A 57,671-nucleotide genomic window follows, 5' to 3' on the forward strand; every position below is an offset into this window, starting at 1 on the left:
TCAACACAAAAATGAATTTAATTCTATTTTCGGTCACTACATTTGTGATTTTGGATTATTTTTACCGTTTTATGCGGTTTGTGAGCACTGATTTGGCTGAAATTGCTTAATTTCTATGCTTTTACTCGAAATCCGGGTTAAGATCAGAGGTGAAGAAAATGGAAAATTTCAAACGACAGGAGATCCTAAGTGTCGGGATTGATATCGGCACGTCGACCACCCAGTTGGTATTTACCAAGATACTGCTGGAAAATATGGCATCAAGTTTTAATATCGCCCGGATTGAAATTATCGGCAAGCGGATCATCTATCGTAGCGAGATTTATTTTACGCCCGTAACCCCTGATGACCGGATTGACATGAATGAGGTCATGAAAATCATTGACAATGAGTTCTTTAAGGCCGGGATAGAGAAAAAAGATATCGACATCGGAGCCGTAATTATCACCGGAGAAACTGCCCGCCGCGCCAACGCCAGCGAGGTGCTGCATAAGCTCAGCGGCTATGCCGGAGACTTTGTGGTAGCAACCGCAGGACCGGTGTTAGAAAGTATTATTTCGGGTAAAGGCGCTGGTTCAGACAAGATTTCAAAAGAGCATAGTACCACTGTTGCAAACATCGACATCGGCGGCGGAACCTCAAATATGGTTATTTTTGACCATGGGACAACCACTAGTACCGGCTGTCTTGATATTGGTGGCCGGCTGGTGAAAATGGATGCCCAGGGAAAAATAATTTACATCAACGAAAAGCTAAAACAGATCATTGAGCATGAAAAATTGGAGATTGCACTGGGTCAAATGGCCAATGAAAATAGTTTGTCAAAATTGGCAAAAATCATGGTAGACCAGCTGGAAACAGCGGTTGGCTTAAGAAAGCAGGATCAATACTATCAGATGATGCTGACCATCGAGGCGATGGAAATAAAAAAACCGATCCAGTATATCACTTTTTCCGGCGGGGTAGCCGATATCGTCTACCATTACGATGAACACGAAGACCTATTTAAGTATCAGGATATCGGAATCATTTTGGGACGAGCGATTCGGCAGTCAGAATTATTTACCAAATTACAGGTATTGGATGCCGAAGAAACGATCCGGGCGACTGTGGTCGGCGCCGGCTCACACACCACTGACATCAGTGGTAGCACGGTTTCTTATGACAAATCGGTGCTGCCGATAAAAAATATCCCAGTCGTGAAAATACCCTTTGCCAACAACGAAGACATTTCAGAAATTGCCCAGGAGGTATCAAAGCGCGTTGAATGGTTTAAACTAGAAGATCAGTTTCAGCAGGTTGCGATTGCTTTTCAAGGCATCAACTCGCCGTCTTTCAAACAAATTGAAGGCTGCGCCGAAGAATTGATCAAAGGACTTAAGGAAATAATCAAGCACGAGTATGCCGTCATCATCATTAGTGAAGTAGATATCGCCAAAGTCCTGGGACAAACCATTAAACGAATCATGAACAACGACCATCCAGTGATCTGTATCGATAGTATTATGGTTAGCGATGGTGACTACATCGACATCGGCAATCCGATAGCCGGGGGAATGGTTTTACCGGTTGCGGTTAAAACCCTGATTTTCAAGTAAAATTTGGCACTAGCAGAAATACCTGTTCATCACGTATGGAAATACGATGAAATAAATTTTTAACATCGGTTTGCCAATGGCTTAACTGGTCAAAGCAGGGATTATTAAACCTAATAATCGGCGCTTTGATCAGTTAAGCAGGAAGCTGAACGAAAGAAAATATTGATTGTTATAAGTATGATAGTCAAAAAAATAAGGAGTGAAAGTATGAAACTAAAAACCGTATTGTTTGGAAAAACCTATCAATTTAAGAACGTGAATGAGGTTCAGGCTAAGGCCAGTGAACAAAAGTCAGGTGACGAATTAGCAGGTTTAGCGGCAACCTCCACGGAAGAACGGGCAGCAGCAAAAATTGTCCTGGCGGATATGCTGTTATCAGATATTCGCAATAACCCGGCGGTTCCTTATGAACTCGATGATGTCACCCGGGTGATTCAAGACCAGGTCAATGAAGCTGTTTATCGGGAAATTAAAAACTGGACAGTCGGCGATTTACGGGATTTCATGATGCTCTACTCATCGACCGGCCCGATTATTCAACGTATTGCAACCGGGTTAACCTCGGAAATGATAGCCGCCGTTACAAAAATTATGTCGAACATGGATCTGATTTATGTGGCCAAAAAAATTGATAATGTGGCAACCTGTGTAACAACCATCGGCCAGCGGGGAATCGCTGCCAACCGTGCCTTGCCTAATCATCAGACTGATGATATCGACGGCATTTTTGCAGAACTTTATGAAGCCCTTGCCTATGGGGTTGGCGATGCTATGCTGGGTCTTAATCCGGTTCAGGATACCGTCGAATCAACCTCGTTCCTACTCCATAAATTATATGATTTTAGAATGAAGTGGGAAATCCCGACCCAAAACTGTGTGCTTTCGCATATTACCACACAGATGGCTGCCCTGCGCAAAGGTGCTCCGCTGGATATGATTTTCCAATCGATTGCCGGAACCCAAAAAGCCAACGAATCCTTCGGTGTTACCACAGCGATGCTCGATGATGCCTATGATCTGGGCAAACGCGAATGTGTTTCCGGTGGTAAAAATATCATGTACTTTGAAACTGGTGAAGGTTCAGAACTTTCGGCAGACGCCCATCTGGGGGTTGATATGTTGACGCTTGAAGCGCGGACCTATGGTTACGCCAGACGATATGACCCATTCTACGTCATGTCAGTAGTCGGTTTTATCGGACCCGAATATATTTATGACTCGGTTCAGCAACTACGAGCCGGACTAGAAGAGCATTTTATGGGAACGCTGTCATTATTCCCGATGGGTGTTGATGTTTGCTATACCAACCATATGCCCGCCAGTCAGAATGACTCAGAGAACCTGGCCTTGTTACTGGCTCATGCCGGGATGCCAGCCTTTGTAACCGCACCAATGGGCGATGATATTATGCTCAACTATCAATTGCTGGGCAATCATGACTGGCAGACACTGTTAGAGTTGTCGGGACTTAAACGGGTACCGGAATTTGAAAAATGGCTGCAAAAGATGGAAATCCTCGATGAATATGGCATGTTTACTGCCAAAGCCGGCGATGCATCAATTTTTCTGAAATAGTAGGAAGGGGTAAAATATTATGATAAATGAAGCTACTTTAAAAGAGTCAATCCGTGACATTATTAAAAATGTGATCAAAGAAGAATTAGCCGGAGCAGCAACAGCAGAGCCTAAAAGCACCGTGAAAGTGTCAGCAACTGAGGTTAATGACAGTGAGGGTTTCGTCGATGATGTAACCCTGGCGACCATGAATGAAACCTTTTATGTACCCGATCCCCATGACCGGGAAGGTTATATGAAGATGAAAGAGTTCACCTCCGGCCGCCTGGGGATCTGGCGAGCTGGCCCCAGACCGCTAACCAAAGCTTATCTGAGATTCTTGGCTGATCATTCAGCGGCTCAAAACGCGGTATGGTCAGACGTCGACGAAAGTCTTGTCAAAGAACTGGGATTCATCCCCCTTGCGACAGTTGCAGTTGACAAATCTGAATATATTAAGAACCCTAACACCGGCAAGAAACTGACCGACGAAGCCGTCGAAACGGTCAAGAAAAACACCGTCAAAAACTTAAATGTGCAAATCGTGTTTGCTGACGGACTCAGCTCACGGGCGATTGAGAAAAATGCGGCTGATTTTTTACCGGCTTTTGAGCAGGGTTTAAAATCACTGGGTCTAAGCTTCTCAACCCCATTCTTTGTCACCAACGGACGGGTTGCTATCGGTGATGAAATTGGCGAAATTACCGATGCCGATGTGGTTGCCGTTTTATGCGGCGAACGACCAGGACTAAACTCGACCGGTTCGATGGGTGCTTACATTACCTACAAACCGACAATGGGGATGGAAGAGGCCAGAAGAACGGTTATCTCAAACATTCACAAGCAGGGAACCGCACCAGTAGAAGCAGGCGCCCAGATCGCTGAACTCTGTCAAACCATGATCAAGCATAAAATGTCTGGTGTTGACTTAAAATTAATATAATTCCGAGGAGGATAAACGAGTGATCGGAGAAAAAATACGCGCAAATGTAGTTTGTATGAATATGATTCCAAATGTCAGTGACGATTTAGCCAAAGCCCTTAATTTAAAGCCCCATCAGAGAAGTTTAGGCCTGATTACCGGGTCGATTGATGATGTGACCTTTATCGCCCTCGATGAAGCCACCAAAGCCGCTGAGGTCGAAGTTATTTATGGTGAATGCCTGTTCTCAGCCTTTGTCGGAATTTTTACTTCTTTTGCTGGCGAAGCAATCGGCATCCTGGCCGGCGAAAATCCGGCTGAAGTAAAGAGCGGTCTTGAAGCGTGTGCCCACTATATTGAAAATGGTGCTTACTTTGTCAATGGCAATGATAAGGGTGAATCGATCTATTTATCCCATTGTGTTTCCAGTACCGGCAGTTATTTATCAGAAACTGCAGAAATCCCCGCCGGCATGCCCTTAGCCTATTGTATTGCTCCACCGATTGAAGCGATCTACGGGATTGATGCGGCACTTAAAGCAGCGGATGTAAAAATCTGCAAGACCTTCTTGCCACCAACAGCGACCTCCAATTTTGCCGGAGCACTGATGACCGGCTCGCAGTCGGCCTGTCAATCAGCCTGTGACGCCTTTGCCCAGGCAGTTCAGTATATTGCCAATAATCCGATTGTGATATAAAAAAATGATTTCTGTCGGGATTATCGATACAGTCGGGTTTACCGGTGCGGTAACGGCCCTGGATACCTGTCTTAAAACCGCAGATGTAGAATTTGTCCGGTATGAAAAAATGTCAGGCGGAATTGTCTCCATCATTATCAAAGGCGATGTTGGGGCTGTTTCAGCAAGTGTTATGGCCGGGATTGAGGCGGCTGCCGCAGTCGGAGAATACCGAAAACACACCATTATTGCCAGGCTCGACGATCAAACCGAGAAGCTGCTGGGTCAATTGACTAGTCGCAGTGATCAAGAACCAAGTGATCAAAAAGCAAGTGATGGTTCGGACGCAACAATAGCTGCCGAAGGCCAGCCACTAAGGCCGGAAGCGCAGGTCTTATTTGATAAAACAACGGATCCGGTGCCATCACCAATTGATCAGGGATCAGAAGTAGACTCAGAAGTAGAAGCCAACGAAGAGTTAACAGCAGCAGCTAGCGAAGCACTAACAGACGAAATAAAAGAACCCAAAGACGAACCCTTGATCTATTCAGAAGAAGCATTAAATGTGATGACCGTTTCGCAATTAAGAAGGCTGGCACGAGAACTGAGCATCAAAGGAATCAGCAGAGAAAAAATCAAAAGATCCCGAAAAGTTGATCTGGTTGTCAATATTTTAAAAGAACTAAGTGAAGAGGAGGAATAATGGTGCAATTAGCAGATAAAGACCTGATATCCATCCAGGAAACCCGGACATTACTAAAAAATGCCAAGAAAGCCCAAGTGGCGTTGGCGCAGCTGAGTCAAGGTCAAATTGATACCATTTGCGAGGCGATTAAAGATGCGGCAATGGCAAATCTTGAACGATTTGCCAAAATGGCCAATGAGGAGACCGGTTTTGGTGTTGCAAAAGATAAGGTGATCAAGAATTATTTTGCCTCGCAGGTTGTCTACGACAGTATTAAAGAGATGAAAACAGTCGGGATTGTCAGTACCGATGAAGCCAAAAAAATCTTTGAAGTGGCCGTGCCGATGGGGGTTATAGCGGGACTGATTCCCTCAACGAATCCCACCTCAACCGTCATTTACAAGGCACTGATCGCCATTAAAGCCGGTAATGCAATTGTTTTTTCACCCCATCCATCTGCCCAACACTGCATTATCGAGACCGTCAGGGTCTTAAAGGAAGCAGCCCTAGCAGCCGGTATGCCGGCAGATTGTATGGCCTGTGTGACCGAAATCACTATGGAAGGCACCGCCGAGCTACTAAAAAATAAAGATACCAGCTTGATCCTCGCAACCGGTGGTGAAGCGATGGTAAAAGCGGCCTACTCTTCTGGTAATCCCGCGATTGGGGTAGGACCCGGGAATGGTCCGGCATTTATCGAAAAAAGTGCCGATATAGCGCTGGCAGTTAAGCAGATCATTGATTCAAAAACATTTGACAACGGTGTTATCTGTGCATCAGAGCAATCCATCATTGTCGAAAAAGAGTCACAAGTGGCAGTTACCAAAGAACTAGAAAAGCAGGGCTGTTATATCTTGTCAGCAGATGAGAAAAAGCAACTAGAAACAATGATGATGACCCCCAGGATGACCATGAATCCCAAAATCGTCGGCAAAACGGCAGTTTATATTGCCGAGATGGCAGGCATTCAAGTACCGCCAGAAACCAGAATCCTGATTGGAATAGAAAGCCAGGTTGGTCATAATATCGCCTTTTCAAGAGAAAAGCTTTGTCCGATACTGGCTTTCTACATCGAAGACGATTGGCAGAAAGCTTGTGAACGATCGATTGAGATTCTCAACAAGGAGGGTGTCGGTCATACCATGATCATCCATTCTCGCGATCAGCAAATCATCAAAGAGTTTGCCCTGAAAAAACCGGTCAGTCGTCTATTGGTGAATACACCAGGAGCATTGGGTGGTGTTGGGGGAACAACAAACCTGATTCCGGCCTTTACCCTGGGCTGCGGAGCAGTCGGAGGTAGCATTACTTCAGATAATATTTCCCCGCTTAATTTACTTAATTTAAGACGGGTAGCCTATGGGGTAAAAGAACTGGAAGAAATTCGTGACACCATCAACAGCGCTATTGATCTTAAGCCGACAGCAAAGCGGGTGTCTGAGCCAAAACTGGATCAGGCCACCGAAGATCAGCTGGATCGGGTTACCGATATAATTTTTGAAAAACTAAAAAATCAATTAAATATTTAATTTTACTTGGAGGTAAATAAAATGGCAAATACAAATGCATTAGGAATGATTGAAACACGTGGTTTGGTAGCAGCAATTGAAGCAGCAGACGCAATGGTAAAAGCAGCAAATGTAACCTTAATCGGAAAAGAACAAATCGGCAGCGGTTTAGTTACCGTTATGGTCAGAGGCGACGTCGGCGCCGTTAAAGCGGCCACCGATGCCGGTGCAGCAGCAGCTGAACGGGTTGGCGATCTGGTCTCTGTCCATGTTATCCCACGTCCCCATGCCGATGTCAACGAGATGCTGCCACAGGAAAAAAACTAGTTTATCAATTTGAATGCCAATGAAATAAGTTGAATTAGAACAAGCTAAATAAAAACGAATCGAAAGTGATGCCAGATAGCTGCAGCGCATTGGGATGACGGCACTTAAGAGCCGCTTGTCACCAGTCACAGGTGACGCTAAAAAGCATCACTTTCATTTAATTAAGGAAGTGAACCAATGAATTTAGTAACCGAAGATGGATTAAAAAAAATCATCAAAAATGGACAAGCGATAAAAAATAATGAATTGCGACTTCCCCAAAACTCAATGTTAACCCCATCGGCAAAATCACTGCTGGCGGATCATAAACTAAAATTGGTGCTGGTTGATGAAACCCCAGTCGATAAAAAGACCGATGCAGATGAAGCCCCGACCGATAAAAAGACTGATGTAATGGAAACGGCCGCTAAATTGGCAGCAAAAAAAATTGGCAAGTTTAGCCTCGAAAGCGGTGGTTATCTCGACGAAAAGCCAGAACACATGACCCAGATTTACGGTAATCTGTTAGTCAACAAAGACCATCAACGGATCAAGCTCAGAGGAGAGATCGATCTGCTAATGGGCGAGATCATGAAAGTTCAAATCCGCGCTAAGGCGCTTGAAAAAAGTGATCTGGTCACCGATCTACACGAAGTATTTGACTATATCGGCAAGCTCTCACGAGCTGAAGTGTTAAATGAACCCTTGAGCACCGACACTATTTTGGGATTGAATGAGCAGGAGATCCGTGCCATGTCTCATAACCCCAAAAAATATTTTGGGCATCAGCACCTATTTAATATTACCTATGAACTAGGTGAGATTCCAATCCTGCTAAACTCACTTCGGGCGATGATCAGGAAAACCGAAGTAGCCTGCTATGAAGCCTTTAAACAGGCCGATGGCACGGTCAGCAGAGGCGACCTGATGCAGGGATACAACCGCTTGTCATCAATTATGTATATCATTATCTTTAAGCATCTGGATCATTAAGACCGGGAGGAACAAGGATGAGTGAGCAAGTAGAAAAAATTGTTGATCTTGTTTATAAAAAAATAGCCGCTAAATTAAAAAGCTTGGGCTACATTGAAATTGAAGCATCGGGACGTCATGTACACCTGTCGCGGCAGGTTGTCGATGAACTGTTTGGTAAGGCTTATGTTTTGACGCATATAAAACCACTATCCCAGCCGGGTCAGTTTGTCTGTGCCGAACGGGTAACCCTGATCGGACCCAAAGGACAACTTTCAAATGTGGTGGTTTTAGGTCCGGAACGTGAGCAGTCACAAATTGAAGTGTCAAAAACCGATGCAAAAATTCTTGGTGTTGATGCGCCAATAAAGGAAAGTGGAAAAATTCAGGGAACACCGGCCATAAAAATTAGTGCCAACGGCAATACCGTTGATCTGAACCAGGGCCTATTAATCGCACAAAGACACATTCACATGTCACTCACAGACGCCGAGTGTTTAGCATTAAAAGATGGTGATCGGGTTGATGTTGCGGTATCTAGTGATCGGCCAGTGATTTTTAAGGATGTCAAGCTCAGAGTCTCGGATCAGTATGATACCGCGATGCATGTTGATTATGATGAGGCCAACGCCTGTAATCTTACCGGGAAAACATTTGGTTTGATCATAAAAACTTAGTGATACAAATTTAGAAAAAGGAGCGGGCAAATGGATCTTGAACGATTAATCGACGAAGTATATCAACGCATCATCGATAAAACAAAACAAGAAGAAATAACAAAGGCAGTGAGTAACGAGGCAGTGAGGCCTGGTAAGAAATTTCTTCAATGCGAGGGCAAGGTTCTGTCAATAGCAGGATACGAAGCAGTATTATTTGAGACAATCAAGGATAAAAGTCAATTTCGGGATTATCAATTTCTGGTGATTACCAGGCTTTCAATCGATGAAATGGCGGCCTCGGTTAGCGGCTTAGCGATTAACGAAAAAACACGGGTATTGCGGCAATTTTTACTAACCGGAAAAACCGTTTATGTCATGGAAGAAGGTCTTGAACACCGGGCTTACAAAGCGATCGCGAATCCCGTATTTTATAACGTTTTCAAAGATCAGGAAACAAAATTAATTCAGTATGGGATGCAAATCATGAGTGCGATAGCTCTGGAAACGGCCCTTGATACTGGAGAGAAGATGGTATCAGCAGAAACGATAAGAAACGAGACCGTAGCCGAATCAGCCGTCAGGAGTGGATCTAGTGCGATTCAGTCAAGTGAAATTAAATCAAGTAATAAATACACGACCGTGAAAAAACTGATCAACCATGAACTGGCAAAGCAGCTTGCTTCGGAAGCCAATATCACCTTAAAAGTGGGGACCTTGATCACCCCATACGCAAATGATGTATTTAGAGAAAATAATACGCGCATTACCTTTATTTAACGCGATTAAAAAGTGAAAAAGGTTTAAAATGGACTCAAATAAAATTAGTTGGAAGCAAGGTCTGGTGATCGCTTTAGGTGAATTGATGAGATGCCAAAGTCGGGAATGTGCTGGCTAGTCATTGCCTGGATTCCGCTGAGCCAAAGCGTTGCAGTGGAAATAAAAAAGTCAGTAGCCAATTAAGTGTTAAAAGTAATTTTTAGGGTATAATGACTGACAGAGCCGATCAGGATGTTTTCAATTAAAGTTATCGCTGGCGCATCATTTTTGCCAGTGTTTATGATTATTATTGGAATCGATCATTCGATGCAGATGACGAGGGAATAATGAGCAAGGTAGAAAATTTTGAAAATTTTGATCATAAAGAGACGCTGCTGAAGATTATTAATGCTTTTGAATGCGCCACCGAATTTAATGCGGTCATTTTAGATATTGAAGGCCGCCAGATCATCCCAGGGGACTGCAGCAATTGCGTGAGTTTTTGTGAGATTGTTCAAAACGCACATGGCGGTAAAGCGAAATGTCAAACCAGTTATAAAAATGCCGGAATTCAGGCCTTAAAATATGCAGAACCTTATATTTTTATGTGTCATGCCGGAATCCTGGCCTTTGCTGCGCCACTGATGATCGATGAAAAATATGCCGGGATTATTATTTGCAGAAATATTTTGATGTGGGAACCGGATGACTTTTTTTTTTGAAGAGCTTAGAGAGAAAAATAGAAATCTGGATATCGTGGCCTTAGAAGAAAGTGTCTCCAAACTTAAAATCGTCAGCTCAAATAAGGTTCATGCGGCAGCTTCGTTATTATACCTGGTGGCAAATCAGGTCATTAACAGCGACAATGAGACCAAAAAGCATAAAAAAGAAATCATGTATCATCAGTCTGTCTTAAATCAGGAGATCAAAGAAAAAAAGCGACTGCACCAGGAATTAATTGATTCCAATGAAAAGATGTATGGACAGTATAAGCTCCAAAAAGAAAAAGAACTATTGGGCAAAATTGCAATATTGGATCGCGACGGAGCCTACCAGGCCTTGTTGGGATGTATGTCGGACATTATGAAAAAATACTTTAGCCGGTTGGACTTATTCAAGACGATGGTTCTGGAATTGATGATCATGATTTCTAGAACAGTGGTTGAAACTGGCGCCGAAATGTCAGATGTTATTATCCTGAATACCAAGGTGATCAATGAGATTTACAATCTCGACAATGAGGCTGAAATCGGCAGTTGGGTTTGTATTATATTGAACAAATACATGGATCTGCTCGAAGGCAAACAAACCTCGATTAAAACCAAACAAATTGTCGATTCAGCAACAGAATACATTCGCGCTAATGTCAGAAAAAACATCACCCTTTTAGATGTAGCCGATGCTGTTTTTGTCAGCCAGTACTACCTCAGCCATGTTTTTAGAGAGGTATTAGAATGTACAGTCGTCGAGTACATCACGAAAGTAAAAATAGAGACGGCCAAAAAACTCCTGCACAATCCCAAAAACAGCGTCGCCGATGTTTCCGAAAAGCTAGGTTTTGGTGACACCAGTTATTTCAGCAAGGTATTTAAGAAAAATGAAGGTATCACGCCAACCCAGTTTCGCAAAAGATTGCTTTAAATAATGAAGGAAGTACATAAAATGTTTGAAGAGATTAAAGAATCGATTTACAATGGTAACGTTCCCCGGACTCAGGAGTTAATTAAAGAATATGCATTACGCAGGGTTTCTACCAAAAGCATTATTGAAGAAGCAATTATTCCGTCGATCGAAGAAGTGGGAAAGAAATTTCAAACGGAAGACTTTTTTATAACCGATGTATTATTATCCGCCCGGGCGGCCAATGCCGCCTTGAGAGCGATTGAAAAACAAGATCGACTGGATGGGAAGTCCATTACCAAGGGGCGGACTCGAGTAGTGATTGGTACGGTCTATGGTGATATCCACAATATCGGAAAAACGATGCTTAGTTTATTGCTGGAAGCTAATAATTATGAGGTGATTGATTTAGGGGTCGATGTGACCGGAGAAAAGTTTGTCAAATCAATCGCAAAATATAAGCCGGATTACGTGATGCTCAGTGCCCTGCTGATGACAACCATGAAAGAAATGCGCTGTGTGATCGATTTAATCCGTGAGCAAAACTCCAGTGAATTTCCCCAGACAAAAATCATGGTTGGCGGCGGTCCGGTAACCGCCGAATTCGCAAAAGAAATTGGCGCTGATGGATATGCCGACGATGCCTATAGTGCAATCGAGTGGGTTAAGGAAAATATCGTCAGCAACGAATAAATCAGCCTGGTTTAGGTCGATCAGTTGATCGACAAAGCCAGTTCCCGGGCCCAGGCATCGACTACCAGTACATCCTCAAGATTGGGACGGGCAATCACCTGATGTTTTTCCATGACCAGTTGGTTAATTCGGGGAATATCCAAAAAGTGGATCTCCTGATTTAAAAATCGCGCCACCGCTATCTCATTGGCAGCATTAAGGACGCAAGCCATCGTCCCGCCAATATCCAGCGCATCATAGGCCAGTTGCAAACAGGGAAAAGCCTGCCGATCTGGTTCCTCGAAGCTCAGCTCGCGCACCTGATTAAAATCCAGAGCCTGACGGTTGTTAGCGATCCGGTCGGGATAGAAAAAGGCGATTTGGATTGGCAGCGCCATATCCGGCATCCCTAATTGAGCAATAGTGGAATGGTCGATGAACTCCACCATCGAATGAATAATACTTTGGGGATGCACCACCACGTCAATCTGATCGCTTTCCAGATTAAAAAGCCATTTGGCTTCAATGACTTCTAAGCCCTTGTTCATCAGGGTGGCTGAATCAATGGTAATTTTTTTGCCCATCGACCAGTTGGGATGCTTCAGCGCCTGGGCTAAGCTAACAGATTGCAGTTGTTCCCGGCTTTGACCCCGAAACGGCCCACCGGAAGCGGTAATGATGATCCGGTCTATTTCTTCATGTTTATTTCCCATCAGACATTGGAAGATAGCACTATGTTCACTGTCCACCGGCAACAGTGATACCCCTGCCGCCGCCACGGCATCGATGACGAGCTGACCGCCGGCGACTAGCGTTTCCTTATTGGCCAGGGCAATATCAATGCCGGCGTGGATGGCCGCCAGGGTTGGCTGCAGCCCAATCATTCCCGAAACCGCCGTCAGTAGCAGATCATTCTCTGACGCCGTTGAAACGGCAATCAGACCGGCCAAACCGGTAACCACTTCCACCCCCGAACCCTTCTTCTGCAGCTGTTTTTCAAGCACCAGTGCGGCATCCCCATCCATCACACAGACCAGCCGCGGACCATAGGCTTCAATCTGTTTTTCCAGCAGATCAATGCGGGTATTGGTCGTTAAACCGACAATATTTAAGGCCTCACTATTTTGTGAAACCACTTCCAAAGCCTGAGTTCCAATCGAACCCGTCGACCCAAGGATACTGATGTTTTTCATAATTACCTCTTTCACACGCTTAATTCTACAAATAATTACTAAAATCATATAATATAATTCTTAAAAATAAGAGATAAATTAAGCAGATGGAATTGTATTAGAATGAAAGCAGTACCGACAATTATTACATCATGTTGCATGCATCAAGGCGGACACTAATAAGAAATTTTATTTCTTATTAGTGTCCGAGTTTGCAGCATACAACAGATTAATAATTGATCGGTACGGGAGCTTCAGATTGCTTGAAAGCCGTTTATTATTTGTTGAGTTCGGTTTATTCCATGTCATTAACCAGTCATTTCAATAATGTATCTCAAACAAGTGAAAATTTCCATTTATTCAGCCATTTCTATCGCATATAATCGTGTAAACGAATAAATTTGGAGGTGTTCTTATGGCAAGAACCTATTATTTTCCGCCAGTAGTCATTATGGAACCCGGTGCAATTGAATTAATTGCTCCCGAGATCAAACGGATGAACGTGAAAAAAGCTTTAGTTGTAACCGATAATGTACTTGTTGAAGCAGGTATTGTTCAAGATGTACTCAATGTATTAGATGGCGCAAAAGTTCCTTATGCGGTTTTTTCAGAGGTTAGACCGAATCCCACGGTTAGCAATGTCAACGCTGGTCTTCAGGCATTGCAGGATAACGGATGTGATTTTGTGGTCAGCATTGGCGGCGGATCGCCCCAGGATACTGCCAAAGGGATTGCCATTCTGGCGACCAACCCAGGCGATCTCAGAGATTACGAAGGTATCGGCAAAACGGCCAATAAATCCTTGCCGATCGTGGCGATTAACACCACCGCCGGAACCGCCAGTGAAGCAACCATTAACTATGTTATCACCGATGAAGAGCGAAAATTGAAAATGGTTATTGTTGATCCCAATTGTCTGGCCACAGTAGCGGTCAACGACCCGGTTTTAATGCTGAAAATGCCAAAATTTTTAACCGCGGCCACCGGTATGGATGCCTTAACCCACGCCATTGAAGGCTACACCACCGCTGGCGCATCGCGCTTTACCGACCTCTTCAATCTGGAAGCCATCAAGGCTATTTCTGGCAGTCTCAGACAAGCCGTTGAAGACGGTGATGATCTGGATGCCCGGGAAGCGATGGCCTATGGTCAGTTTGTTACCGGGATGGGCTTCTCAAACGGCGGGTTAGGTATTGTTCACTCGATGGCGCACCAACTCGGCGGCTTCTATGATCTGCCGCATGGTGTTTGTAATGCCATTCTGCTGCCCTATGTAACCGCATTTAACGCTGATGCAGTCGGTGAACGACTAAAAGATATTGCCCAGGCAATGGGAGTTGACACCAGCCGTCGGGAACCGAAAGAAATTAATATTATGGCCATTGATGCCATTAAAAAACTGTCTAAAGATGTCGGCATTCCAACCGGACTCAAAGAAATCGGCGTTAAAGAAGAAGATTTTGGCCAATTGGCAGATCTGGCCTTAGCCGATATCTGCACCGGCGGAAATCCCAAGTGCCCAAGCAAAGAAGATGTGATTGCTATTTATAAAGCGGCTTTTTAAGACCTGATTTTAAAGCTATATTTAGGCATGAATAATAAAAACCCTTGATAATTCTTTTGAGATCAAGAAAAAGACATTCTGAACTTCTGGAATGTCTTTTTTCGATTGGAAACGAAGATATATCGCATGTATCTTCGGTTTATACAAAATATTTTCAAGTTATTTTATTGTTTTTGTTTTAATTGAAACGCGAATATGGTATAATACAACCGTTACAAAAACAATTAAATTTAAAGCAAACGTAACAACAAATAGACAGGGTCACAATTAAGATTGTGGGAAAGGGGAAAAATGAAAAAACATAAAATAGTATCAGGAATCGTTACTGGTTCCCTGGTTTTGGCATTTTTAACAGCACCCGTTAATGCGGCTTCATTAACCGAGCAATTGGCTGAAAGTAATGCTCGACAAGCAGCGGCAAAATATCAAGTTGATATGACTCAGAACACCATCAATGGAATTGAAGAAGAAATCAGTAAGGTGAATGAAGAGGTTAGTCGAATCAGTGGGATTGTCAGTGCCATCAATGCCGAACTAGCTGTCATCGAAAGCAATATTGCTAAAAAACAGGAAGAACTGAAAATAGCAGAGGCAAAAAAACTGGAGCAGGAAGAAGCCATGAGTGATCGGGTTCGAGCCATGTATATGTATGGCAATGGCAGCATCATGGAGTTTATTTTCTCAGCTTCGGATTTTTCGGATTTTATCACGAAAGTGGATATGTCCCGTTACATCATGACAGCCGATAAGGGTTCCCTGAATGCGCTGGATGAAACTAAAAAAGTAATCGATGAGAAAAAACTAAGCATTGAGGCAGATCGATTAAAAACAGTTGAGAAAAAAACCGAACAAGAAATTGTTTTAACCCAGCAGGAAGACGTCTTAGCTCAAAAAGATCAATTGCTGGCTCAAAATCAAGCGGCACTAAACGAGTATAAGGCCATCGAAGAGGCTGAAGCAGCAACCTCAGCTGATATTGAAGGCCAATTACAAGCCTATTATGAACAGCAACGTGCTGCTGCCGAACAGGCCGCAGCTGAACAAGCAGCGGCTCAGAATAGCGGCGGCGCTGACAACTCAGGTGGTGGTGGAGACACGCCTAGCTCAGGCGGTGGTGGCGGATCAACAGCAGCCCCAGAATATTCCAGCTCTTATGTCTGGCCTGTCAACGGACCGATTACCAGTGAATTTGGTTGGCGGATCCATCCCATTTGGGGCGGTTCGCGATTCCATGCCGGCATCGATATCGGCGCATCAACCGGTACCCCAGTAGCCGTTGCTGGTAACGGAACAGTGATCTCAGCCGGTTGGAACGGCGGTTATGGAAATTGTGTCATTGTTGATATTGGCAATGGTTTATCCGTAGTCTATGCCCATTTAAGTGCAATGTATGTCTCGTCAGGCGAAACCGTCTCGGCGGGTCAGAGTATTGGTGCAGTTGGTAGCACTGGCGACTCAACCGGAGCCCATCTTCATTATGAAGTACGACTATATGGTTCACCAATCAGTCCCTATATCTAAGATTTTCTTAATTCTTGTCAATTAAAATAAGTAGAGAAAAGATTCGTAAGCTAACAGTCTTTTCTCTTTTATTTTGTCTCAAAACATCAGTGCGTCATCTAGGCGGTGGGATATAACCACAAAAAAGATGAAATTAAACAATTCGGATACATTTGTTACAAAAAATTCATTTTTTTAATGAATTAATCCTAAAAGTGTGCTAGAATAAATTTAGTGATAAATGAGGAATGCTCAGCAGCTTAAAAAGCTGACCTATCTACGAAAAGACGATGCTATTCCTAAGTCGATTTAATTAATAGTATCTTAACTGATCAATAAACGTTTAAGAAGAAAATAGGTCAGTGCGTGTTAGAATACCCTTTCAAAGCAATAAGTAACGTTAAGTAATTCAGGAGTGGCTAAATATGATAGAATTTAAAAATGTAACCAAGGGTTACGATAAAAACAAGAGTGATGCCCTTAAAAATGTCAGTCTCTTTATTGATAAGGGCGAATTTGTTTTTCTGGTCGGCAGAAGCGGTGCGGGTAAATCGACGTTTATTAAGCTTCTTTTAAGAGAAATTGAAGCGACCGAAGGGTCAGTTTACATTAATAATTTTAATGTCTCTAAATTATCAAAAAAAGAGATTCCTTTCTTAAGACGAAAAATGGGAATCGTATTTCAGGATTTTCGGCTACTTGAAAACAAAAGTGTTTATGAAAATGTCGCCTATGCCATGGAAATAATTGGAAAGTCTGAAAAACAGATCCAAAAGCGAGTACCCTTGGCTCTCGATATGGTTGGTTTATCACATCGCATGAACCATTATCCCCACGAGTTATCGGGGGGAGAACAACAGCGGGTGGTTATTGCCCGGGCGATCATTAATAATCCGTCGATTTTGATTTGTGATGAGCCGACCGGTAACCTTGATCCCGAAACGTCCTATGAAATTATTAGCATCTTAGAAGAAATCAACCGACGCGGAACGACAATCCTGGTGGTAACTCATGACCGGGAAATTGTTGATACCATGAAAAAACGGGTTTTGACACTAGAAGATGGTGTGCTTAAGGTAGATGATGCGACAGGCAGGTACGGCTATGAAGTTTAGTTCCATAAAAACAATGCCCAAAAATGTTGTTCGTGATACCCTGAAAAGTATCGAGCGAAACAACCTGATGAGTGTCGCCTCGGTACTGTCGGTTATCGCTGCTTTAATTATCCTGGGGATTTTTCTGATTTTAACCATTAATGTTCAGGAAGTCACCAAGGATGTCGAATCAAAACTGGAGTTGAAGATATTTCTGCAGTCCGATTTTACCGATACCCAGGGAAAAACGATTCAACAGGCGCTTGAAAAAAGCAGTTTAATTGAAAGTGTCACCTTTGAAAGTGCTGAGGAAGCATTAGAAAAATTCACGGTTAGTCTAGAAGATTACGCGCCGTTGCTCAGTGGTTACAATTCCGAGAACAACCCGATGCCAGCATCCTTTGTTGTCCGGGTAACCGATCCTGAAGATATGGACGAGGTTCAAAATCTGGCAATGTCTTTTCGTGGTAATGGGGTTGAATATGTCCGCTACGGACAGGAGTATGTTGAAGCGCTGGTAAGCTTTAATAAATTTACGAATACCTTGAGTATCGTGGTGCTGGCAGTGCTGTCGATGATTTCGATCTTTATTATTTACAATACCATTAAGTTAACCGTCTTTGCAAGACGTCGCGAAATTGGCATTATGAAATATGTCGGGGCAACTAACTCCTATATCCGGGCACCTTTTATTTTGGAAGGTACGATGCTTGGTTTAATGGGCGCAATCGTGGCATTCCTGATTATCCGGATTACCTACTATTATATATTGGGTTTAGTTGGTGGAAATCTTTTTCTGCCGGTCGATGCCACCTTGGCTTCTCCAGATACAGTAATGGGACAATTGCTATTCTTCTTCCTGATTTACGGAGGATTTATTGGCGCAGTTGGTAGTATATTTGCGATTCGCAAATTCTTGGATGTATAAATGATTAGACTTGATCAAAAACAGGAGGTTTGTCGGATGACAAAAAAACGAATAATTTCAGGCATTGTGGGTGTCTTTGTGACATTGGGGATTTTAGTATCGCCAGTCAATGCAGCATCGTTGCAAGAACAACTAGCGGAAAGCAATGAAAAACAAGCAGCCGCTCAGTATCAAATTGATATGACCCAAAATACCATTGCCGGAATTGAGACCGAAATTGGTAAGGCCAATGAAGAAATGAGCCGCATCAGTGGCGTTATTGATACAATTAATGCTGAAATTGCTACATTGGAAGCCAATATTGCTAAAACTCAGCAGGAATTAGATATTGCCGAAGCCAAACGAAAAGAACAGGAAGAATCCATGAATGAGCGTGTGCGCACCATGTACATGTACGGAAATGGTAGTATGCTGGAGTTTTTATTTACTTCCAGTGACTTTGCCGATTTTGTCACCAAGGTTGATATGTCCCGCTATATTATTGAGTCCGATAAGGGATCACTGGATGCTTTAGCCGAAACGAAAAAAATCATCGATGAAAAAAAGGCGAAAATTGAAGCTGATCGTCTGCTGACGATCTCTAAAAAAGCCGAACAAGAGACAGCATTATCCCAGCAACAGGAAATCAAAGCCCAAAAAGATAGTTTATTAGCCCAAAATCAGGCCATTGTGGCTGAGTATCAGGCAATTGTTGCGGCTGAAGCTGCCAATGCAGCCAGTATTGAATCACAGGTACGGCAAATGATGGCGGCTCAGGCAGCAGCCTCTGGCGGTTCAACCACGGGCGGAAGCACTAGTTTTGTACCATCGAACGGTACCTACCAATGGCCAACCCCGGGTTATTATCCAAGCGCATCAGATGATTACTTCGGTACCCGACTTCACCCGATCTGGGGTGATTATCGAACCCATTATGGGGTCGATATGGGGGCACCTTCAGGAACCCCAATTCTGGCCATGGGTAATGGATCAATTATCTCAGCCGGTTGGAATGGCGGCTATGGAAATTGTGTGATCGTCGATTTAGGTAATGGCCTTCAAGCCATGTATGCTCATATGAGCGGATTTGCAGTGTCGTCAGGACAAACCGTCAATAAAGGCGATGTGGTTGGTTATGTTGGTTCAACCGGAGATTCCACCGGTGCCCATTTGCATTTCGGGGTTCTTTCAGGAGGATCATTTGTAGATCCTTTAGGATACTTTTAAGCGAAACATTGTAGAATATAATTAAAGAACAGGAGAAAAGAATCATGATTCTTTTCTCCTGTTTTTTTAGTCAGAAAATAAATTTAGGATCAGGTGAACCAATGGAAAATAAAACCAAGAAAAGAAAGCTTATCGTGATCATCGCGGTGCTGATTATCACAAATATGATCACCTTTACAGTAGCAATAACGAGTAATATGCTCCTTGGGAACAAGCTGATTGTCACAGTTGACAGCAGCGAAACAGCAGCCGGTATAAAAAAGCTCCTGGTACTGAAAGAACAGATCGCCTCAGAATATTACCAGGACGTCGACAACACCACCCTGATTGACGGCGCCATCAAAGGGATGTTTGATAGCCTGGGTGATCCCTATAGCACTTATTTTACCTCTGCCGAATTCAGCAAATACATGGAAATGGCGACCGGGATCTATGAAGGGATTGGGGTGGTGGTCACTGAAGACGAACAGGGCTATACCTATGTGATTGCACCCCAGAAAGGCACCCCGGCAGAAGCCGCCGGGATAAAAACTGGCGATAAGATTATCAAGGTAGATGGCGAGGATGTCAGTACCTTGGGCTCAGATGCCGTTGTCTCAAAAGTGAAGGGGCCAGCCGATACGATTGTCAACATCACCATTGCCAGAGGTGAGGAAATCATCGAAATGGAGCTAGTTCGAAAAACAATTGAAGCAAAAACAGTGGAATCGCGGGTGATCGGCGATAAGGGCTATATTCAAATCAGTGAGTTCACCGACAAAACCGCCGATGATTTCGAGACCCAGCTGAGTGAGCTGCTGGCTCAAAATATTACCGGACTGGTCATCGATTTGCGCAGCAACCCCGGCGGTGGCGTCAGAGAAGCGGTCGAAATTGCCGACCGGATACTGGGACAAACCGTGGTTGTTTATACGGTTGACAAAAATGACAAGAAGACGGAATACGCATCGGATGGTGAAGAACAGCTCAACCTACCGATGGTCGCCCTGGTCGATGGCGGAACGGCCAGCTCAGCAGAAATCCTGGCTGGCGCCCTCCAAGATACTGGAGTCGCCCAACTGGTCGGAACCAAGACCTTCGGTAAGGGTATCGTTCAAGAAATAATCAGCCTCACCGATGGTGGCGGCTTTAAGGTAACAAACTCTGAATATTTTACGCCCAATGGCAATAGTATCCACGAAAAAGGACTGGAGCCAAATATTGTCATCGAAGCCACTGAATTTATGATGAACAATTTATTCACCGATCAAGAAGATGTGCAACTGCAAAAAGCCCTGGAAGTACTCAGCACAAGCAATTGATTTTAAGGATGTCGTGAACTACCCTACCGACTCCTAGGTCACAACATGATATAATAAGGGTCTGACCCCTAGGTCATTGTCGGTAATTCGGTTACTTCTTTGACAGATGAGAGCATGCCATTATGGTATGCTTTTTCAATTCTATATAAAAATTAAGATTTTATTAAAGCAGAAGGATTATCATTTGCCATTAAAAAAAAGCTATGGTAGAATATTAGAACGAATGTTCATCATAATGATTGGAGGACGCTGATGAAGGAAATGAAGCATCCATTTAAGGTTGTCTCGGAATACGAACCCAAGGGCGATCAGGGAGCGGCGATTAAAAAGATTTCAAAGGGAATCAAGGATGGTTTGCGCTACCAAACCTTATTAGGAGTAACCGGGTCTGGAAAAACCTATACCATGGCCAAGGTGATCGAGTCGGTTCAAAAACCAACCCTTGTGATTGCCCATAATAAGACCCTGGCGGCGCAGCTGACCAATGAATTTCGGAGTTTTTTTCCGGACAATGCGGTCGAGTATTTTGTCAGCTATTATGATTATTATCAGCCTGAAGCTTATGTGCCTCACTCGGACCTGTTTATTGAAAAAGACTCATCGATCAACGATGAAATAGATAAATTGCGGCACTCCGCCACCGCCGCCCTGTTTGAACGCCGGGATGTGATTGTGGTTGCCAGCGTATCCTGCATTTATGGGTTGGGTAGTCCCTTTGATTACGAGAATATGATGCTATCGCTGCGTCCGGGAATGGATAAAGACCGCGATACGATTATCCGAAAACTGGTCGATATCCAGTTCACCCGCAACGATATTGCCTTTGAGCGGAACAACTTTCGGGTCAGAGGCGATATCCTGGAGATATTCCCCTCGGCCTCATCAAATAAGGCCATTCGCCTGGAATTCTTCGGCGACGAAATTGAACGGATCACAGAGATTGATACCTTAACCGGGGAGATCTATGGCGAGCTCAACCATGTCTCAATCTTCCCAGCCTCCCACCATACCACCACCCCGGAAAACCTGGAACGGGCGATTGCAGGAATCCAGCAGGAACTGCGGCAGCGTTACGACGAATATACCGAAAACAACCGCCTGGTCGAAGCGCAGAGGATTCTTCAGCGCACCAATTATGATATTGAAATGCTCCGTGAGATGGGCTATTGCAACGGGATTGAGAACTACACCCGCTACATTAACGGCTTACCGCCAGGATCACCGCCCTATACCCTAATTGACTATTTTCCCAAGGATTTTCTAATTATTGCCGATGAATCGCACGTCTCGATCCCCCAGATTGGTGGCATGTTTGCCGGCGATAAGGCGCGCAAGAGCAATCTGGTCGACTATGGTTTCCGGCTGCCTTCAGCCTATGATAACCGGCCGCTTAATTTTTCTGAATTTGAAGGCAAGATTAATCAGATTGTCTTTACCACGGCAACGCCCAGCAAATACGAAAAAGAGCACAGCCAGAATACCGTCGAGCTGATTATCCGACCGACGGGCCTGATTGATCCCGAAATCACGGTACGTCCGGTGGCCGGTCAGATTGACGACCTGTTGGGGGAAATAAAATTGACCACCGACAAGGGAAATCGGGTCCTGGTAACCACCCTAACAAAGAAGATGGCCGAGGATCTTACCGATTATCTAAAAGAAAACGGCATCCTGGTCAATTACCTCCATTCCGATGTCGATACCATCGAACGGATGAAAATTCTGCGCGATTTACGATTGGGTACCTTCGATGTGCTGGTCGGCATCAACCTGCTCCGGGAAGGACTTGACCTGCCGGAGGTTGGTCTGGTGGCGATTTTAGATGCTGATAAGGAAGGCTTCCTGAGGTCTGAGACGTCACTGATTCAAACCGTTGGCCGGGCTGCCCGTAACCTCGAAGGCCACGTGATTATGTATGCCGATAAGATCACCCCCTCGATGGAGCGGGCGATTGGCGAAACCAACCGCCGCCGCGCCATTCAAACCGCCCATAATGTCGCCCATCAGATTACCCCCAGCTCGGTAAAAAAAGATATTCGATCAATTATCGAAGCGACCAAGGTGGCTGAAGCGACGGCGCCCTATGCGATTGGCGACCAAGCGGTCGATATTGATATTAAAATCAAAGAACTGGAACTAGAAATGCTGGCTGCCGCCGAAGCCCTCGAATTTGAACGGGCTGCCAAACTACGAGACGAAGTCCATCATCTTAAAAACTACCGCAGATAAGCATTGTTAATCAGTAGGGGCGGGTATTACCCGCCCGCAAACCATTGTTATACGATATTAAGAAGCAAGCAGAACTTGCTTCTTAATATCGGATTATCGATCGTAACCGATATAAGGAGCACAATGAAATACATCGAAATAAAAGGTGCCAAAGAGCACAATTTAAAAAACATTAACTTGAAAATCCCCCGCGATCAGCTGGTCGTTTTTACCGGGCTCAGTGGCTCGGGCAAGTCATCACTGGCCTTTGATACCATTTACGCCGAAGGACAGCGTCGCTATATGGAGTCGCTTTCTTCCTATGCTAGGCAGTTTCTGGGGCAATCTCAGAAACCCAATGTGGAGAGCATTGACGGTTTGTCGCCAGCGATATCGATTGACCAGAAAACGACCAACCGTAACCCCCGCTCGACCGTCGGCACCGTAACTGAAATCTATGATTACCTGCGGCTGCTCTACGCTCGAATTGGGATTCCCCATTGCCCCAAATGTGGCAAGGTGGTGGAATCCCAGTCGGTCGATCAGATCGTTGATCGGATCATGGCGCTGCCGGAAAAAACAAAGTTTCAGATTCTGGCCCCGGTTGTCCGGAAAGAAAAGGGACAACATAAAAAAACCCTTGATCATATCAAAAAAGAAGGCTTCGTCCGGATCATTGTCGATGGTCAAGCCATGGAAGTCAGCGATGAAATCAATCTTGATAAAAATAAGAAGCATAGTATCGAAGTGGTCGTCGATCGGCTGGTAGCCAAGGATAACCTGGGAAAACGACTGTCTGATTCGCTGGAAATTGCCCTGAAGCTTTCCGGTGGCTTGGTGATCTGTGATGTGATTGGTGGTCAAGCCCAGCTTTTCAGTGAAAAACTGGCCTGTGCCGAGTGTGGCATTGCCATGGATGCCCTGGAGCCACGGACCTTTTCCTTTAATAATCCCTTTGGTATGTGTCCGGATTGTCATGGTTTGGGCTTTCATCAGGAAGTCGACCCGGATCTGCTGATCCCAGATAAAAGTTTATCGATTTCAGATGGGGCGATTAAATTTTTTGGCTTAAAAAGTGATTCCAAATACTATTATAATCTAATCAAGGCACTGGCCGAAAAGCATCAATTTTCAATTGAAACACCGCTGGAAAATGCCAGCGAGGCTTTTTTGCAGGCCCTCTTATACGGCAGTGATGAGGTGCTCGAAATTGCCTACGAAGGCAAGTTTTCGGGCACCTATAGCTCGACCTTTGAGGGCTTGATCAAAAATATGGAACGGCGCTATCTTGAAACCACCTCCGAGCGGATGCGGACACTGATTGAGCGCTATATGTCAGAAACGCCCTGTCCCACCTGTCATGGTAAGCGGCTCAATCCGATCAGTCTGGCGGTCACCATTCATGATCGGAACATCATTGAAATCACTGACATGTCGATCGGTCAACTGATCGTGTTTTTTAAAAGCCAAAAAATGACCGATCGCGAGCTGATCATCGGCGAATCGATTTTCAGAGAAATTGAGGCTCGCCTGAATTTTCTCAAAAACGTCGGTTTGGAGTATCTAACCCTGTCGCGGAGTGCTGGCTCCTTGTCCGGTGGCGAGTCCCAACGGATCCGCTTAGCTACCCAGATTGGCTCCGGTCTGGTGGGAGTCCTGTATGTTTTAGATGAACCGAGTATTGGCCTTCATCAGCGCGATAACCAGAAACTGCTGGAAACGCTGCGGCGCTTAACCGATTTGGGGAATTCACTGATTGTCGTCGAACACGATGCCGAAACCATGGAAGCCGCCGACTATATTGTCGACATCGGCCCTGGACCTGGCCTTCACGGCGGTCAAATCGTCGCCCAGGGCAGTCTGGAAGACATTATCGCGGTTCCGGAATCGGTCACCGGTCAGTATTTCAGTGGCCGGCGCTTTATCCCGATCCCTGAAAAACGCCGGGATGGCAGCGGCGAGGTGATTAAAATTGTCGGCGCCTGCGAAAATAACTTAAAAAATCTCGATGTCGATATTCCGCTGGGAAAATTTGTCTGCGTAACCGGGGTCTCAGGATCGGGAAAAAGTACCCTGATTAATGAAATTCTCTATAAGGGGATTTCCCAGAAGCTTTATCGCAGCCTCAAAAAACCGGGCAAATATACCAGCATCGCGGGGGATGAATTTATTGACAAGGTGATTGATATCGATCAGTCGCCAATTGGCCGAACTCCCCGCTCCAATCCGGCTACCTATACCGGAGTGTTTGACCTAATCCGCGACCTTTTTGCCAAAACCCCCGAAGCCAAGGCCAGAGGCTACCTAAAAGGTCGGTTTAGTTTTAATGTTAAAGGTGGCCGCTGTGAAAAATGTAGCGGTGACGGGATCATCAAAATTGAGATGCATTTTTTGCCGGACGTCTATGTGCCCTGTGAGGTCTGTGGCGGCAAACGCTATAATCGCGAAACCCTGGAAGTCAAATACAAGGGCAAAAACATCGCTGATGTGCTGGATATGACGGTCGAGGAAGCGCTGGACTTTTTCGGCAATATTCCACGAATAAAAGAAAAGCTTCAAACCGTATACGATGTCGGCCTCAGTTATGTGCGACTCGGCCAGCCCTCGACCCAGCTCTCAGGCGGGGAAGCCCAGCGGGTTAAACTGGCCACTGAATTAAGCAAACGCAATACCGGCAAAACCCTCTATGTGCTCGATGAACCAACTACCGGTCTGCACATCGCCGATGTCCATCAGTTGATCACCGTAATCCAGCGGCTGGCCGATAGCGGCAGCACTGTGGTGGTGATTGAGCACCAGTTGGATATGATCAAGGTAGCCGACCACATCATCGACCTCGGCCCAGAAGGCGGCGACGGCGGTGGTACCATCATCGCCATCGGAACCCCCGAAGAAATCGCCCAGGTCCCCGAATCCTACACCGGCCAGTATCTAAAGAAAATCTTACCCTAATTTATAAAAAAGATAACCCAGTACCGACAACCTCAAGAAAGCTGAGTCCAGCTTTCTTTTTAGATACGTTTAAATTAAGCTTAATTACGCAAAAAGTTTCAGTCTCTAATTGACAATGGATTTCAATTAGAGTATAATAAAGCTAACAAAATAAGGATGGCTCAATTAACAAATGATCAGAGATCCGATTTATGAATTTAAACCATAGAATAGAAGGTGTGCTTATGTTTACTTTGAAAGATTTAAGACCAGGTCAAAAAGCCTGTGTTGGCTCTATCGCCGTAGAAGGCTTAATGCGACGTAAACTCATGGATATGGGTGTAACACCAGGTGTAGAGATTCAAGTTAATAAAACAGCTCCATTTGGGGATCCCATCGAAGTTCGCTTAAGGGGATATTCGCTTAGCCTTCGCAAAAAAGATGCTGAGAATATTTTAATGGTTCAGTAATAGAACAGAAACCACCTGTATAGGTGGTTTCCTTGTTTAGATGCTTATAATGTGCAGTCATATAATCAGTAGATAGTCAGGCATCAAGGGAAATGAGGAATGGAATGGAAATGAAATATAAGATAGCATTGGCGGGAAATCCCAACTCGGGAAAGACCACCCTTTTTAATTGTCTTACCGGCAGTAACCTTTACGTTGGGAATTGGCCGGGCGTAACCGTTGAAAAAAAAGAAGGAAATTTGCGAAACACCAAAAAAGATATTACACTGGTGGATCTGCCGGGAATTTATTCATTGGCGCCTTATTCGATGGATGAAATTGTCTCCCGGAATTTTTTGTTGGATGAGCGGCCGGATTTGATCATTAATATTATCGACGCCTCCAATATTGAAAGAAATCTCTATTTAAGTACCCAGCTGATGGAACTTAACTGTCCAATGGTTGGAGCTTTGAACATGATGGATGTGGTTAAAAAAACCGGAGTCGAAATTGATGTCGAGGAGATGGAAAAAATCTTCGGTTATCCCTTTATTGAAATATCCGCTCAGAAAGAAACGGGCATTGACGAGCTGATCAAATTGGTTGAAAAAACTCTGGATATCAAAAAACTAAAGAACTTTCCACCAATATTTGCCCCCGAAATAATGAGTGTATTCAATGAATTTGACAATCTCATCGCCAACAAGTATCCGGAAGTCTTGCCAAATTATCCCCATCTTTTCCGAGCCATTAAACTGATCGAAAAAGATGAAGAAGTATTGTTGAAAATTTATGAAAACATCGATTTACTGCAAGACATCGATCTTGCCAGAAAAAAAATCGAAGCGATAGCCCAACATGATGTCGACAGCGCCATTGCCGATTATCGATATCGCTTTATTACTGAAGGGATCACCAGGGCGACCAAAAAGACAAAGAATAACGCCATCCAATTTCAGGAAAAACTGGATAAGGTGCTGATGAACCGGTATGCGGCACTGCCAATCTTCTTTTTCTTTATGTTTGTTATTTATTATGTTTCAATTACCCTGGTCGGGGAGATTACCATTGGTGGGATCGAGTGGTTTATCAATGATGTGCTGATGGTTGCGGTTGAAATGAGTCTCGGCAGCCTCGGTGCGGCCGGTTGGATCATTGCCCTGATCAATGACGGCATTATTACCGGGGTTGGCGCGGTACTAACCTTTATCCCCCAATTGGTAGTGCTCTTTATATTCATCTCCATTTTAGAAGACAGTGGCTACATGGCCAGAGTTGCCTTTATTATGGATCGGATTTTTAGACATTTTGGCTTATCGGGAAAATCCTTTATCCCGATGGTAGTCGGATTGGGATGTTCAGTTCCTGGGATCATGGCGACCCGCACCCTCGAAAACGAACGGGAACGGAAGCTGACGGCGGTATTGACACCCTTTATTTCCTGCGGTGCCAAGATGCCGATCTATGTCTTGATGGCTTCAGTGTTTTTTGCCCAGTATCAGACGGTATTGGTTTTCTCACTCTATCTGGTCAGTTTAACCGTGGTTTTTGGCTCCGGATTTGTGCTTTCAAAAACCTGGTTCAAGGGTGCGGATTCTGGTTATCTGCTGGAGATCCCGCCGCTGCGTTTACCAAAGCTTAAAAATACCGCCACCCAGGTATGGCAACGGATCAAAGAGTTTATTGTCCGGGCGGGAACGATTATTTTTGCTGCCTCGGTGGTACTGTGGTTCTTGCAAAGTTATGATCTCAGTTTTCAAATGACCCAAACGCCAGATGAAAGTATTTTAGCTATGTTTGGCAAAATCATTGCCCCAATTTTTGTCCCTCTCGGGTTTGGCAATTGGATCGCTTCGGTGGCATTGCTAACTGGTATTACTGCCAAAGAAATGATCATCAGTACCATGAGTGTACTGCTTTCGGGACAGGATGGCAGTTTCACCCTTGCCATCAGTCAGGTTTTTACCCCGGTATCAGCCTATAGCTTTGTCATCTTTATCCTATTAGCTTCACCCTGTATGGCAGCCATCGCGACGATGAAAAAAGAATTGGGAAACTGGCGTGATTTTAGCTTCGCCCTGGCCTACCAACTTGGCCTGGCCTATGGCGTCGCCTTTGTCATTTATCAAGTCGGCAGTCGCGTTTTTGTTTAGCATTCAATTCATGATATTTGATGAATTAGAAAGAAAGAAGGCACAAAAATGATTACCTGGATTCTGGCAGCATTAATTTTAGGTGCGGCAGCTTATATAATCTTTAAGAAAATCAAAAAAATGAAATCAGGCGACTTTTCCTGTGAAGGTTGCAAAGGCAGCGACAACTGCCCGGGCTGCCACTTAAAAACTGAGCCACCCAAAGAAGATGAGGATTGATAAGGGTCTGACCCCTCGGTCATTGGTCGGTACGGGTAGTTTAGCTAAAAAAGCCCCACCAGCTTTGCTGGTGGGGCTTTAAAAAAGACTTAATTATGCAATAAAAACGTTGGTAGCCTGTAAGCCACGATCGGTTTTTTCGGTATCAAAAGTTACGCGTTGTCCTTCAACAAGGTTTTTACGACCATCAGCAATAATTGCTGAGAAATGTACAAATACATCTTCGCCGCCATCTACTGAAATAAAACCAAATCCTTTTTCCTCGTTAAACCATTTCACTGTACCATTATTCATTTTAGGTACCTCCTAAATATTATTAATAAATCGTGATGCAAAAACAAAAAACACATATTTTTGCAAATCATCTAAACGTAAAAATGACTTGCAAAAATATGTGAAATCAATAAATACACTTTAATTCTATTTCATTATACACCCGGTAACGGTTTAAGTCAAATGGTTTCTCAAAGACTGGAGTTGTTTAAGAATAAGAAACTGCTATCCGCGCTTGGAATTTAAAAAAAAAGCCTATCTAGCCAAAACCTAAATTGATCCATCTTGATGGGTATTGGTTAAGATGGATCAAAAAAAGCTGGACTCAAGATTTATGTGGTACAATAACTGTTAAAGTCAATCGACTCATATTTTCTTTTTAACAGATCTTTTGCTTCTTTTAAGACTTCTTTTTCCGAAAGTGGAAGTCTTATCTCACGTATTTCGATGATTTTAAAGGGGTTGTCTTTGATTGATTTTGTCAGAGTAAATCCACCATAAATTTTCGGAACAATCTTCACTTCGAAATTACCGAAAGAAATCAGGGTGTTGTGACCATCTACGATTATTTTTTCAAACATGGTAACACTTCCTTTCTGTATAATGATTCTGATGTTTAAAAAAGTATTGTTATTATACCAAAATTCAGCAGGGAATAAACAGAAAAAACTAAAAAAAATATTTTTTTAAGGTTGACCATTATGTATGATAAAGAAAAACTAAAAGATCTGCCCCAAAACACTGGGGTTTACATCATGAAAAATAAAAATGGCGAGATAATCTACGTCGGCAAGGCGATTAATCTGCGCAATCGGGTGCGGCAATATTTCCATAGTGCCAGTCAGCTCACATCAAAAACAGTGGTTTTGGTATCGCATATCGAAACGATCGAGACAATCGTCACCGATTCAGAAATGGAAGCCCTGATTTTAGAATGTAATCTGATTAAGACCCATCATCCCCGCTATAATATTTTGCTTAAGGATGATAAAAGCTATCCCTGGATACGGCTGACCGTCCAGGAAGAATACCCGCGGCTGCTGATGACCCGGGAATACAAAAAAGATGGGGCTAAATATTTTGGCCCTTTTACCAGTTCCTATGCGGTAAAAAATACCATAGAAGCGATTTTGAAGATTTATCCCCTAAAAACCTGCAACCGTCAGGTTGTCTATGGTAAGAAAACCGGCCGCCCTTGTCTCAACTATCATATTGGCCAGTGTCAGGCGCCCTGTCAGGGCAATGTCTCCAAAGAAAAATATGCCAAAGATATTACTTCCGTTTTGGATATTCTAAATGGCCGGCATCCCGATCTGCTTAAAGATTTAGACAAAAAAATGACCGCCGCCGCGATCAATCAGAATTATGAAGAAGCCGCTAAATATCGGGATCAAATGGCTGGCATTCAGCATATCATTGAAAAACAGAAAATTAGCTCGACCACCAAACAGGATCAGGACTTTATCGGTTATGCCGAAGCTGACGTCTTGGCTTGTGTCCAGGTATTTCATGTCCGCGATGGTAAGCTGATGGGGCGCGATCATTTCTTCCTTGAAGAGATTGGCGATGTCAGCCCCAGAGAAGTGCAGGAAAGTTTTGTCAAACAGTATTATGCCAGTTGCGGGTTTATTCCCCGGGAAATTATTTTAAAAGAACCACTGGATGATCAAAGGGTGATTGAAGCATGGTTGGGCGACCTGGCTGGCAAAAAAATTGAGATCCACTCGCCAAAGCGGGGGCAAAAAATAAAAATGCTGGAAATGGTCGCGGACAATGCGGATCTGGCCTTAAAACAGCAATTATTGGAGAAAAGAGAAAAAGAAATCCGCTCCAAAAGTCGCTTGGACGGACTTCAGGAGTTATTAGGAATGACCCAAAGGCCTAATCGCATTGAGGGCTACGATATTTCCAATATCAGCGGCACCAATAACGTTGGCGGCATGGTGGTTTTCGATGAGGGTAAACTGAATCGGAAGGCTTGCCGCCGCTTTAAGATTAAGTCGGTCGAAGGCCAGAACGATTACGCCAGCATGCAGGAAATGATCTTCAGACGCTTGGAGCGGGCGATGAAAAGCCCGGAGGGGAATAATTTTCTACCCTTACCGGAAATCATGATGATCGATGGTGGCAGCGGGCATGTGAATGCGGTGGAGAGCATTGTTTCCTTATATCCGGTTGATATTGCAGTGTGCGGATTGGTGAAAGATGACCGCCACCGGCTCCGCGGGATTTTCCACCAGGGCACCGAATACCCGATCAAAAAAGCCAGCCCGCTGGGGGTCTTTCTGTATGAAATCTCTGAAGAGGTTCACCGCTATACGCTGGGATACCACCAAATTTTAAGAAAAAAAGAAATGCTGGTCTCGCAATTGGAAGAAATTCCCGGGGTCGGCAAAAAACGCCGGGAAGCCTTAATGGCCCATTTTGGACAGGTGGATAAAATAAAAAAAGCCACCATCGCAGAACTGCAGTCAGTCCCTGGGATGCAGGTGAAAACAGCCCAGGCGGTGTTTGAATATTTTCGTAACAAGACATGAAAAAAACTTTTATCAATGGAAGCTTTGAGGTAGAATAACTTGAGTAGATTAATTAGCAGTAAATCAATGAAAAGAGATAACAGAAGGATGAATGGAAAAGTAAGTTTAGACGATTTTTGTAAAGATATTAAACTTGAAAAAATTTATTATCAGTCAACCGAACTGAATTTGGTCAATAGTGGAATCAACCGGCCGGGCTTGCAGCTTCATGGTTACTATGAGCATTTTGATTCCTATCGGGTTCAGGTGATTGGCAAGGTCGAGGTATCCTACCTGCTGGACCTGGAGCCAGAAGAACGGAATAGGAAGATAGACGATTTTTTTTCCTATGAATTTCCCTGCTTTATTGTCTGTTGGGATTTGGATGAAACCCATCTGTTTGAAGCAGCGGCCAGAAAATACGGACGAACCCTATTAAAAAGCAAGGAAAATACCACCACATTATTTTATGATCTGGTTAATTATATTGATCAGTTATCAGCTCCCCGGATCAGCTTGCATGGGGTATTGGTCGAGGTGTTCGGGGTCGGGGTGCTGATCACCGGACCCAGCGGCATTGGCAAAAGCGAAACCGCCCTGGAAATTGTCAAACGCGGCCATTGTCTGATAGCCGATGATGTGGTGGAGGTCAAACGGATCCGCGACGGTCATCTCATGGGAACAGCCCCGGAACTGCTCCAGCATTTTATGGAAATCCGCGGCATTGGTATTATTGATGTCAGAACCCTTTATGGTGCCAGAGCGGTCAAGAAAGATGTCGAAATTGATATGGTAATCCGATTAGAAAATTGGGATGAACGCTCTCCTTATGACCGTCTTGGACTGGACGAACAAACCTTGGATATCCTCGGCATCGAAATCCCGGAAGTCATGATTCCCGTTTCCGGAGGGCGAAATCTGGCTTGTATCATTGAAACAGCGGCCATCAACAATCGTACCAAACAGTATGGTTATCATTCAGCCCAGGTTTTTTGTGACCGGGTAGCTCATCAGAATGACCTGGACATCCAGAAACGGGAACTCGAGAAAAAAAAGAACCAGTAATAATATATTAATTTTAAAGTAACATTAAATTTAAAGTTGGATATTGATCGTGATCTTTAAAAGAAGGTCACAATAGAAGTTGACGGGAGTCGTCAATAGTAGCCAATATAATCAAGTAGAAAAGAGAAAATTAGCATGAGAAACTATGTTTTAGATGCCCACACCCATACCATCGCCTGCGGACATGCCTATAATACGATCCTCGAATTAGTCGATGCAGCCGCCCAAAAAAACTTAGAGATGATCTGTATCACTGAACATGGGCCAGCCTTGCCGGGCGCACCAACCCCCTTATTTTTTGCCAATTATCGGGTGATACCGGGAAAAATAAACAATGTCAGAATCCTCAAAGGGATCGAGAGCAATATTCTTGATGCCGACGGAAATACCGATATTCCAGTCGAGTTTATCGATTCGCTGGAAATTATTTCGGCATCCCTTCACACCCCGACTTTTAAGCCCCAGACAAAGTCGATCAATACCAGCGCGGTGCTGGGCGCGATTGCCAATCCCGATATTGATTTTATCTGTCATTTGGGAAACCCTACTTATCAACTCGATTATGAGGCCATCTTGCAGGATGCCAAAAAACATAACACCCTGATTGAAATAAATAATGGTTCATTTTTTATCAGAAAAGGTTCAAAACCCAACTGTGAATGGATTGCCAAACGCTGCAAAGAGCTGGAAATCCCGATTATTATTGGTAGCGACACCCATTTTGCAACCGATATTGGCGATTTTCCCTATGTTGATAAAGTTTTAGACGCCATCGATTTTCCCGATGAACTGATTATCAACCTGGATTACCACCGGCTGACTGACTATCTGGAAAACAAAGGCCGGCTACTGTTTGCTGATCCACGGGAATATGCTCAAGAATTGTTTTTGAAAAATGACTAAACTGTGATAAAATAAATCTCGAAAATCAAGTAGGAAAGGACAGAAAAATGACAATAAAAATCATAACCGATTCTGCCTGTGATATATTAGAAATAGATCAACAAGAGTTGAATATAGAGATCATGCCGGTTTATGTGGTCGAAGATCAAAAAACCTATCGCGATGGTATTGATATATCATCAGAAGTCGTTTGTCAGAATATGCGGCAGGGCGTCCGTTATAAAACGTCTCAGATTCCATATGGAGATTTTTACAAACGTTTTGAAGAACTAATCTTAGAAAAGCAACCCTTTATCTATCTGGCTTTTTCCAGTGGACTGTCTGGGACCTATCAGGCCGCCGCCCTGGCGGAACGCGATTTAAAAGAGAAGTACCCCAGTGCAATCTTTGAAGTCGTCGATACCAGAGCGGTCTGTTACGGTTTAGGGCACATTGTTTATGGAGCTGCCAGAGCAGCCGTAGCGGGTGATGACATCGAAGCGCTGATGAAACGGATTAACTACTACATTGATCATGTCAAGCATGTCTTCACGGTGACAGACCTGCAATACCTGTATCGCGGCGGTCGTTTAAATAGGGGGACTGCGATCATCGGAAACATGCTTAATATTAATCCGCTGCTTGAAGTTAATAAAAGTGGTGAATTGCAACAGCTTGACAAGGTCAGAGGCGAAAAAAAGCTGGTAAAAAAAATGGTCGACTACCTGGAACAAAACGGAACTCACTTTGACAAGCAAACCATTGGTATCAGTCATGCCGATAACCCGGAACTGGTTGAGCTGTTTGTAAAAATGGCCGGCAAGCGATTAAATGCCGAGCGCTTTAAAATTGTCTCATTAGGACCAACGGTTTTAACGCACTCGGGACCTGGCACCCTGGCGGTTTTTTTCTTTGATGAATGGAAGGAAGCTTATCAGTTTGCATAACATTAAGGCAGTTATTTAAATACTCGGTATTCATTAATATAGATACCAAAAATATATATGTTCAATTAAAGATTTAACGTAGGGGCGATCCGTGATCGCCCGCACACTGAGCAATTGCCAGTTCGATTTACAAAATTCTTTAATTCGACTTATATAGATTACCAATTCCAATTTAAAATACTAAGGAGCACTATGTTAAATAAGTTAGATTTTTTAGCCCAAAAATATGCTGATTTAAACGAAAAAATCAGCGATCCCGAGATTATCGGTGATCAGAATCAGTGGAGAAAGCTGATGAAAGAACAGTCCCATATCGAACCGATCATTCAAAAGTATAATCAATTTTCAGAAACCTTGTCAGCGATTGATGATACCAAAGAGATGTTGGCCGATAAAGAACTTGAAAAAGATTTCAAAGAAATGGCTGAAGCTGAACTGGAGGAATTAACAGAAAAGAAGATTGAGCTTGAAGAAGAACTAAGAATTCTGTTATTACCCAAAGATGTCAATGATGATAAAAATGTTATTGTTGAGATTCGCGCTGGCGCTGGCGGGAGTGAGGCCGCCTTATTTGCCGGTGATCTGTTTAGAATGCTTACCCGTTACGCCGAACGTCAGGGCTGGAAAAGTGAAATTATGAGTTCCAGCATTCCAGATATTGGTGGGATCAAGGAAATCATTTTTGCGATTGAAGGCAACGGGGTTTACAGTCGCCTGAAATACGAAAGCGGTGTCCATCGGGTACAGCGAATACCGAGTACCGAATCAGGCGGACGAATCCATACCTCAACTGCCACGGTAGCCGTTCTGCCGGAAGCCGAAGATGTTGAAATTGAAATTGGTGCTAACGACCTGCGGGTTGATGTCTACCGCTCATCCGGTAATGGTGGCCAAAGTGTCAACACCACCGACTCGGCGGTGCGAATTACCCATATCCCCACCGGGATGGTCGTGACTTGTCAGGATGAGAAGTCCCAGCTCAAAAATAAAGACAAGGCGCTAAAAATCTTAAAGGCGCGGCTTTACGAAATCGAACAGCAAAAACAACAAAGTGAAATTGCCGAAAACCGTAAAAGTCAGGTTGGTACCGGCGACCGCAGCGAGCGCATCCGAACCTACAATTTCCCTCAGGGTCGCATCTCCGATCACCGCATCAATATGACAGTCTACCAACTCGATGCCTTCCTTGACGGCGACATCGATGAAATGATCAATGCCCTGGTCACCAGTGACCAAACCGAAAAACTAAAGCAACATGCATAAGAAAAGAGCTCTCCGATGATGGAGGGCTTTTTCTGGCAGGGAATAAATTGATGAAATTTAAGCTTATTTAGAAGGAGTACGGCCAAAGAGTCGTAATATTTTATCTTTTTGAAAGCAGTAAACAGACCAAGGTAGGAAATGCCTATAAAATTTCCGGATTAGGTTGACAATCATCAGCTTTATCAGTAGAATGAAAATCAGTTGAAAAAATATAAACAAAAATTTGATCGACAGATCAAATTGTCCTTAAGGAGGAGTAACAATGAAAAAAGTAATCGTAGCAGATCAAGAAGCATGTGTAAATTGTTTGACATGTGAATTAGCATGTTCAACAGCGTTCTACAAGGAACCGGTTTCAGAATTATCTTGTGTTAAAATCACCACTAAAGATGATGGCAGTTTAAAAACATTAGTGTGTGTACAATGTGGTAAATGTGCAAAAGCATGTGAAGCCGGTGCAATCACGCAAAATGCCAAAGGCGTATTCATGATCAGCAAAAAACTATGTGTAAACTGTGGTAAATGTTTAGAAGCATGTCCATTTGGAGTACTGGTTCAATCAGAAGACCGCGATGTCCCATCAAAATGTATTTCCTGCGGAATCTGTATCGACGCATGTCCACAGAACGTATTAGCGATGAAAGAAGCCTAATTCGCTAACTAAAATTTGTCACTTAAAAACCGCCCCTGTTCGAATTATTTTCGAACAGGGGCGGTTTTTTTGTTATAATAATAAATTTTGAATAGGCGTACTGGAAACTCCGTACCGATCAATTATTAATCTGTTGTTTGCTGCGGAATCGGACAGCTACCGCCATGTCCGCTCCGATGCAAACAACATGATGTAATAATTGTCGGTACTACTTAATTAGCAAATTAAAAATCAATCCGCTTGGCAATATAATCAACCACTTCGGCAATCGGCACCCGAACCTGATCCATCGTGTCGCGATCTCTCAGGGTGACGCAGTGGTCTTCTAAGGTATCAAAATCGACAGTGACACAGAAAGGTGTGCCGATTTCGTCCTGGCGACGGTAACGCTTGCCGATGCTGCCGGCTTCATCATATTCGATCATGAAGTGCTTAGACAGCAGGGTAGAGATTTCAACGGCCTTGTCGCTTAATTTTTTGGAAAGTGGCAAAACAGCTGCCTTGTAGGCCGAAAGGAAGGGATGGATCCGCAATACGTTACGTTCTTCTACCTTGTCGCCGCTGTTAATGGTTTCTTTTTCCATGGCATTGCAAAGGAAGGCCAGAAAAACCCGGTCGGCACCCAGTGAGGGTTCGATACAGTAAGGAATGTATTTTTCATTAGTGACCGGGTCGGTGTATTTCATGTCTTTGCCAGAATGATCCTGATGCTGGGTTAAGTCGAAATCGGTACGATCGGCAATCCCCCAAAGTTCGCCCCAGCCAAAAGGAAAGCGGAATTCGACATCAGTGGTAGCGTTACTGTAGTGGGAAAGTTCTTCTTTTTCGTGATCGCGGAAGCGGATATTTTCGTCCTTCATACCCAAGTCAAACAACCATTTTTTGCAGAACGCTTTCCAGTAATCAAACCATTCCAGATCAGTGCCAGGTGCACAGAAGAATTCCAGCTCCATTTGTTCAAACTCGCGGGTTCTAAAGATAAAGTTGCCCGGTGTAATTTCATTACGGAAGGATTTCCCAACCTGGGCAATACCAAAGGGTATCTTTTTACGGGTGGTACGCTGAACATTTTTGAAGTTTACAAAAATACCCTGGGCGGTTTCTGGTCGCAGGAAGATCTCGCTGGCGGTATCTTCATTGACACCCTGAAAGGTTTTAAACATCAGGTTGAACTGGCGGATATCGGTATAATCCATTTTTCCGCACTCGGGACAGACAATCTGGTGTTCCTCGATAAAAGCCTTCATCTCCTGATTCGACCAGGCATCGACAATTACATCCTCACCTTTTTCAAAGTAGTAGTCGGCAATCAGTTTATCAGCCCGGAACCGTGATTGACAGGCTTTGCAATCCATTAGCGGATCGTTAAAGCCGCCCACATGTCCAGAGGCGACCCAGGTTTTTGGGTTCATCAGAATAGCCGCATCAAGCCCGACATTGTAGGGGGATTCCTGGACGAACTTCTTCCACCAGGCTTTCTTAACATTATTCTTCATTTCGACACCCAGTGGGCCGTAATCCCAACTGTTGGCGAGACCATCATATATTTCTGAACCAGGGAAGATAATTCCCCTCATTTTGGCGAGACTGACAATTTCAGCCATTGTAAAATCTGACATTTTTTCCTCCTAAAGTTAACTGATTTTTTTAATACTTAGCGCTAGCGCTAAATAAAAAAACCGCCCCTTGTAATTTTACAAGGGACGGTATAACCGCGGTTCCACCCAAGTTGTCTGCTACTAGAGCAAACCACCTTATGCTTTAACGAATTTCACGTCAACCAATAACCCGTTCACCTGAGGTGGTGAGGCAGTGGCTGCAGCTCAAAAAGTGCCGTTCATCGGGTTTGATTACAGATCTTGCACCATCATCTGCTCGCTTTAAATCTTTGACCCATTGATTATTCTTTTCTCAACGCCTTTGATATTAAGTTGAATTCTGATTCGTGTAAATGTTGCTAGTATAAATGCTAGCAGTTTAAAAGCTAGAACTAAGTTGAAGGATATCAAAAAGAAATGGCACTGTCAAGCTATAATTTGTATTTGTGTCAAATTGAAATGGGTTACAATTGTAATCCAGGGTAACTAATATTAATCCTTTGTGCAATATTAAGTAAATAAATCATAAAAAAATGAAAAAAAGATTCTCATTGTGTTAACTTAGTGTTAAAATGACGTTAATAAATGATTAAGAAAGATGAAAAGCAAAAAAGATAGTTATCCTGGTGAATCAAAGAAACGAGAAGATTAGACACACAGTGGTCTAATCTTTAATTATGAAGGGCGAACATGTCGATCAACTCAAACGGCTTGAGGGTCGCCTGAATTCTGCACTGGCTGGTATAAGGACTCAATTTTTGATATTTTTTGGAGGAAAAAATGACGTTAGAAATGCTGATTGGTCTCTTTGGAGGCTTGGGGTTATTCGTTTTTGGGATGCACATGATGAGCGACGGTTTAAAAACTTTGGCCGGCACAAAAATGAAAAAGCTGCTGGAAGTATTAACCAACAATAAGCTTAAAGCGATCCTGGTTGGGACGGTGGTAACGATGATTGTCCAGAGTTCCAGTACCACCACGGTGATGGTGGTCGGCTTTGTCAATGCGGCGCTGATGACGCTGACTCAGGCGGCTGGGGTTATTTTAGGTGCAAATATTGGGACGACTGTCACCGCTCAGTTGATCGCTTTTAATGTGACGGAGATAGCACCAGTTTTCATTGGATTTGGAGCACTGATTACACTCTTTAGTACCAAAAAAAAGAATCGGGAATTGGGAAGCATTGTTCTGGGCTTCGGAATTCTATTTTTTGGGATTGCAGCGATGTCAACAGCAATGGAACCTTTGCGAGAAAGCGAAGATTTCATTTATCTCTTGTCGACCTATGGGAAGAATCCTCTCTTAGGCGTCCTCATCGGAACTTTAATTACTGGTATCATTCAAAGCAGTAGCGCTTCTATCGGCTTACTCCAGGCGCTGGCTCTTTCTGGTGTTTTTGTCAGCATTGGCGGAACCGGGGCGATCCAGATTTGCATACCAATCCTTATTGGTACCAATATTGGTACCTGCGTTACCGCTTTGCTGTCCTGTATCGGAACATCCACGGCAGCAAAAAAAGCCGCCTTTATCCACCTTTTTGTCAATATCTTCGGGGCTATCTGGGTGATGGTCTTATTTGCCATCATGGATAGTACGCTGGCAGTCAATCCGGTTTATGAATTCATCATCGGGATTTCCGGCTCATTGATCAATGGCGACGGTGATATGGTGCCTAACGTGGCACGTCAGATCGCGATGGCGCATACCTTGTTTAATGTTGCCAATACCATCGTCCTGTTCCCGATCATCGGCTATTTTGTTAGCTTTCTGGATCGTGCTTATCCGGAAAAAGAAGAAGAACGCGGTTTGCAGCTCGATGACCGGCTGTTTAATAACCCCTCGGTCGCTTTGGGTCAGGTTGTCAGAGAAACCAATCGACTGGCTGAAATGAGTTTTAAAAATTTCCGAGTCGCCTGTGAATCGATCATGGATGGTAATGAAAAACTGGTTGAGGAAGTGGTTAAACGGGAAGAACGAATCGATGAGTTCCAACAGGGAATTGTCGAATATTCGGTAAAATTATCCAACGAAAACATGTCAGAAGAAGAGAATGATCGCCTCGCCTTTATTCTGAAAGGGAGCCATGATCTGGAGCGAATTGGCGATCACGCGATGAACATTGGCGAATTGGCGGAAGTGCGGGCGACCAATAAGATTATCTTTAGTGATTTGGCCAATCAGGAAGTATTAGATTTAATTAGTTTAACCAATAATACCCTTCGAGATATGGTAGAATTAATGGAAACAGAAGATATAGCGCTGTGCTATAAAATTCTCGATGAAGAAGAAGAAATTGACGAAATGACAGAAAATTTAAAGGATGATCATATCCGCCGATTAAACGAAGGCGTCTGTAATCCTTATGCTGGCGTCATCTTTTTAGATCTACTAACAAATATTGAGCGGGTCGGCGACCATGCCTCAAATATCGCCCAGGGGATTCTGGGGCTCAAGCTTCATAAGGGGCTGATTACCCAGAGTCAATTTAATAATGAAACGAAGGATCAAGACGCATAAAATTAGGTCAGATCAGTGTCACAAGCGATCGCTGTAAACACGCCTAAAGCGTGGCTGTTAGATGTTTTTTATCTTAAGGAAAGGACAATTTGCATTGACAGTCGGGGTTAAATAGAGTAATATTAAAACAACATAATATTGGCATACTTATTGAAAAGTAAGGGCGCAAAACTATAGGGTCTAAATACAGTGTTATATGACAGCCAGTTGCAAAAATGATAACTATCAAAAGCAGCGGCCTTGTCGTTGCTTTTTTGTTTAAACGACCGCGATTAATCGATAAATGAGAAATAGACCATCGCCAGAAATTAAAATCGCTTAAATTGCTTGCAAAGTAATAAAACATTAATATATAATTATTATAAGTATGTCTCTTTAACCGTATCATCGTGTTATTTTTATGGGATACTTGATTGGCAAGGGTTATATCAGTCCATCGGACTGTAATATAATATCAGAGCATTAAATCGTTCTGGTTTGTTCCAGGGCAATGATGTTCTGGACAATAGTCAATTTTACGAAGGGAGGTAGGCAATGAATTTCGAGTTTCAATCGACTGGAAAGTCGACATTGAATGGGCTGCGAGGAATTGGCAAAAAAGCTGATAGTTCCGCAACCCAACACGCAAAAGGCCAGGAAAAAAGTGCCCAGTTTAGAGATCTGCTCGATCGCTCAAAACAGGATATCAGGCAGGCAGATACGCAATTGGAGAAAGCGCGGGGGAATCCGAAAGAGACCGATTCAACCACACATAGCAATCGACGGGAAAACAAACAAGCCGTCACAGATCGCCTTGAAGCCAGATCTAAGGAAAGTCCCTCAGGGGAAGCCGTAACGGAAGAAGCAAAGCGCGAAGGCAAGCAATTAAGCGATCCTTTACTAACACTTGAACTGTCGCAAATGATTAGCATGCAGAATTTACAAGGAGGTGTTGATCCATCCTTAGCAGGACTTGATCTGAGACTTGATCTAAAACTGGGACAGGGAGAAATGACAATTCCCGAAGTTCTTAGCAATCAGGAACAAGTGAATCAGTTAGCCGAGATCAGTGGTCAATGGCAAACGACACCAGAGTTAGAGATTTTACCAGAGTTAGAGATTCTACCAGACTTTAATGAGATGGGTGATGCTAAATTTCAGGTTTTGAACCAAAATCTAGCAATGACCGAAAATCTGGACGCTGCAGCTTTACCGGGATTGTCAGGAATAATCGAGTCTGAATTGGTGGCCAGTAAAGATATCACAAAGGACATCAGTAATCAAATCAATGATACACCGGAGCTGATTGGCCAAACAAAGGCTGAAGTTTTACCGAAGTTGTCAGCGACAACGGAAGCTGAATTGGCGGCCGTAAAAGTTATCGGTAATCAAGTCAATGATGTTCAGGAAGAGGTTAGTCAAACAAACAAAGGCGATGATCAAAGGCAAAGTACCAATAATAACCCTGAAGATATTCAATTAGCAGAGCGCTTAACGGTGTTTAATCGAGCAGTTTCAACTGATCAGGTCGAGTTAGCAGATGAAGTCGAATTAACGATTAATTCCAAACCAGAACAAACAGAAAATGTTCAGAAAAACCCGATCAACCAGACCGAAAACCAAACCCTTGGTGAACACGGCCTTCAAGACCTGAGTTTAAGGGGTATCACAACAAACACAGGCTCAGAAGTTCAGCAAAGTAACAAGGTCGAGCTTGCACACCAGGTCGAGCAGAAAATTCTTTACAATTTTGAACCCAATAAGCCAATGACATTGCAGATGACGCTGTCGCCTGATAACTTGGGTGATATTGATATTAAACTGAGCTATAATCAGGGCAAGTTGATCATTGATATTATGGCAGCAAGCTTGGAAACCCAAAAACTATTGGGAGATCAAATCAATCATTTGGTACGTGGTTTGGCTCTGCAAAATGTAAAAGTTGAAACGGTGAACCTGAATACAGCGGTGGAAGCCACTGAAAATGGTGAAAGTATGAGTTCGCTATTAAATGATGGCTCGCAATTTTCACACCACCAACACAACTCACCCTTAAAGGAACATTATTTGGGTAAGGGAAGCCTTCATAATAATCGCTTTAATAACGAACTTGAAGACAGCAACGATGAACTGATCAGTCTGGCTCAAAATCTTCAGTACCAAGGCCAGCGACGAATTAATTATTTAGTATAAGTACTTAATTTTATGAGTGCTTTGTAAAAGTTTTAGTACATAAGGAGGAAGAATTATGGCTACTGATAGCATTAACAATTATCTCAGTACGGCAGCAACAACGGCAACAACGACAGCTGCCCAGACCAAAAAAAGCGGCACATCTTTGAACATGGATGACTTTTTAAAACTGATGGTTGCCCAGCTTCAGAATCAAGACATGAATAATACTGCCGACACATCCCAATACACAACCCAAATGGCGCAGTTTTCAATGGTTCAGGCATTAACCGATTTAACCGAGCTTTCAAAAACAACCTATAGTCTTAGCATGATTGGTAAAGAAGTGACATTGGCAGAAAGCAAAGCAGACGGCTCGCTCAATGTGATTACGGGAACCGTAGAAGGCGTTAATCTTTTTAATGGCGACGCCCAAATTATTGTCAATGGTGCCAATTATCCGATGACTAGTGTAATGGAAGTCGGGCTGGCAAAATAATAAACAAAGTTAATCAGTAAAATTATAGTTAGCAAAAATATGTTTTAAAAGTTTATTATTATATAAATCAAGAATAAGCGAATTTAACAACCTGTTAAAAAAGAGGTGATAGAATGGCTGATAGAATCAATGGAAATTACTACCGTTTGAATGATGCAATCATACGCCAGGCGGAAAAATTATCCGGCACTGCAAATCAGAAAACCACAGCCAACGGGATAAAAAAAACCGAAACCAGTTTTAACGAACTGCTCAATCAGCAGCTTAATAATACCGTCACATTTACAAAACATGCCAACATCAGAAAAGAACAGCGAAATATCGCCGTGTCTGAAACTGATCTTGAAAAACTAGGCGATGCCTGTGAAAAAGCCCAGCAAAAAGGGATTGGCAATGCTTTAATCATGATGGATAATTCGGCATTTATTGTCAATGCAGCGGATAAACGGGTGATTACCGTAATGGACAAAAACGAACTGAAAAATAAACTATTCAATGATATTGATGGTGCCGTATTTATATAGTTGGACCTCGATGAGGAAACTATCAAGCTTTGACCGACAGATAAGCTTGAGGCGGCACAGAAAGGATTAACAAAATGATCAGATCTTTATACTCAGGAATTTCCGGGATGGCTGCCCATCAAACCAAATTAAACGTGCTTGGTAATAATATTGCCAATGTTAACACCTACGGCTTTAAATCCAGCCGGGTGGTCTTTAGCGATGTTTTATACCAAAATTTATCAACTGCCACCGGAGCAACTGCTGAAAACGGCGGCACCAATGCCAGTCAGCTGGGTTATGGAACCAAGGTAGGCAGCATTGATATGATGAACACCATTTCATCGGGCGCATCAACCGGCCGAGCTCTGGATGTCTATATTGCCGGAGAGGGATATTTGGCTGTACAGCCGACCGCTGGAGCCAACCGCTATACCCGGGTTGGTAATTTAAAATTTGATGCTTTGGGAAACTTAACCGATGGCGGTGGTAGCAAGGTGATGGGGATTCCGCTGGATGCCGATGGCAACCCGGTTCTAAACCCCAATGGCACATTAGCAGTTGAAGAGCTACAAGCGATTAATGTTCCGCCTGCAGAACTGGAAAAATATACCGGGATTACCATCGGTAAATCCGGAGAGATTACCGGGATCAGAGCTGGCGATCCAGAATTTACAGCGGCACCCGGTTTTGCATCTATAACAGCCAATATTCCCGCTACATCAAATTACACGGGAAAGATCAGTATTGAAACGGTCGCAGGACCGGATGTTACTTATACAACTAATCCTGATCCAATAATTGCTGCTGAGCTCGTAAATGCTAGTGTTGCTGTTACTGTGGATGCAGCAGAAGATATTATCGGCGATATCACCATCACAAAATCAGGAACAGCCGCTTTACCAGTCTACACCCTGAATTATAAACAAAAGGATGGGACAGTTAAGGAGATAACTGGTACTGATGCAGCAACACCACCAGAGATAGAGTTTTTAGGTCTTCCAGGTACTACGACTGTAACAGTTGGGGATCCCACGAAACTAACATTTTCAGGAACCACTCCATATATACTTGGCACCGTCACTGCAGATACCATGGATGTAACCGCGACGGTTTACGATAAAGGTGGCGTAGCATATACCTTTACAAGAACGATGACTCGTGCTACCGATACAAGCTTAACCCTAGGTGATCCTGCGGCACCGGATCTTTTGCAAGACATTACTCTAAATTTTGATCCCGCAAAATTTTTTGCAGTCGGTACAGTAACTGATACGACCATCGGAGCCATCGAAACCGGCAGCGACAAACCCGTCACCCTCGGCTACCTGGCCATTGCCAAGTTTGCCAATACCGACGGCCTACTTCAAGATGGTAACGGCTATTTTATGGAATCAGCCAACTCCGGCCAGGCGATTGCCTCAAAGGCCGGAACCAACGGCACTGGCGGAACCCAATCGGCCAATCTGGAAATGTCCAACGTCGATCTGTCCCAGGAATTTACCGATATGATTATTGCCCAACGTGGTTTTCAGGCAAACTCGCGAATTATCACCGTTTCGGATTCAATATTGGAAGAATTGATTAATTTAAAACGATAGTTTATAATAAAACAGTTCACCCGAAGGAGAAAACTCCTTCGGGTAGAACTTTTTAACCGGTCAGTCACCAAATGGGTGGTTCACTCATTTGGTGACTGACTGCCGACTGACAGGAAATCGAGAAATAGTACTGTTTAGTTGATGCTCTTAATAATAAAAACTATATTTTAAGGTGAAAATATGATAGAATTGACAAGATTGAACAAACAAAAGAATGAAAAATTTTTGCTGAATTGTGAAATTATTGAAGTCATTGAAGAAAAACCGGATACCACGATTCGACTGATGAACGGTAAACACTATGTGGTTAACGAGAGTTCAGCCCAGGTCCTTTCAAAGATCATCGCATACAAACGCAGTATTTTTAGCCGTTAAAAACTAAATTCTGACAGGAAGTATAAATTTATGGAAATTACAACAATCATTGCCTATGTCCTAGTCATTTTTACCATGCTTTTCGGGATGACCTTTGGAGCAACCGGCTTTAATTTTGGTGCGCTGGCAAACTTTATTAATGTGCAGAGTATTTTTATCACGATTGGTGGAACGTTTTTTGTTTTGCTGGCCGCCTTTCCGATTAAGTCATTTATGCATATCCCAAAACACTTGAAGATGATTTTCTTTAAGAACAAACAAGATCCAGCCGAGTATGTTGAAATTTTGACTGAGCTTTCCAAAGAGGCCAGACGAAAGGGACTCTTGGCACTAGAAGCCAAGGCGGCAGACATTCAGGATGAGTTTTTAAAGGAAAGTGTTTTGCGAATTGTTGATGCCATTGAGCCGGATAAGCTGCGATCGTGGTTTGATCAGAAAATAGACTATATCTCGGCCAGAAATGATGAAGAACGTAAGCTTTATGATATGGGTGCAGCCCTGGGACCGGCTTTTGGGATGATTGGAACCCTGATTGGATTGATCAATATGTTAAAAAACATGAGTTTTGAAGGTGGTGCCAGCACCCTGGGGTCGGATATGTCGGTGGCACTGATCACCACGCTTTATGGTTCAATGTTAGCCAATACACTGTTTATGCCGATTTCCAATAAGCTCGAAATAGCCCAGGAACGCGATCTGCTGATCAAAGAGTTGGTGATTGAGGGTGTCGTGGCCATCAAAGAAGGCGAAAACCCTAAATATATCCAGGATAAACTGATGAACTTTTTGACCGAGGCAGAAATTAAAAAAGCGAGTGGTGAGCAACCCGAAAAAGGTGGCAAAGCAAAAGGTAAAAAAGGAAAAGCTGTTGAAAAATAAAAATAGGGGTATACAATATGGGAAAGCGCAGTAAGAATAAAAAAGCGGTCAATAAAGACGCCTGGCTGAATACCTATGCAGATATGATCACCCTGATTTTAGTTTTTTTCATCCTGCTTTTTTCGATGTCGACTATTGATGCCGAAAAGTATAAAAAACTGGTTGAAATTTTTAATCCTTCAGAGGTATTTGAGACAACTGGAAGTGCAACAGAGTCAGATGGAGCGACTTCTCCGAATGAAGACATCACTGTCGAGGAAATTGTCGATCTCGAAGACCTCTACCAATACTTGAGTCAGTATACCAAAGAGAACGGTCTGGATAATGCAGTCAGCATCGAAAAACATGAACAAGCCGTTTCGATCAAGTTTATGTCATCGATCTTTTTCGAGCCGGATAGTGCCCGGATCAAAGCTGGCGGTCAACAGATTTTAGGAGATATTGGTCTGGCCTTTAAGGCTGTCGAACCAACTGTTAAGTCGATCCGGATTGACGGACACACCGCCCAGGCAGATTCACCGGTAGACGACCGGGATTTATCGAGCAATCGCGCCAATGAAGTGTTGCGCGTTTTTCAGAATGGTTATATCAGTGATCCCTCAAAATTGTTATCAGTAGGATTTGGTCAATATCGTCCGATCGCACCAAACGATACCGAAGCAAACCGCGCCCAGAATCGTCGGGTTGAAATTATTATTTCCGAAACCGATGATTTCTTTAGCAACATATCAACAGGAAGCAATACCGAATCAGTTGCACCCTAGCGTTCAAATGTAACAAAAGACAATAACGAGGAGAACAAAGATGGCAGAAATTCTTTCGCAAAGTCAAATTGATAGCCTTTTAAGCAGCTTAATCAGCGGCAAAGACGAGCCGGAAGCGCCAAGCACGAGTTCGGGCAAAAAGGTTAAAGACTATGATTTTAGAAGACCCAAGCTTTTTACAAGAGAGCAGCTCAAACACCTTTTCAGTATTTATGAAAATTATGCCCGGCTGGTGTCTTCTCATATAACCGGAGTTCTGCAAACCTATAGTTTAGTAGAAATTATTGAAGTGGAAGAACAGCAATACTATGAATTTAATAATGCCCTTCCTGACTCGGTACTGATGGGTCTGATCGATTTTGATATTAAGGACAGTGAGGATGAAGAAGATCTGGTCATCATGGATATTTCTAAGGACGTCGGGTTTTGCAGTTTTGACCGGCTTTTGGGTGGTTCAGGAAAGCCGCTTAAAGAAGATCGCGAATTTACCGAAATAGAAATTGGCGTCATGGAATATTTTTACCGGGGGATGATCAACCTGATGAAAAATGTCTGGTTTGATTACCTGGAGATCGCACCACGCTTGATGAAAATTGAGACCAATTCGCGAATTCTTCAGGGTATTGGGGCTGATGAGAATGTCGTCATCATTGTCATGAGCATCAAGGTCAATGAAACAATGGGAAAGATAAATATTTGTATCCCGGCAACGACATTGGATATGCTCTTCAAAAAGAAGATGTCTCAGACCAAGAAAAATATCAAAAGGGGCGATCATCTGGCCGAAGAAAAAAGGCGGCTAAATATTATCAATGAAATCAGAAAAACCGAATTGGAAATTAAGGGTGTGTTAGGCGAAACTGAAGTCATCTCTCAGGATATTTATGAACTGGAAGTGGGCGACATCATCAAGCTCAACAAACCGGCCAATTCGCTGGTTGATATTGTTGTCAATGACGAAGTGTGGTTTAGAGGAGAAATGGGAGATTATAAAAATAAAAGAGCAATCCAGATAAAAGAGCTTAATGAGAGAGGAAGTGAACTATTCATATGACAGACGCAGTCGTGAATCCAGATGCATTAACCAGCATGGAAGTAGATGTCATCGGTGAAGTGATGAACATCAGTATGGGGACAGCTGCAACAGCGATGTCGACCATCTTAAATACCAAGGTAAACATAACTACCCCAAGAATTGAAACAATCGGAGTAGACGCTTTTGAGTTCGCTTACCTCGAACCGGTAGTTGGTGTTTTAATCAATTATGTCGAAGGCATCGAGGGTGCCAATGTACTGCTTTTACAAGAGTCAGATATGAAAAAAATCTTGTCGCAGCTGTTTGATATGGACACCAGCGATGATATTGAGTTTGATGAGATCAGCAAAAGTGCCATTGGTGAAATCATGAACCAGATGATGGGAGCCGCCGCCGGAGCGCTGGCTTCATTTCTGGGAAAAGTAGTCAATATTTCACCACCAATTCTTCTGGATACGACTAACAAATCCAGTATTCGCGATTTGTTTTCGCTTAAAGGTGATAACCTGGTCAGTATCAAGTTTAGTCTGAGTATTGAAGGTCTGGTCGAGAGTGAGTTTATCAGTGCCATGGAACCAGCACTGGCGCGGGAGATTGTTGCGATGTCGATGGGCGCCAGTGGTATGGGGGATGAAGAAGAGGAAGAGGCCGCGCCACCACCACCACCACCACCTCCTCCGCCACCTGTTCAGCAGGCACCAGTGCAGCCGGAACCGGCCTATCAGCCACCGCCTCCGGCGCCTCAAGCGGAACCAGCCCGGGTGGTCAGAAATGACCCGCCACCGGCAGCCTATGCGCCGCCGCAACAGCCAGTTCAGGTCAATCCCTATGAGTACCGGCAATTGGGGGTTGAACAAAATCTCAATATACCTGGTGATAATTTAGACTTGCTAATGTCAGTACCGATCCAGATAACCGTGGAATTGGGTAAAACCAGAAAAAAAATCAAAGATATTGCTGAATTAACCCTGGGTAACATCGTCGAGTTAGATCGCCAGGCAGGCGATCAGGTCGATGTCATTGCCAACGGACGGTTAATTGCCCGCGGCGATGTGGTGGTTGTCGATGACAACTATAGTGTCAAAATAACCGAGATTATCAAAGTCAGAGATAATTCGGAACAAAAAAAATAGCAGCAATAATTATAGATAATAAAAAACAGCAAAAAATAGATGGAAAAAACTTAGAAAGAATGGATAAAAGGAGAATAAAATGAGTAAAATTTTAATTGTAGACGATGCGGCCTTTATGCGGATGATGATCAAGGACAGTTTAAAAAAAGGTGGCTTTAGTGATTTTATTGAAGCAGAAAATGGCGAAATCGCACTGGCGGAGTATAAGGAAAACCGTCCCGATCTGGTGCTTTTAGATATCACCATGCCAGTGATGGATGGAATCCAGGCGCTCCAGGCCATTAAGGGTTATGAACCACAATCAAAAGTGATTATGTGTTCAGCCATGGGTCAGGAAGGAATGGTTGTTGAAGCGATTAAAAATGGCGCTCTAGATTTCATTGTTAAACCATTTAAGGCAGATCGTCTGATCCAAACCGTTAAAAGCGCCCTTGGCGAGTAATAAGAAGCAGGTCCAAGGTGTTTACCAGTGATGCATTTTCGATTTTTCTGGCACTATTGGGGACCGTGGGTGTCATTGTATTAACCTATTATGGCAGTCGATGGTATGTTGAGCGCTTTATCAAAAGACCAGGATCATTGTCTGGCGGCCACCATATTCAGGTGATTGAAAGACTGATTGTTGGTAAAAGCGGTTCAATTATCATCATAGACGTGCAGGGCGTCCAGTACCTGGTTGGGGTAACTGAACAACAGATCCAAATTTTATCACAACTGGATCAACCAATTTCATTTCAAAAAAAGCAGGAACTATCGAAAGAGAGCTTTTTGAGTATGGTCAAATCATTTTCTCAAAAGGAAAAACAGAATGAATAAAAAAGTTATGACACATAATAAAAACAGCAACAGCATTTTAAAAAAAGCATCGATCATCATGCCGATGCTGGTCATTTTGTTTTTTCTGACGGCGGCAACAGCCCATGGCGCAGAACTGACGGTAGAAGGTTTTTTAGCCGGAGAAAGCTCGGATACAGTAAAAATTATCGTCCTAATGACCTTGATTGCGATTGTACCGACCCTGCTGCTAATGATGACATGCTTTGGTAGAATTATTATTGTCTTGTCATTTTTGAGAAATGCCCTCGGCACCCAGCAAACTCCACCCAATCAGATCCTGGTGGGATTAGCTTTGGCAATTACATTTTTTGTGATGTCTCCGGTATTAACTGAGATTAACACGGTAGCACTGCAGCCCTATAATGCCGGAACCATCGACTCCCAGCAATTCCTCGATCAAGCAGTTGATCCCATTAAAGAATGGATGTTAAAACAAACCACAGCAATGGATGTCGATTTGTTTAAAAGCTTATCGGTTCAGGCTGGTCAGCAGGGGATTGAAAATCTGGCGCCGCAGGAACTACCGCTGACCATTGTCATTCCTGCTTTTATCATCAGCGAGCTGAAGCGGGCTTTTCTGATTGGTTTTTTAATCTTTATTCCATTCTTGCTCATCGATATGATTGTTTCAAGTGTGCTGATGTCGATGGGGATGATGATGCTCCCGCCGGTTATGATTTCCCTGCCATTTAAGATCATGTTATTTGTAGTGGTGGATGGATGGGGTCTATTGGTAAAAACCTTGATCATGACCTATAATTAAGTAGAAGGGAACAGCATATGGGTATTGGCGATTTAATTGGAGTTTTTAGAGATGCAGTATTTACCGGGATGAAGGTCGCAGGGCCAATCCTTTTAATTAGTATGTTAGTGGGGCTGGTGATCTCAATTATTCAAGCCGCCACCTCAATCAACGAACAAACCATGACCTTTGTGCCCAAACTGATCATCACAGCCCTGCTGATGGTTATTACAGGGGGATGGATGTTGCAGCAGATGATGGATCTGTTCTTTCGGATATTTGAACTCATTGCGACAAAGATCTAATGCGTAGATCAAAATTCATGGATCAAATGGATGAATCTAAACGATGGTGCTAAAATATCCGGAAATAGTAGAAAAAATAAGCATGGGTGATAAAGATGACCTTTGACATGAATCAGTATCTGATTTTTCTTTTAGCCAGCTGCCGGACAGCGGGAGTTATTTTTTTTAATCCCATCTTTGGCAGACGAGGGGTTCCCACTATTCTGAAGGTGGGATTATCGCTGGCGCTTGCCCTATTTGCCGTTTTTGAGTTTAGTGCCGTCCAAGTGATCAACTATTCCGCGATCGAATTTATCGGGGCGATGCTACAGGGATTCGTGATGGGGATGGTAATAGGCTTTATCATGCAGATGTTTCTATCAGTATTCCAGATGGGTGGAGAGCACATCGATATGCAAATGGGTTTGAGTATGGCTTCGATGTATGATCCCTCCACCCAGGCAAACGTCACCGTCACCGGAAATTTATTGACAGCCATGTATGTCCTGATCTTTTTTGTCTCAAACGCTCACCTGGCATTATTTTCGGTGGTGATCCAATCATTTCAGGTGATTCCGCTAGGCTTAGGCAATATCAGTGACCGGGTCGGCGTCTATATCATTGAGCTGATGTATTATATTTTTATCTACGCCATACAGGTAGCTATTCCGATTATTGTCACCGAGCTCATTTCTGAATTTGCTGTCGGCATTTTAATGCGACTGGTACCCAATATAAATGTCTTCGTTATCAATATTCAAATTAAGGTGATGATTGGTTTAATTGTAATTTTTACCTTGATACCGGCGTTAGCAAATTTTATGACCCGAATGAATTTGCTGATGATGGAAAAGATCACTCAGGTATTAACTTTTTTTATTTGATTTTATAACTTTCTCATAACGTAATTATAGTGTTCTTAGATCGTCTTTTATACGATTTTTGGATAATCTACCGATGCATAATCAAAACCTAATCGGAGAAAAAAATGGCAGGATCAGAAAAAACAGAAAAGGCGACCCCAAAAAAAAGAAAAGACGAACGAAAAAAGGGTAATACCTTTCAAAGCCAAGACGTTGTCAGTGTGGTGTTGCTGTTTATGGCATTTTTTATGCTTAACCTGATGGTGCCGTTCATTTACCAACAGCTGAAAAAGAACTATCACGGGCAAATGGATAAGGTAGCAAGCATGGATACCCTAACCGTAACCAGTGTCGGCCAGCTTTTTAGGGAGGCAGCCTTGGTATATTTTGTTTCGGTACTACCGGTAGCGGTTGTAATTATGATCATCGCCATTATTATGTCAGGAGTGCAGACTGGCTTTCTGGTAGCTGCTGATGGATTAAAACCTAAATTTAATCGGATCAATCCCTTATCCGGTATCAAAAGAATGGTATCAATACGATCAGTCGTTGAACTGCTTAAATCGATGGCCAAGGTGGCCTTAATCATTGGGGTTATTTACACCACGATTTTAAGCATTATTCCGATGACACCCGATATGTTGGCTACAAAATTGGACGCGAATCTGATATTTATGAACGATCAGATTATCTCGATGGTGCAAACCGTCTGTCTGATTTTTTCAGTGGTGGCAATTCTCGACTACGCCTACCAGCGCTATGATTATGAAAAAAAATTAAAAATGACCAAACAGGAAGTTAAGGACGAGTATAAGCAAACCGAAGGAAATCCTGAAATTAAAGGCAAGATCAGACAAAAGCAACGTGAAATGAGTATGAGCCGGATGATGCAAATGGTGCCTCAGGCCGATGTAATCGTCAGAAACCCGACCCATTACGCGGTCGCCTTAAAATATGATATGGACCATGATGTCGCCCCGCTGGTTCTAGCAAAGGGGAAAGACCATATCGCGATGAGAATTGTTAGCGTCGCAGCAGAAAACAAGATCCTGATTAAGGAGAACAAGGCACTGGCCAGAGGTCTGTATGAGTCTGTCGAGATCAATGACTATATACCCGCTGAACTGTATAAAGCCGTGGCCGAATTAATGGCCTGGGTTTACAGCAATAAAAAGAAGGAAACTGTCAAATGAAAATCATTCAAAACCTTGTCGTCGTCTTTGTCATTCTGACAATTGCCCTTATTATTATACCCTTACCACCTTTTATTTTGGACTTCATGTTTATTTTAAACATTGCCATATCACTCATTATTTTGTTAACGACCATGTATATCAAGGGGCCGCTGGATTTCTCAATCTTTCCATCAATGCTCTTAATTACCACCCTGTTACGGCTGGCACTTAATATTTCTTCAACCCGGTTGATCCTTTCAAACGGCGGGGAAGCCGGTGCGGTCATTGAAACCTTCGGTTCCTTTGTCCTCGGTGGCAATGCGGTGGTCGGCTTTGTCGTATTTATTATCATTGTTATTGTCCAATTTATTGTTATCACCAAGGGTGCCGAGCGAATTTCAGAAGTATCCGCCCGCTTTACTCTCGATGCCATGCCTGGTAAGCAGATGTCGATTGATGCAGACCTTAGCTCCGGTGCAATTACCGATGTTGAGGCCAAGGAACGGCGCTTAAAAATTCAAACCGAAGCCGAATTCTATGGTTCCATGGATGGGGCTACCAAGCTGGTTAAGGGTGACGCGGTCGCATCGATGATTATCTCAGTCATCAATCTTGTCGGTGGGATGATCATCGGGATGCTACAAGGCGGGATGCCACTTGAAGAGGTTGTCTCGGTTTATACCATTGCCACCGTTGGGGATGGTCTGGTCAGTCAGATCCCAGGGTTGATGATTTCGGTCGCCACGGCCATGATTGTTACCCGCGCCGCTTCGGAAAACAACTTGAATGTCGATGTCAAGAACCAGTTTTTTTCTCAACCCCAGGTACTCGTTATCTCCGGGATTGGTATTGCGGCGATGGCCCTGATTCCCGGCGCTCCGGCCATCCAGATTTTAACGCTGGCTGTGATGATTAGCGGGTTGGGCTTAATTATCATTCGCCAGGCCAATGTAACAGTGGTAGTCGATGAAACCCAGCAAATGACTCAGCTGATCCAGGAAGAAAGCAGCGAGGTTGATTTCTACCGGAATATCGATAACGTTTACAACATCATTGGCGTCGAACCGATTGAAATGGAATTCGGTTATTCGCTCTTGCCGATGGTCGATGAAGGCAGCTCCGGTAACTTCATTGACCGAATCGTTATTTTCAGAAAACAATTTGCCGTCGATATGGGGGTAGTCATCCCCACCGTCCGCCTAAGAGATAATGGGCTGATCAATCCCAACCAGTATATCATCAAAATCAAAGGCGAAGAAATTGCCAAAGGCGAAGTACTAGTCGGTTATTATCTGGCACTCGATCCCTCCAACACCAGCGAGCCGATTGACGGCATCGAAACGATTGAGCCGGCCTATGGCATCAAAGGGAAATGGATCACCGAAAATGAAAAGGAACTGGCCGAGGTTTATGGCTATACCGTTATTGACGCCCTTTCGGTTATTGTGACCCATATGTCTGAAGTCATCAAAAAGCATATGCATGAGCTACTTAGCCGACAGGATATCAATACCTTGCTGGAAAATGTCTCAAAATCAAATCCAGCCATTGTTGATGACGTCATCCCAAATATTATTTCAATTGCCGACTTCCAGAAAATACTGATAAATCTATTAAATGAAGGGATTCCCATTAGAGACTTGGAAAGTATTTTAGAAACCCTGGGCGATCATGGCATGAACATCAAAGATACCGACATGCTGACTGAGTATGTCCGCCAGAAACTAAAACGTACCATTACCAGAAAATATACCGATGGCAATAGCATCAAGGTGATTGCCCTGGATCAGGAAATTGAGAACATTATCCTGAATTCAGCCAAGAAAAATGAGCATGGCACCTACCTGGCCATTGATCCCCAGGTGGTCCAGACCATTGTTGAACGGGTCACCGAGCAAATCGAAAAGCTCAAAGAAATTATTGATCATTCGATTATTCTCACCTCCCCGATTGTGCGGATTTATTTTAAGCGATTAATTGAACAGTTCATGGCAGATTTAACCGTCCTTTCCTTTAATGAAATAGATACAAATATTCAGATTCAGGTGATCGGAATGATAAAGCTGGAAAATTAAACCAGACAAATCCTTTAAAGAATAAGGAGTGTTAAGATGAGTATTGCAGAAATAAATAGCCAAGAAAAGAGCCTCGAAATCAAGCCTGCCAATCAGCCAAGTGAACAGCCAAGCCGACAACCAAGAGAAAAAACCAGCGAAGAAATGCTTGTCGAAGAAAAAACCATCGAGCTGTGGCAACGATATAAAGAACAACGAACCACGGAGGTTCGCAACGAAATTGTCCTGCAATATACCGGTCTGGTCAAGAAAATTGTGTTAAGATTTAAAGGCAGTTATAACAATTTTGGACAACTCGACGACATGGTCAATCAGGGCATGATTGTCCTGATCGATGCCGTCGAAAAGTTCAACCCGGAAATGGGCAATAAGTTCGAAACCTTTGCGACCCTCAAAATCAGAGGGGCAGTTATCGACTTTATGCGAAAGCAGGACTGGGTGCCGCGCAGTCAGCGCAGCCTTTCTCGGGTTTTAGAAGAAACCTATGGTGAGTTATACGCTTCACTGGAAAGAGAACCATCAGAAGCAGAAATTGCCGCCAAAATGGGAATCTCTGAGGCCAACCTGCAAAAGATTCTGCAGCAGCGTCACAATTCGATTGTGCTTTCATATGAAGAAGCCATCAATGAAAAAATGATGGAGGTATCACCGCTAATCACCGAAGAGAAAGCCGATGATTCACCAGAGTCACGGATACTATATAATGAACTCAAAGAAAAACTGGGCGAGGCCGTTGACCAGTTAAAAGAAAAAGAACGACTGGTCGTCTCGCTTTACTATTACGAAAACTTAAAATTAAAAGAGATTGCCGAGGTCCTGGGCGTAACCGAGTCAAGAGTCTCACAGATTCATTCCCAGGCGATGATTAAAATGAGAAATCGCTTAAAAAACTATTAACAGGAGGTACTACCATGGATAGAGGATCATACGCAGCCGCAGCCGGGATGTTTTCCGGTCAGAAAGCAATCAATGTATTGGCGAATAATGTCGCCAATGTCACCACTGCTGGTTATAAAAGTCAATCCACCGTACAATCAAGCTTTGCCGAATATATGGTTTCACGCATGAGCACAAACCCCCGAATCGCCGAGGCCAATATCGGACCGGGTGCTTACATTACAGTTAATGATGAGCAATTCACCGATTTTACCCAGGGGATTTATGAAACCACCAACCGCAGTGTCGATATGGCCATTCAAGGACAAGGCTTCTATGTGATTCAAAATGCCAATTTTGGCCAGGTACTGACCCGTAACGGCCAGTTTGAACTCGATGCGCAGGGCTTTCTGACCTTGCCCGGGGTTGGCCAGGTACTAAATAACGGCGGCCAGCCGATCCAACTTACCGGCAGCGACTTTGTTGTCAATCCCAATGGGGCAATCATTCAAAATGGCGCCCAGGTAGCCATCCTGAATATTGCAACGGTCGCAAACGGTGAGGAACTGACCCAGGTTGGCGAAGGCTATTTTCAAGCTGAAAACGGCTTTCAACCGGCCGCAGCTGGTACCTTCACACTATTGCAGGGAACCCTTGAAAAATCCAACGTTGATATGACCGAGCAAATGAGTACCATGATCGCTCGGCAGAATAATTTTACCTCATGTTCGCAAATGCTGAAGATTATGGATAAAATTAGTGAGATCGCATCAAACACCATCGGTAGAGTCGGATAAGTGGTTAATGATAGTCAATAAATAATTAAGTAAAAAACTATATATGTTCAATTAAAGATTTAACGTAGGGGCGATCCGTGATGACCAAGGGGTCAGACCCTCGCCCGCACACTGCGCAATTGCCAGTTCGATTTACAAAATTCTTTAATTCGACTTATATAACATATAAATAATCAAATAAACAAACAATCAATCAATAATCCAGGCAATTTCGAAACTAACGGTTTTAACAAGCTGTTGTCGGTCAAAAAGCCTGGACACCCCCAAAAAGGAGGAGCATGATTATGATAAGAGGATTTTACGCTTCAAAACTCGGTATGATCGCTCAACAAAATAGTCTGAATACCATTGCCAACAATGTCTCAAATATTAACACGGTTGGATTTAAACCACAGGTTACCGCATTTTCATCATTATTATACGAAAATATTGATGGTGGTGGCGGCGTTGAAATCAGCACTGGTCACGGCGCTAAAGTTCAAAAAATCGGTATTGATTTTACCCAGGGATTTCTTCAGACGACCGGACGAACCCTCGATTGTGCCATTGAAGGCCCGGGATTTTTTGCCGTTTTAAACAGAGAAACCAATACCACCACCTACACCAGAGATGGGGTCTTTCAGATCAGCGTCGAAGGTGACCAAAACTTTCTGGTTGATGTCAGAGGTAACTATGTTCTCGGTCAAGACAATAACCCGATCAATATTACGGATGG

54 protein-coding genes and 1 riboswitch (1 of these 55 running past the window's edge) are annotated in these 57,671 nt (G+C 43.5%); of the genes, 50 read left to right on the forward strand and 4 right to left on the reverse strand.

Translation table 11 applies throughout. The features are described 5' to 3' along the window. The first annotated feature begins 158 nt into the window (after positions 1 to 158). From eutA to QZ998_RS09330, 13 genes are all read left to right on the forward strand, one after another. Positions 159 to 1,598: an ethanolamine ammonia-lyase reactivating factor EutA gene (eutA, locus tag QZ998_RS09270; RefSeq protein ID WP_296559943.1), complete on the forward strand. Its 1,440-nt coding sequence runs from the start codon at positions 159 to 161 to the stop codon at positions 1,596 to 1,598. A 207-nt stretch (positions 1,599 to 1,805) separates the two neighbouring features. Continuing rightward, a complete protein-coding gene (locus tag QZ998_RS09275) occupies positions 1,806 to 3,173 on the forward strand; it encodes an ethanolamine ammonia-lyase subunit EutB (RefSeq protein WP_296559946.1) in 1,368 nt (455 codons plus the stop codon). Between the two features lie 19 nt (positions 3,174 to 3,192). Next, entirely contained in the window at positions 3,193 to 4,095 is a 903-nt protein-coding gene (eutC, locus tag QZ998_RS09280; RefSeq protein WP_296559948.1) for an ethanolamine ammonia-lyase subunit EutC, read from the forward strand. A 19-nt stretch (positions 4,096 to 4,114) separates the two neighbouring features. Then, entirely contained in the window at positions 4,115 to 4,771 is a 657-nt protein-coding gene (eutL, locus tag QZ998_RS09285; RefSeq protein WP_296559950.1) for an ethanolamine utilization microcompartment protein EutL, read from the forward strand. Between the two features lie 4 nt (positions 4,772 to 4,775). Beyond that, positions 4,776 to 5,453, forward strand: a complete 678-nt coding sequence (locus tag QZ998_RS09290; protein ID WP_296559951.1) for a BMC domain-containing protein — start codon at positions 4,776 to 4,778, stop codon at positions 5,451 to 5,453. Next, a complete protein-coding gene (locus QZ998_RS09295; protein ID WP_366512421.1) occupies positions 5,453 to 6,964 on the forward strand; it encodes an acetaldehyde dehydrogenase (acetylating) in 1,512 nt (503 codons plus the stop codon). Before QZ998_RS09290 ends, QZ998_RS09295 begins: the two co-directional genes overlap by 1 nt. 21 nt (positions 6,965 to 6,985) lie before the next feature. Beyond that, positions 6,986 to 7,270, forward strand: a complete 285-nt coding sequence (eutM, locus tag QZ998_RS09300; RefSeq protein WP_026395993.1) for an ethanolamine utilization microcompartment protein EutM — start codon at positions 6,986 to 6,988, stop codon at positions 7,268 to 7,270. 177 nt (positions 7,271 to 7,447) lie between these two features. Next, positions 7,448 to 8,242: a cobalamin adenosyltransferase gene (locus QZ998_RS09305; RefSeq protein WP_296559953.1), complete on the forward strand. Its 795-nt coding sequence runs from the start codon at positions 7,448 to 7,450 to the stop codon at positions 8,240 to 8,242. A gap of 17 nt (positions 8,243 to 8,259) precedes the next feature. Next, a complete protein-coding gene (gene pduL, locus QZ998_RS09310; protein ID WP_296559955.1) occupies positions 8,260 to 8,898 on the forward strand; it encodes a phosphate propanoyltransferase in 639 nt (212 codons plus the stop codon). Between the two features lie 30 nt (positions 8,899 to 8,928). Further along, positions 8,929 to 9,657, forward strand: coding sequence for a hypothetical protein (locus QZ998_RS09315; RefSeq protein WP_296559957.1), 729 nt, complete (start codon positions 8,929 to 8,931; stop codon positions 9,655 to 9,657). A gap of 326 nt (positions 9,658 to 9,983) precedes the next feature. Continuing rightward, a complete protein-coding gene (locus QZ998_RS09320) occupies positions 9,984 to 10,358 on the forward strand; it encodes a PocR ligand-binding domain-containing protein (RefSeq protein ID WP_296559960.1) in 375 nt (124 codons plus the stop codon). Further along, positions 10,342 to 11,277, forward strand: a complete 936-nt coding sequence (locus QZ998_RS09325) for a helix-turn-helix domain-containing protein (protein ID WP_296559962.1) — start codon at positions 10,342 to 10,344, stop codon at positions 11,275 to 11,277. The genes QZ998_RS09320 and QZ998_RS09325 overlap by 17 nt, the downstream gene beginning before the upstream one ends. A 21-nt stretch (positions 11,278 to 11,298) precedes the next feature. Continuing rightward, positions 11,299 to 11,949, forward strand: a complete 651-nt coding sequence (locus QZ998_RS09330) for a cobalamin-dependent protein (RefSeq protein WP_296559964.1) — start codon at positions 11,299 to 11,301, stop codon at positions 11,947 to 11,949. A gap of 20 nt (positions 11,950 to 11,969) precedes the next feature. Here the strand turns inward: QZ998_RS09330 and QZ998_RS09335 are convergent, their stop codons facing one another. After that, positions 11,970 to 13,124, reverse strand: a complete 1,155-nt coding sequence (locus QZ998_RS09335) for a 1-deoxy-D-xylulose-5-phosphate reductoisomerase (protein WP_366512423.1) — start codon at positions 13,122 to 13,124, stop codon at positions 11,970 to 11,972. A gap of 391 nt (positions 13,125 to 13,515) precedes the next feature. On the opposite strand from QZ998_RS09335, the gene QZ998_RS09340 reads away from it, so the two are divergent. From QZ998_RS09340 to QZ998_RS09390, 11 genes are all read left to right on the forward strand, one after another. Beyond that, positions 13,516 to 14,664 carry an iron-containing alcohol dehydrogenase gene (locus QZ998_RS09340; RefSeq protein WP_296559966.1) on the forward strand — a complete coding sequence of 383 codons (1,149 nt, stop codon included), beginning with the start codon at positions 13,516 to 13,518 and terminating at the stop codon, positions 14,662 to 14,664. Positions 14,665 to 14,955: 291 nt separating this feature from the next. Then, positions 14,956 to 16,185, forward strand: a complete 1,230-nt coding sequence (locus QZ998_RS09345; RefSeq protein WP_296559968.1) for a M23 family metallopeptidase — start codon at positions 14,956 to 14,958, stop codon at positions 16,183 to 16,185. Between the two features lie 404 nt (positions 16,186 to 16,589). Then, complete coding sequence (gene ftsE, locus QZ998_RS09350; protein ID WP_111887678.1) at positions 16,590 to 17,279, forward strand: cell division ATP-binding protein FtsE; 690 nt, start codon at positions 16,590 to 16,592, stop codon at positions 17,277 to 17,279. Beyond that, a complete protein-coding gene (gene ftsX / locus QZ998_RS09355; protein ID WP_296559973.1) occupies positions 17,245 to 18,186 on the forward strand; it encodes a permease-like cell division protein FtsX in 942 nt (313 codons plus the stop codon). Before ftsE ends, ftsX begins: the two co-directional genes overlap by 35 nt. A 36-nt stretch (positions 18,187 to 18,222) precedes the next feature. After that, positions 18,223 to 19,392, forward strand: coding sequence for a M23 family metallopeptidase (locus QZ998_RS09360; protein WP_296559975.1), 1,170 nt, complete (start codon positions 18,223 to 18,225; stop codon positions 19,390 to 19,392). Positions 19,393 to 19,493: 101 nt separating this feature from the next. Beyond that, positions 19,494 to 20,693 carry a S41 family peptidase gene (locus tag QZ998_RS09365; RefSeq protein WP_296559976.1) on the forward strand — a complete coding sequence of 400 codons (1,200 nt, stop codon included), beginning with the start codon at positions 19,494 to 19,496 and terminating at the stop codon, positions 20,691 to 20,693. A gap of 252 nt (positions 20,694 to 20,945) precedes the next feature. Continuing rightward, on the forward strand, positions 20,946 to 22,922 hold the full coding sequence (gene uvrB / locus QZ998_RS09370; RefSeq protein ID WP_296559978.1) for an excinuclease ABC subunit UvrB: 1,977 nt from the start codon (positions 20,946 to 20,948) through the stop codon (positions 22,920 to 22,922). Positions 22,923 to 23,045: 123 nt separating this feature from the next. Then, positions 23,046 to 25,853, forward strand: coding sequence for an excinuclease ABC subunit UvrA (uvrA, locus tag QZ998_RS09375; RefSeq protein ID WP_296559979.1), 2,808 nt, complete (start codon positions 23,046 to 23,048; stop codon positions 25,851 to 25,853). Between the two features lie 224 nt (positions 25,854 to 26,077). Further along, positions 26,078 to 26,302 carry a ferrous iron transport protein A gene (locus tag QZ998_RS09380; protein WP_026395981.1) on the forward strand — a complete coding sequence of 75 codons (225 nt, stop codon included), beginning with the start codon at positions 26,078 to 26,080 and terminating at the stop codon, positions 26,300 to 26,302. A gap of 104 nt (positions 26,303 to 26,406) precedes the next feature. Further along, positions 26,407 to 28,434 carry a ferrous iron transport protein B gene (gene feoB, locus QZ998_RS09385; RefSeq protein WP_296559984.1) on the forward strand — a complete coding sequence of 676 codons (2,028 nt, stop codon included), beginning with the start codon at positions 26,407 to 26,409 and terminating at the stop codon, positions 28,432 to 28,434. Positions 28,435 to 28,482: 48 nt separating this feature from the next. Then, a complete protein-coding gene (locus tag QZ998_RS09390; RefSeq protein WP_296559986.1) occupies positions 28,483 to 28,653 on the forward strand; it encodes a FeoB-associated Cys-rich membrane protein in 171 nt (56 codons plus the stop codon). Positions 28,654 to 28,746: 93 nt separating this feature from the next. Here the strand turns inward: QZ998_RS09390 and QZ998_RS09395 are convergent, their stop codons facing one another. Beyond that, a complete protein-coding gene (locus QZ998_RS09395) occupies positions 28,747 to 28,947 on the reverse strand; it encodes a cold-shock protein (protein WP_014356887.1) in 201 nt (66 codons plus the stop codon). Positions 28,948 to 29,258: 311 nt separating this feature from the next. Continuing rightward, positions 29,259 to 29,507: a hypothetical protein gene (locus tag QZ998_RS09400; RefSeq protein ID WP_296559993.1), complete on the reverse strand. Its 249-nt coding sequence runs from the start codon at positions 29,505 to 29,507 to the stop codon at positions 29,259 to 29,261. Between the two features lie 120 nt (positions 29,508 to 29,627). On the opposite strand from QZ998_RS09400, the gene uvrC reads away from it, so the two are divergent. The 6 genes from uvrC (at position 29,628) to QZ998_RS09430 (ending at position 36,251) form a co-directional block, all read left to right on the forward strand. Beyond that, the gene (gene uvrC, locus QZ998_RS09405; protein ID WP_296559994.1) at positions 29,628 to 31,463 is read left to right on the forward strand and encodes an excinuclease ABC subunit UvrC; all 1,836 of its coding nucleotides are present in this window, start codon (positions 29,628 to 29,630) and stop codon (positions 31,461 to 31,463) included. Positions 31,464 to 31,550: 87 nt separating this feature from the next. Then, positions 31,551 to 32,507 carry an HPr(Ser) kinase/phosphatase gene (gene hprK / locus QZ998_RS09410; protein ID WP_296559996.1) on the forward strand — a complete coding sequence of 319 codons (957 nt, stop codon included), beginning with the start codon at positions 31,551 to 31,553 and terminating at the stop codon, positions 32,505 to 32,507. 135 nt (positions 32,508 to 32,642) lie between these two features. Continuing rightward, positions 32,643 to 33,410, forward strand: a complete 768-nt coding sequence (locus QZ998_RS09415; protein ID WP_296559998.1) for a phosphatase — start codon at positions 32,643 to 32,645, stop codon at positions 33,408 to 33,410. Between the two features lie 47 nt (positions 33,411 to 33,457). Next, entirely contained in the window at positions 33,458 to 34,336 is an 879-nt protein-coding gene (locus QZ998_RS09420) for a DegV family protein (RefSeq protein WP_296560000.1), read from the forward strand. A gap of 192 nt (positions 34,337 to 34,528) precedes the next feature. Further along, the gene (gene prfA, locus QZ998_RS09425; protein WP_296560001.1) at positions 34,529 to 35,599 is read left to right on the forward strand and encodes a peptide chain release factor 1; all 1,071 of its coding nucleotides are present in this window, start codon (positions 34,529 to 34,531) and stop codon (positions 35,597 to 35,599) included. 262 nt (positions 35,600 to 35,861) lie between these two features. Then, positions 35,862 to 36,251: a 4Fe-4S binding protein gene (locus QZ998_RS09430; RefSeq protein ID WP_296560003.1), complete on the forward strand. Its 390-nt coding sequence runs from the start codon at positions 35,862 to 35,864 to the stop codon at positions 36,249 to 36,251. A 224-nt stretch (positions 36,252 to 36,475) separates the two neighbouring features. Here QZ998_RS09430 and QZ998_RS09435 read toward each other — a convergent pair whose 3' ends face one another. Continuing rightward, entirely contained in the window at positions 36,476 to 37,870 is a 1,395-nt protein-coding gene (locus tag QZ998_RS09435) for a glycine--tRNA ligase (protein WP_296560004.1), read from the reverse strand. Between the two features lie 759 nt (positions 37,871 to 38,629). Between QZ998_RS09435 and QZ998_RS09440 the strand changes: the two genes are divergently transcribed. The 20 genes from QZ998_RS09440 to QZ998_RS09535 all read left to right on the forward strand — a co-directional run. Beyond that, positions 38,630 to 40,366: a Na/Pi cotransporter family protein gene (locus QZ998_RS09440; RefSeq protein WP_296560006.1), complete on the forward strand. Its 1,737-nt coding sequence runs from the start codon at positions 38,630 to 38,632 to the stop codon at positions 40,364 to 40,366. 130 nt (positions 40,367 to 40,496) lie between these two features. Further along, positions 40,497 to 40,581: riboswitch (cyclic di-GMP riboswitch) on the forward strand. 319 nt (positions 40,582 to 40,900) lie between these two features. Next, entirely contained in the window at positions 40,901 to 42,538 is a 1,638-nt protein-coding gene (locus QZ998_RS09445; RefSeq protein ID WP_296560009.1) for a flagellar hook-length control protein FliK, read from the forward strand. 55 nt (positions 42,539 to 42,593) lie between these two features. Then, complete coding sequence (locus QZ998_RS09450) at positions 42,594 to 43,016, forward strand: flagellar hook capping FlgD N-terminal domain-containing protein (RefSeq protein ID WP_296560011.1); 423 nt, start codon at positions 42,594 to 42,596, stop codon at positions 43,014 to 43,016. Between the two features lie 113 nt (positions 43,017 to 43,129). Continuing rightward, positions 43,130 to 43,540, forward strand: coding sequence for a TIGR02530 family flagellar biosynthesis protein (locus tag QZ998_RS09455; RefSeq protein WP_296560013.1), 411 nt, complete (start codon positions 43,130 to 43,132; stop codon positions 43,538 to 43,540). Positions 43,541 to 43,614: 74 nt separating this feature from the next. Then, positions 43,615 to 45,120: a flagellar hook-basal body complex protein gene (locus QZ998_RS09460; protein WP_296560015.1), complete on the forward strand. Its 1,506-nt coding sequence runs from the start codon at positions 43,615 to 43,617 to the stop codon at positions 45,118 to 45,120. 180 nt (positions 45,121 to 45,300) lie between these two features. Continuing rightward, complete coding sequence (locus tag QZ998_RS09465) at positions 45,301 to 45,495, forward strand: flagellar FlbD family protein (protein WP_296560018.1); 195 nt, start codon at positions 45,301 to 45,303, stop codon at positions 45,493 to 45,495. 30 nt (positions 45,496 to 45,525) lie between these two features. Then, entirely contained in the window at positions 45,526 to 46,374 is an 849-nt protein-coding gene (locus QZ998_RS09470; protein ID WP_296560020.1) for a MotA/TolQ/ExbB proton channel family protein, read from the forward strand. A 17-nt stretch (positions 46,375 to 46,391) separates the two neighbouring features. Next, positions 46,392 to 47,138 (forward strand): flagellar motor protein MotB, encoded by a 747-nt coding sequence (locus QZ998_RS09475; RefSeq protein WP_296560022.1) that lies wholly within the window; start codon positions 46,392 to 46,394, stop codon positions 47,136 to 47,138. A gap of 40 nt (positions 47,139 to 47,178) precedes the next feature. After that, complete coding sequence (locus QZ998_RS09480) at positions 47,179 to 48,192, forward strand: FliM/FliN family flagellar motor switch protein (protein ID WP_296560024.1); 1,014 nt, start codon at positions 47,179 to 47,181, stop codon at positions 48,190 to 48,192. Further along, the gene (gene fliY / locus QZ998_RS09485) at positions 48,189 to 49,307 is read left to right on the forward strand and encodes a flagellar motor switch phosphatase FliY (RefSeq protein WP_296560026.1); all 1,119 of its coding nucleotides are present in this window, start codon (positions 48,189 to 48,191) and stop codon (positions 49,305 to 49,307) included. Before QZ998_RS09480 ends, fliY begins: the two co-directional genes overlap by 4 nt. A 79-nt stretch (positions 49,308 to 49,386) precedes the next feature. Beyond that, the gene (locus QZ998_RS09490) at positions 49,387 to 49,749 is read left to right on the forward strand and encodes a response regulator (protein ID WP_111887654.1); all 363 of its coding nucleotides are present in this window, start codon (positions 49,387 to 49,389) and stop codon (positions 49,747 to 49,749) included. A 17-nt stretch (positions 49,750 to 49,766) separates the two neighbouring features. Next, positions 49,767 to 50,123: a flagellar biosynthetic protein FliO gene (locus tag QZ998_RS09495; protein ID WP_162624462.1), complete on the forward strand. Its 357-nt coding sequence runs from the start codon at positions 49,767 to 49,769 to the stop codon at positions 50,121 to 50,123. Next, entirely contained in the window at positions 50,116 to 50,907 is a 792-nt protein-coding gene (gene fliP / locus QZ998_RS09500) for a flagellar type III secretion system pore protein FliP (RefSeq protein ID WP_242988627.1), read from the forward strand. The genes QZ998_RS09495 and fliP overlap by 8 nt, the downstream gene beginning before the upstream one ends. A gap of 17 nt (positions 50,908 to 50,924) precedes the next feature. Further along, positions 50,925 to 51,191, forward strand: a complete 267-nt coding sequence (gene fliQ, locus QZ998_RS09505) for a flagellar biosynthesis protein FliQ (protein WP_111887652.1) — start codon at positions 50,925 to 50,927, stop codon at positions 51,189 to 51,191. A gap of 107 nt (positions 51,192 to 51,298) precedes the next feature. Then, positions 51,299 to 52,054 carry a flagellar biosynthetic protein FliR gene (gene fliR, locus QZ998_RS09510; RefSeq protein ID WP_296560032.1) on the forward strand — a complete coding sequence of 252 codons (756 nt, stop codon included), beginning with the start codon at positions 51,299 to 51,301 and terminating at the stop codon, positions 52,052 to 52,054. A 104-nt stretch (positions 52,055 to 52,158) separates the two neighbouring features. Continuing rightward, on the forward strand, positions 52,159 to 53,226 hold the full coding sequence (gene flhB / locus QZ998_RS09515) for a flagellar biosynthesis protein FlhB (protein WP_296560033.1): 1,068 nt from the start codon (positions 52,159 to 52,161) through the stop codon (positions 53,224 to 53,226). Then, on the forward strand, positions 53,223 to 55,283 hold the full coding sequence (flhA, locus tag QZ998_RS09520) for a flagellar biosynthesis protein FlhA (protein WP_296560035.1): 2,061 nt from the start codon (positions 53,223 to 53,225) through the stop codon (positions 55,281 to 55,283). Before flhB ends, flhA begins: the two co-directional genes overlap by 4 nt. A 36-nt stretch (positions 55,284 to 55,319) precedes the next feature. Further along, entirely contained in the window at positions 55,320 to 56,180 is an 861-nt protein-coding gene (locus QZ998_RS09525; RefSeq protein ID WP_296560037.1) for a FliA/WhiG family RNA polymerase sigma factor, read from the forward strand. A 14-nt stretch (positions 56,181 to 56,194) separates the two neighbouring features. Next, positions 56,195 to 56,956 carry a flagellar hook basal-body protein gene (locus QZ998_RS09530; RefSeq protein ID WP_296560039.1) on the forward strand — a complete coding sequence of 254 codons (762 nt, stop codon included), beginning with the start codon at positions 56,195 to 56,197 and terminating at the stop codon, positions 56,954 to 56,956. Between the two features lie 284 nt (positions 56,957 to 57,240). Next, positions 57,241 to 57,671: the 5' portion of a flagellar hook-basal body protein gene (locus tag QZ998_RS09535; protein ID WP_296560040.1), read on the forward strand. The gene runs 271 nt beyond the window's last position; 431 of the gene's 702 nt are visible here — the first part of the coding sequence; its start codon is at positions 57,241 to 57,243; its stop codon lies off the right edge, out of view.

Source organism: uncultured Acetobacterium sp., from assembly GCF_927416815.1.
Taxonomy (GTDB): domain Bacteria; phylum Bacillota; class Clostridia; order Eubacteriales; family Eubacteriaceae; genus Acetobacterium.

Coding starts and splice junctions, on each gene's coding strand:
- eutA (WP_296559943.1), top strand. CDS start 159: ATGGAAAATTTCAAACGACAGGAGATCCTAAGTGTCGGGATTGATATC.
- uvrB (WP_296559978.1), top strand. CDS start 20,946: ATGAAGGAAATGAAGCATCCATTTAAGGTTGTCTCGGAATACGAACCC.
- QZ998_RS09275 (WP_296559946.1), top strand. CDS start 1,806: ATGAAACTAAAAACCGTATTGTTTGGAAAAACCTATCAATTTAAGAAC.
- QZ998_RS09470 (WP_296560020.1), top strand. CDS start 45,526: ATGGAAATTACAACAATCATTGCCTATGTCCTAGTCATTTTTACCATG.
- QZ998_RS09345 (WP_296559968.1), top strand. CDS start 14,956: ATGAAAAAACATAAAATAGTATCAGGAATCGTTACTGGTTCCCTGGTT.
- QZ998_RS09475 (WP_296560022.1), top strand. CDS start 46,392: ATGGGAAAGCGCAGTAAGAATAAAAAAGCGGTCAATAAAGACGCCTGG.
- flhA (WP_296560035.1), top strand. CDS start 53,223: ATGAAAATCATTCAAAACCTTGTCGTCGTCTTTGTCATTCTGACAATT.
- QZ998_RS09400 (WP_296559993.1), bottom strand. CDS start 29,507: ATGTTTGAAAAAATAATCGTAGATGGTCACAACACCCTGATTTCTTTC.
- pduL (WP_296559955.1), top strand. CDS start 8,260: ATGAGTGAGCAAGTAGAAAAAATTGTTGATCTTGTTTATAAAAAAATA.
- QZ998_RS09430 (WP_296560003.1), top strand. CDS start 35,862: ATGAAAAAAGTAATCGTAGCAGATCAAGAAGCATGTGTAAATTGTTTG.
- QZ998_RS09460 (WP_296560015.1), top strand. CDS start 43,615: ATGATCAGATCTTTATACTCAGGAATTTCCGGGATGGCTGCCCATCAA.
- feoB (WP_296559984.1), top strand. CDS start 26,407: ATGGAAATGAAATATAAGATAGCATTGGCGGGAAATCCCAACTCGGGA.
- QZ998_RS09390 (WP_296559986.1), top strand. CDS start 28,483: ATGATTACCTGGATTCTGGCAGCATTAATTTTAGGTGCGGCAGCTTAT.
- fliR (WP_296560032.1), top strand. CDS start 51,299: ATGAATCAGTATCTGATTTTTCTTTTAGCCAGCTGCCGGACAGCGGGA.
- fliP (WP_242988627.1), top strand. CDS start 50,116: ATGAATAAAAAAGTTATGACACATAATAAAAACAGCAACAGCATTTTA.
- QZ998_RS09305 (WP_296559953.1), top strand. CDS start 7,448: ATGAATTTAGTAACCGAAGATGGATTAAAAAAAATCATCAAAAATGGA.
- QZ998_RS09465 (WP_296560018.1), top strand. CDS start 45,301: ATGATAGAATTGACAAGATTGAACAAACAAAAGAATGAAAAATTTTTG.
- eutM (WP_026395993.1), top strand. CDS start 6,986: ATGGCAAATACAAATGCATTAGGAATGATTGAAACACGTGGTTTGGTA.
- QZ998_RS09490 (WP_111887654.1), top strand. CDS start 49,387: ATGAGTAAAATTTTAATTGTAGACGATGCGGCCTTTATGCGGATGATG.
- QZ998_RS09420 (WP_296560000.1), top strand. CDS start 33,458: ATGACAATAAAAATCATAACCGATTCTGCCTGTGATATATTAGAAATA.
- prfA (WP_296560001.1), top strand. CDS start 34,529: ATGTTAAATAAGTTAGATTTTTTAGCCCAAAAATATGCTGATTTAAAC.
- QZ998_RS09325 (WP_296559962.1), top strand. CDS start 10,342: ATGACTTTTTTTTTTGAAGAGCTTAGAGAGAAAAATAGAAATCTGGAT.
- fliY (WP_296560026.1), top strand. CDS start 48,189: ATGACAGACGCAGTCGTGAATCCAGATGCATTAACCAGCATGGAAGTA.
- QZ998_RS09360 (WP_296559975.1), top strand. CDS start 18,223: ATGACAAAAAAACGAATAATTTCAGGCATTGTGGGTGTCTTTGTGACA.
- uvrC (WP_296559994.1), top strand. CDS start 29,628: ATGTATGATAAAGAAAAACTAAAAGATCTGCCCCAAAACACTGGGGTT.
- QZ998_RS09320 (WP_296559960.1), top strand. CDS start 9,984: ATGAGCAAGGTAGAAAATTTTGAAAATTTTGATCATAAAGAGACGCTG.
- QZ998_RS09445 (WP_296560009.1), top strand. CDS start 40,901: ATGAATTTCGAGTTTCAATCGACTGGAAAGTCGACATTGAATGGGCTG.
- ftsE (WP_111887678.1), top strand. CDS start 16,590: ATGATAGAATTTAAAAATGTAACCAAGGGTTACGATAAAAACAAGAGT.
- QZ998_RS09365 (WP_296559976.1), top strand. CDS start 19,494: ATGGAAAATAAAACCAAGAAAAGAAAGCTTATCGTGATCATCGCGGTG.
- QZ998_RS09395 (WP_014356887.1), bottom strand. CDS start 28,947: ATGAATAATGGTACAGTGAAATGGTTTAACGAGGAAAAAGGATTTGGT.
- QZ998_RS09440 (WP_296560006.1), top strand. CDS start 38,630: ATGACGTTAGAAATGCTGATTGGTCTCTTTGGAGGCTTGGGGTTATTC.
- QZ998_RS09415 (WP_296559998.1), top strand. CDS start 32,643: ATGAGAAACTATGTTTTAGATGCCCACACCCATACCATCGCCTGCGGA.
- QZ998_RS09295 (WP_366512421.1), top strand. CDS start 5,453: ATGGTGCAATTAGCAGATAAAGACCTGATATCCATCCAGGAAACCCGG.
- QZ998_RS09480 (WP_296560024.1), top strand. CDS start 47,179: ATGGCAGAAATTCTTTCGCAAAGTCAAATTGATAGCCTTTTAAGCAGC.
- QZ998_RS09290 (WP_296559951.1), top strand. CDS start 4,776: ATGATTTCTGTCGGGATTATCGATACAGTCGGGTTTACCGGTGCGGTA.
- uvrA (WP_296559979.1), top strand. CDS start 23,046: ATGAAATACATCGAAATAAAAGGTGCCAAAGAGCACAATTTAAAAAAC.
- QZ998_RS09330 (WP_296559964.1), top strand. CDS start 11,299: ATGTTTGAAGAGATTAAAGAATCGATTTACAATGGTAACGTTCCCCGG.
- QZ998_RS09315 (WP_296559957.1), top strand. CDS start 8,929: ATGGATCTTGAACGATTAATCGACGAAGTATATCAACGCATCATCGAT.
- QZ998_RS09450 (WP_296560011.1), top strand. CDS start 42,594: ATGGCTACTGATAGCATTAACAATTATCTCAGTACGGCAGCAACAACG.
- flhB (WP_296560033.1), top strand. CDS start 52,159: ATGGCAGGATCAGAAAAAACAGAAAAGGCGACCCCAAAAAAAAGAAAA.
- ftsX (WP_296559973.1), top strand. CDS start 17,245: ATGATGCGACAGGCAGGTACGGCTATGAAGTTTAGTTCCATAAAAACA.
- QZ998_RS09380 (WP_026395981.1), top strand. CDS start 26,078: ATGTTTACTTTGAAAGATTTAAGACCAGGTCAAAAAGCCTGTGTTGGC.
- QZ998_RS09340 (WP_296559966.1), top strand. CDS start 13,516: ATGGCAAGAACCTATTATTTTCCGCCAGTAGTCATTATGGAACCCGGT.
- hprK (WP_296559996.1), top strand. CDS start 31,551: ATGAATGGAAAAGTAAGTTTAGACGATTTTTGTAAAGATATTAAACTT.
- eutC (WP_296559948.1), top strand. CDS start 3,193: ATGATAAATGAAGCTACTTTAAAAGAGTCAATCCGTGACATTATTAAA.
- fliQ (WP_111887652.1), top strand. CDS start 50,925: ATGGGTATTGGCGATTTAATTGGAGTTTTTAGAGATGCAGTATTTACC.
- QZ998_RS09435 (WP_296560004.1), bottom strand. CDS start 37,870: ATGTCAGATTTTACAATGGCTGAAATTGTCAGTCTCGCCAAAATGAGG.
- QZ998_RS09455 (WP_296560013.1), top strand. CDS start 43,130: ATGGCTGATAGAATCAATGGAAATTACTACCGTTTGAATGATGCAATC.
- QZ998_RS09525 (WP_296560037.1), top strand. CDS start 55,320: ATGAGTATTGCAGAAATAAATAGCCAAGAAAAGAGCCTCGAAATCAAG.
- QZ998_RS09530 (WP_296560039.1), top strand. CDS start 56,195: ATGGATAGAGGATCATACGCAGCCGCAGCCGGGATGTTTTCCGGTCAG.